The organism is Kocuria sp. UBA1838, assembly GCF_002338785.1.
Taxonomy (GTDB): Bacteria; Actinomycetota; Actinomycetes; order Actinomycetales; family Micrococcaceae; genus Kocuria; species Kocuria marina.
In genome coordinates this window covers 95433-153103 of the sequence record NZ_DDIY01000005.1, presented here as the reverse complement: position 1 = coordinate 153103, position 57671 = coordinate 95433, and the positions used below count along the sequence as shown (strand labels likewise).

Annotated in this window: 48 protein-coding genes, 1 tRNA gene and 1 pseudogene (1 of these 50 only partly in view); 18 read left to right on the top strand and 32 right to left on the bottom strand. The window is 69.6% G+C overall.

Annotated features, from left to right (window positions below; all coding sequences use genetic code 11):
- The 3 genes from acnA to B3I25_RS02480 all read right to left on the bottom strand — a co-directional run.
- On the bottom strand, window positions 1-105 hold the 5' portion of the coding sequence (gene acnA, locus B3I25_RS02490; protein ID WP_286737703.1) for an aconitate hydratase AcnA. Its footprint begins 2703 nt before the window's first position; the window shows 105 of its 2808 coding nt (coding positions 1-105); it begins with the start codon at window positions 103-105; its stop codon lies beyond the left edge, outside the window.
- 170 nt (window positions 106-275) lie between these two features.
- Window positions 276-1706: a class I SAM-dependent RNA methyltransferase gene (locus B3I25_RS02485; RefSeq protein WP_286737702.1), complete on the bottom strand. Its 1431-nt coding sequence runs from the start codon at window positions 1704-1706 to the stop codon at window positions 276-278.
- Window positions 1703-3676: an APC family permease gene (locus B3I25_RS02480; protein WP_286737701.1), complete on the bottom strand. Its 1974-nt coding sequence runs from the start codon at window positions 3674-3676 to the stop codon at window positions 1703-1705. Before B3I25_RS02480 ends, B3I25_RS02485 begins: the two co-directional genes overlap by 4 nt.
- Window positions 3677-3739: 63 nt before the next feature.
- Between B3I25_RS02480 and B3I25_RS02475 the strand changes: the two genes are divergently transcribed.
- Window positions 3740-4459 carry a potassium channel family protein gene (locus tag B3I25_RS02475; RefSeq protein WP_064846787.1) on the top strand — a complete coding sequence of 240 codons (720 nt, stop codon included), beginning with the start codon at window positions 3740-3742 and terminating at the stop codon, window positions 4457-4459.
- Entirely contained in the window at window positions 4459-5205 is a 747-nt protein-coding gene (locus tag B3I25_RS02470; RefSeq protein ID WP_206398832.1) for a potassium channel family protein, read from the top strand. The genes B3I25_RS02475 and B3I25_RS02470 overlap by 1 nt, the downstream gene beginning before the upstream one ends.
- Here the strand turns inward: B3I25_RS02470 and B3I25_RS02465 are convergent.
- From B3I25_RS02465 to dut, 4 genes are read right to left on the bottom strand one after another with little or no spacing between them, the layout of a single operon-like run.
- Window positions 5123-5830: a DUF3159 domain-containing protein gene (locus B3I25_RS02465; RefSeq protein WP_286737699.1), complete on the bottom strand. Its 708-nt coding sequence runs from the start codon at window positions 5828-5830 to the stop codon at window positions 5123-5125. The two genes, B3I25_RS02470 and B3I25_RS02465, sit on opposite strands and share 83 nt — an antisense overlap.
- Window positions 5827-6189, bottom strand: coding sequence for a hypothetical protein (locus B3I25_RS02460; protein WP_064846772.1), 363 nt, complete (start codon window positions 6187-6189; stop codon window positions 5827-5829). The genes B3I25_RS02465 and B3I25_RS02460 overlap by 4 nt, the downstream gene beginning before the upstream one ends.
- A gap of 5 nt (window positions 6190-6194) precedes the next feature.
- Window positions 6195-6959 carry a DUF3710 domain-containing protein gene (locus B3I25_RS02455; RefSeq protein WP_206398834.1) on the bottom strand — a complete coding sequence of 255 codons (765 nt, stop codon included), beginning with the start codon at window positions 6957-6959 and terminating at the stop codon, window positions 6195-6197.
- Between the two features lie 49 nt (window positions 6960-7008).
- Window positions 7009-7461: a dUTP diphosphatase gene (dut, locus tag B3I25_RS02450; RefSeq protein ID WP_098054510.1), complete on the bottom strand. Its 453-nt coding sequence runs from the start codon at window positions 7459-7461 to the stop codon at window positions 7009-7011.
- An 85-nt stretch (window positions 7462-7546) separates the two neighbouring features.
- Between dut and B3I25_RS02445 the strand changes: the two genes are divergently transcribed.
- Complete coding sequence (locus tag B3I25_RS02445; protein ID WP_286737697.1) at window positions 7547-8098, top strand: DUF3093 domain-containing protein; 552 nt, start codon at window positions 7547-7549, stop codon at window positions 8096-8098.
- 85 nt (window positions 8099-8183) lie between these two features.
- Here B3I25_RS02445 and B3I25_RS02440 read toward each other — a convergent pair whose 3' ends face one another.
- The gene (locus B3I25_RS02440; RefSeq protein ID WP_064847393.1) at window positions 8184-8483 is read right to left on the bottom strand and encodes a DUF4193 domain-containing protein; all 300 of its coding nucleotides are present in this window, start codon (window positions 8481-8483) and stop codon (window positions 8184-8186) included.
- 318 nt (window positions 8484-8801) lie between these two features.
- On the opposite strand from B3I25_RS02440, the gene sepH reads away from it, so the two are divergent.
- Window positions 8802-10229: a septation protein SepH gene (gene sepH, locus B3I25_RS02435; protein WP_206398913.1), complete on the top strand. Its 1428-nt coding sequence runs from the start codon at window positions 8802-8804 to the stop codon at window positions 10227-10229.
- 723 nt (window positions 10230-10952) lie between these two features.
- On the opposite strand, the gene B3I25_RS02430 is transcribed toward sepH, so the two are convergent.
- The 4 genes from B3I25_RS02430 to B3I25_RS02415 all read right to left on the bottom strand — a co-directional run bounded on the left by B3I25_RS02430 (window position 10953) and on the right by B3I25_RS02415 (window position 17183).
- Window positions 10953-12023: an alkaline phosphatase family protein gene (locus B3I25_RS02430; RefSeq protein ID WP_098054583.1), complete on the bottom strand. Its 1071-nt coding sequence runs from the start codon at window positions 12021-12023 to the stop codon at window positions 10953-10955.
- Window positions 12024-12094: 71 nt separating this feature from the next.
- Window positions 12095-12805 carry a DUF5998 family protein gene (locus B3I25_RS02425; RefSeq protein WP_035961403.1) on the bottom strand — a complete coding sequence of 237 codons (711 nt, stop codon included), beginning with the start codon at window positions 12803-12805 and terminating at the stop codon, window positions 12095-12097.
- An 88-nt stretch (window positions 12806-12893) separates the two neighbouring features.
- Window positions 12894-14474: a serine/threonine-protein kinase gene (locus B3I25_RS02420; RefSeq protein ID WP_286737696.1), complete on the bottom strand. Its 1581-nt coding sequence runs from the start codon at window positions 14472-14474 to the stop codon at window positions 12894-12896.
- A gap of 18 nt (window positions 14475-14492) precedes the next feature.
- Window positions 14493-17183, bottom strand: coding sequence for a GNAT family N-acetyltransferase (locus B3I25_RS02415; protein WP_286737695.1), 2691 nt, complete (start codon window positions 17181-17183; stop codon window positions 14493-14495).
- Between the two features lie 70 nt (window positions 17184-17253).
- On the opposite strand from B3I25_RS02415, the gene B3I25_RS02410 reads away from it, so the two are divergent.
- Complete coding sequence (locus tag B3I25_RS02410; protein ID WP_286737694.1) at window positions 17254-19794, top strand: DNA gyrase/topoisomerase IV subunit A; 2541 nt, start codon at window positions 17254-17256, stop codon at window positions 19792-19794.
- A 163-nt stretch (window positions 19795-19957) separates the two neighbouring features.
- Here B3I25_RS02410 and B3I25_RS02405 read toward each other — a convergent pair whose 3' ends face one another.
- Window positions 19958-22066 carry a DNA gyrase/topoisomerase IV subunit B gene (locus tag B3I25_RS02405; protein ID WP_064847256.1) on the bottom strand — a complete coding sequence of 703 codons (2109 nt, stop codon included), beginning with the start codon at window positions 22064-22066 and terminating at the stop codon, window positions 19958-19960.
- 228 nt (window positions 22067-22294) lie between these two features.
- Here B3I25_RS02405 and B3I25_RS02400 point away from each other — a divergent pair, with 228 nt between their 5' ends.
- Window positions 22295-22495 carry a DUF7455 domain-containing protein gene (locus B3I25_RS02400; RefSeq protein ID WP_035961388.1) on the top strand — a complete coding sequence of 67 codons (201 nt, stop codon included), beginning with the start codon at window positions 22295-22297 and terminating at the stop codon, window positions 22493-22495.
- 116 nt (window positions 22496-22611) lie between these two features.
- Here the strand turns inward: B3I25_RS02400 and B3I25_RS02395 are convergent, their stop codons facing one another.
- The 5 genes from B3I25_RS02395 to B3I25_RS02375 all read right to left on the bottom strand — a co-directional run bounded on the left by B3I25_RS02395 (window position 22612) and on the right by B3I25_RS02375 (window position 29113).
- Window positions 22612-23337, bottom strand: coding sequence for a ubiquinone/menaquinone biosynthesis methyltransferase (locus tag B3I25_RS02395; RefSeq protein WP_260849451.1), 726 nt, complete (start codon window positions 23335-23337; stop codon window positions 22612-22614).
- A complete protein-coding gene (locus B3I25_RS02390; protein ID WP_085105950.1) occupies window positions 23337-24956 on the bottom strand; it encodes an RNA polymerase sigma factor in 1620 nt (539 codons plus the stop codon). Before B3I25_RS02390 ends, B3I25_RS02395 begins: the two co-directional genes overlap by 1 nt.
- A gap of 207 nt (window positions 24957-25163) precedes the next feature.
- The gene (locus tag B3I25_RS02385; protein ID WP_286737693.1) at window positions 25164-26597 is read right to left on the bottom strand and encodes a DUF4192 family protein; all 1434 of its coding nucleotides are present in this window, start codon (window positions 26595-26597) and stop codon (window positions 25164-25166) included.
- 232 nt (window positions 26598-26829) lie between these two features.
- Complete coding sequence (locus B3I25_RS02380; protein WP_064845178.1) at window positions 26830-28125, bottom strand: MFS transporter; 1296 nt, start codon at window positions 28123-28125, stop codon at window positions 26830-26832.
- A gap of 58 nt (window positions 28126-28183) precedes the next feature.
- Window positions 28184-29113, bottom strand: a complete 930-nt coding sequence (locus B3I25_RS02375; protein ID WP_179861265.1) for a proteasome assembly chaperone family protein — start codon at window positions 29111-29113, stop codon at window positions 28184-28186.
- Window positions 29114-29319: 206 nt separating this feature from the next.
- Here B3I25_RS02375 and B3I25_RS02370 point away from each other — a divergent pair, with 206 nt between their 5' ends.
- The 4 genes from B3I25_RS02370 to B3I25_RS02355 all read left to right on the top strand — a co-directional run bounded on the left by B3I25_RS02370 (window position 29320) and on the right by B3I25_RS02355 (window position 34820).
- The gene (locus B3I25_RS02370; RefSeq protein ID WP_098054529.1) at window positions 29320-30843 is read left to right on the top strand and encodes a leucyl aminopeptidase; all 1524 of its coding nucleotides are present in this window, start codon (window positions 29320-29322) and stop codon (window positions 30841-30843) included.
- Between the two features lie 170 nt (window positions 30844-31013).
- Window positions 31014-32381: a dihydrolipoyl dehydrogenase gene (lpdA, locus tag B3I25_RS02365; protein WP_286737691.1), complete on the top strand. Its 1368-nt coding sequence runs from the start codon at window positions 31014-31016 to the stop codon at window positions 32379-32381.
- Between the two features lie 119 nt (window positions 32382-32500).
- The gene (sucB, locus tag B3I25_RS02360; RefSeq protein WP_286737690.1) at window positions 32501-34345 is read left to right on the top strand and encodes a 2-oxoglutarate dehydrogenase, E2 component, dihydrolipoamide succinyltransferase; all 1845 of its coding nucleotides are present in this window, start codon (window positions 32501-32503) and stop codon (window positions 34343-34345) included.
- A 124-nt stretch (window positions 34346-34469) separates the two neighbouring features.
- On the top strand, window positions 34470-34820 hold the full coding sequence (locus tag B3I25_RS02355) for a hypothetical protein (RefSeq protein ID WP_035961358.1): 351 nt from the start codon (window positions 34470-34472) through the stop codon (window positions 34818-34820).
- A 277-nt stretch (window positions 34821-35097) separates the two neighbouring features.
- On the opposite strand, the gene B3I25_RS02350 is transcribed toward B3I25_RS02355, so the two are convergent.
- Window positions 35098-37056 carry a serine/threonine protein kinase gene (locus B3I25_RS02350; protein ID WP_286737689.1) on the bottom strand — a complete coding sequence of 653 codons (1959 nt, stop codon included), beginning with the start codon at window positions 37054-37056 and terminating at the stop codon, window positions 35098-35100.
- A 74-nt stretch (window positions 37057-37130) separates the two neighbouring features.
- On the opposite strand from B3I25_RS02350, the gene lipB reads away from it, so the two are divergent.
- The 3 genes from lipB (at window position 37131) to B3I25_RS02335 (ending at window position 39915) form a co-directional block, all read left to right on the top strand.
- Complete coding sequence (gene lipB, locus B3I25_RS02345; RefSeq protein WP_098054537.1) at window positions 37131-37868, top strand: lipoyl(octanoyl) transferase LipB; 738 nt, start codon at window positions 37131-37133, stop codon at window positions 37866-37868.
- 115 nt (window positions 37869-37983) lie between these two features.
- Window positions 37984-38991 carry a lipoyl synthase gene (lipA, locus tag B3I25_RS02340; RefSeq protein ID WP_286737688.1) on the top strand — a complete coding sequence of 336 codons (1008 nt, stop codon included), beginning with the start codon at window positions 37984-37986 and terminating at the stop codon, window positions 38989-38991.
- A gap of 174 nt (window positions 38992-39165) precedes the next feature.
- Window positions 39166-39915, top strand: coding sequence for a DUF4191 domain-containing protein (locus tag B3I25_RS02335; RefSeq protein WP_035961354.1), 750 nt, complete (start codon window positions 39166-39168; stop codon window positions 39913-39915).
- A 35-nt stretch (window positions 39916-39950) separates the two neighbouring features.
- On the opposite strand, the gene B3I25_RS02330 is transcribed toward B3I25_RS02335, so the two are convergent.
- A complete protein-coding gene (locus B3I25_RS02330) occupies window positions 39951-40397 on the bottom strand; it encodes an RDD family protein (protein WP_286737686.1) in 447 nt (148 codons plus the stop codon).
- A gap of 235 nt (window positions 40398-40632) precedes the next feature.
- On the opposite strand from B3I25_RS02330, the gene glnA reads away from it, so the two are divergent.
- Window positions 40633-42057, top strand: coding sequence for a type I glutamate--ammonia ligase (gene glnA, locus B3I25_RS02325; protein WP_064845161.1), 1425 nt, complete (start codon window positions 40633-40635; stop codon window positions 42055-42057).
- A 55-nt stretch (window positions 42058-42112) separates the two neighbouring features.
- On the opposite strand, the gene mptB is transcribed toward glnA, so the two are convergent.
- Window positions 42113-43594 carry a polyprenol phosphomannose-dependent alpha 1,6 mannosyltransferase MptB gene (mptB, locus tag B3I25_RS02320; protein ID WP_286737684.1) on the bottom strand — a complete coding sequence of 494 codons (1482 nt, stop codon included), beginning with the start codon at window positions 43592-43594 and terminating at the stop codon, window positions 42113-42115.
- A 269-nt stretch (window positions 43595-43863) separates the two neighbouring features.
- Here mptB and orn point away from each other — a divergent pair, with 269 nt between their 5' ends.
- Window positions 43864-44487, top strand: a complete 624-nt coding sequence (orn, locus tag B3I25_RS02315; RefSeq protein ID WP_098054541.1) for an oligoribonuclease — start codon at window positions 43864-43866, stop codon at window positions 44485-44487.
- Window positions 44488-44594: 107 nt separating this feature from the next.
- Window positions 44595-44670, top strand: a tRNA-His gene (locus B3I25_RS02310).
- Window positions 44671-44886: 216 nt separating this feature from the next.
- On the opposite strand, the pseudogene B3I25_RS02305 reads toward B3I25_RS02310, so the two are convergent.
- The 3 genes and pseudogenes from B3I25_RS02305 to B3I25_RS02295 all read right to left on the bottom strand — a co-directional run bounded on the left by B3I25_RS02305 (window position 44887) and on the right by B3I25_RS02295 (window position 47681).
- Window positions 44887-45839: pseudogene (locus tag B3I25_RS02305) on the bottom strand (transposase).
- A 297-nt stretch (window positions 45840-46136) separates the two neighbouring features.
- Window positions 46137-46448 carry a membrane protein insertion efficiency factor YidD gene (gene yidD / locus B3I25_RS02300; protein WP_231885405.1) on the bottom strand — a complete coding sequence of 104 codons (312 nt, stop codon included), beginning with the start codon at window positions 46446-46448 and terminating at the stop codon, window positions 46137-46139.
- Window positions 46449-46496: 48 nt separating this feature from the next.
- A complete protein-coding gene (locus B3I25_RS02295) occupies window positions 46497-47681 on the bottom strand; it encodes a zinc-dependent alcohol dehydrogenase (protein WP_098054543.1) in 1185 nt (394 codons plus the stop codon).
- 88 nt (window positions 47682-47769) lie between these two features.
- On the opposite strand from B3I25_RS02295, the gene B3I25_RS02290 reads away from it, so the two are divergent.
- A complete protein-coding gene (locus B3I25_RS02290; RefSeq protein ID WP_064845157.1) occupies window positions 47770-48705 on the top strand; it encodes an SDR family NAD(P)-dependent oxidoreductase in 936 nt (311 codons plus the stop codon).
- A 139-nt stretch (window positions 48706-48844) separates the two neighbouring features.
- On the opposite strand, the gene B3I25_RS02285 is transcribed toward B3I25_RS02290, so the two are convergent.
- The 7 genes from B3I25_RS02285 to B3I25_RS02255 all read right to left on the bottom strand — a co-directional run bounded on the left by B3I25_RS02285 (window position 48845) and on the right by B3I25_RS02255 (window position 56060).
- Window positions 48845-50092 (bottom strand): APC family permease, encoded by a 1248-nt coding sequence (locus tag B3I25_RS02285; RefSeq protein WP_286737683.1) that lies wholly within the window; start codon window positions 50090-50092, stop codon window positions 48845-48847.
- Window positions 50093-50207: 115 nt separating this feature from the next.
- Window positions 50208-51116 carry an SDR family oxidoreductase gene (locus tag B3I25_RS02280; protein WP_286737682.1) on the bottom strand — a complete coding sequence of 303 codons (909 nt, stop codon included), beginning with the start codon at window positions 51114-51116 and terminating at the stop codon, window positions 50208-50210.
- 84 nt (window positions 51117-51200) lie between these two features.
- Complete coding sequence (locus B3I25_RS02275) at window positions 51201-51854, bottom strand: response regulator transcription factor (protein ID WP_098054547.1); 654 nt, start codon at window positions 51852-51854, stop codon at window positions 51201-51203.
- Between the two features lie 21 nt (window positions 51855-51875).
- Window positions 51876-52724, bottom strand: coding sequence for a glycosyltransferase family 2 protein (locus B3I25_RS02270; protein ID WP_098054549.1), 849 nt, complete (start codon window positions 52722-52724; stop codon window positions 51876-51878).
- The gene (locus B3I25_RS02265) at window positions 52721-53797 is read right to left on the bottom strand and encodes a glycosyltransferase (protein ID WP_286737680.1); all 1077 of its coding nucleotides are present in this window, start codon (window positions 53795-53797) and stop codon (window positions 52721-52723) included. Before B3I25_RS02265 ends, B3I25_RS02270 begins: the two co-directional genes overlap by 4 nt.
- Complete coding sequence (locus B3I25_RS02260) at window positions 53794-54855, bottom strand: glycosyltransferase (protein ID WP_286737679.1); 1062 nt, start codon at window positions 54853-54855, stop codon at window positions 53794-53796. Before B3I25_RS02260 ends, B3I25_RS02265 begins: the two co-directional genes overlap by 4 nt.
- Window positions 54852-56060, bottom strand: coding sequence for a glycosyltransferase (locus B3I25_RS02255; RefSeq protein ID WP_206478367.1), 1209 nt, complete (start codon window positions 56058-56060; stop codon window positions 54852-54854). The genes B3I25_RS02260 and B3I25_RS02255 overlap by 4 nt, the downstream gene beginning before the upstream one ends.
- Before the next feature lie 125 nt (window positions 56061-56185).
- Here B3I25_RS02255 and def point away from each other — a divergent pair, with 125 nt between their 5' ends.
- Window positions 56186-56755, top strand: coding sequence for a peptide deformylase (gene def / locus B3I25_RS02250; protein ID WP_035961308.1), 570 nt, complete (start codon window positions 56186-56188; stop codon window positions 56753-56755).
- Between the two features lie 104 nt (window positions 56756-56859).
- Here def and B3I25_RS02245 read toward each other — a convergent pair.
- Window positions 56860-57671 (bottom strand): peroxide stress protein YaaA (locus B3I25_RS02245; protein WP_349676517.1); only part of this gene is annotated, 812 nt, incomplete at its 5' end.

The window sequence follows — 57671 nt, the reverse complement described above, 5'->3', positions numbered from 1 at the left end:
GTAGGGGAGCTTCTGGGCTCCCTCCACGGCGTCCAGTCGGAAAATTTCGTAGTCGGTGCCCTTGACGTTGAGAACGTCCTTGGCTCCAAAGCTGTCCACAGTCATGGTGTGGAACTCCTCTCGCCACCGTCGGTTGCGTTCGGCGCGCGCGGCACACTACAGGTGTCCCCCGCGCGTGGAACAGTCCCTGTCAGTGTAGCCCGTGCGCTCCGTCACTCCGGGGATTCCCGGGCGTCCGCGTCACGATGACGTGGGCCGTCGTGCGGCCGCCCGGTTCAGCCCTCGCAGTTGAGCACCGCGACGGCTTCCACGTGGTGCGTGTTCGGGTACAGATCGAATGCCTCGACGCCCTCGATCCGCCAGCCCCGGCGCCGCAACCGCCCCAGGTCCCGGCCGAGCGCGGCGGGATCGCACGCGACGTACACGATCGTGCGCGGTGCGGCACGGTCCACCGCGGCCAGCACCTCCTTGGCCGCACCGGCGCGCGGCGGGTCCAGGACGACGACGTCCGGGCGCGGTGGCCGCGGTGTGGAACCACGACCCCGCCGGGACGACGCCGCTGCGGCGCCCCGGCCCCGGTGCCCACCCCGCCCGCCCGGTCCAGTGAGCACGCGCGCCACGTCCCCGCGCACGCTCGTGACGTGCGGGGCGCGGGCGAGGTTGTGGGCGGCGTCGGCGGAGGTCACGGGCGAGCCCTCGACCGCGAAGACGCACCCCGTGGGGCCCACGGCGCGCGCGGCCACCGCGGTGAACAGACCGGCGCCGCTGTACAGGTCCCACACGCTGTCCCCGGGGCGCAGACCGGCGCCGTCCAGTACCGCGCGCGCGAGGGTCCCGGGAGCGCCGCGATGGATCTGCCAGAAGCCCGTGGGACTTATGCGCCAGCGCAGCGGCTCGGGATCGGTAGCGCCGGGCAACTCGAGGGTCTCCTGGACGTGGTCGGTGCCCGCCCACAACTGGGTGTCCCGCTCGTGCGGCGAGCGCGCGGTGACGCTCACCCCGCGGTCCCCCGCCCATGCGCTCAACCGATCCCGCAGGGCGGTGACCTGCTCCGGCGCGGTATCCGGGCGCAGCCCCACGTGCAGCAGCGGTGCCGCTCCCCCTGCCGGCGCGGCAACGTCCACGCGGGCCGCACCGGGGTACTCCAGCGACCACGGGGCCAGGGCACGGATCGCGTCCGTGGCCAGGGGCATGTCCGTGACGGGACCGAGCTCGGTGCTGCGGTGGGGGTACATCCCGGGTGTGCCGTCGGGGGCCACGTCCAGGTGCAACCGGGTGCGCCACCCGGTGCCGTCGGGGCTCTCCCCCGCGACGGGCTGCACCTCGCCGTCCCAGTCGTGGCCGGCCAGGTGGCCCAGTTGCTCGGCGATCACGTGGCGTTTGAGTTCGCGCTGGGTCGTCAGATCCGCGTGCCCGTACTCGGCCCCGCCCAGCGGTGACCGGTCCGCGCCCGCTGCGACGAGCGCGTCCGCCTGCTCCCACGGGTGTACCTCCCGGCGCCCGGGGACGGGTTCGAGCACGTCCGTGACGTCAGCGCGCCAGAACGACGCCGCGGGGTCCCGGTCGGTGAGCCGCACCCGAACCAGCTCCCCCGGCAGCCCGTGGCGCACGAAGACCACGCGCCCCTCGTCCGTGCGGGCCACCACGTGGCCGCCGTGGGCCACGGCGCCCAGGCGCAGCTCGAGGTGATCGGGGGACTCGGTCATTCGTTGTTCTCCGTGAGTCGTAGTTCGCGCACCGATTCGAGGTGCCAGGGTACGGAGGCGATCATGACTCCGCGTTCGTAGTGCAGCCGCGTCCGCAACGGGCGGATGGCCTGGTTGTGCAGGAAGCGTTCCCATCCGCGGCCCACCACGTACTCGGGCAGGTACACGATCACGAGGTCCCGCGGGGACTTGCGGCGGATGCCGCGGATGTGGGCGACGACGGGTCCCACGGTATCGCGGTAGGGCGAGGCGAGGACCGTGACGGGCACGGGGATCTCCAGGGCCTCCCACTGCTTCACGATCTGTTCGGTGCGCGCGCGGTCCGTGTCCACCACCACGGCCTCGAGGCTGGACGGACGGGAGGCCCGCGCATAGGTCAGGGCGTGCACCACGGGCTTGCGCACCGAGGTGACCACGATGATCGAGTGCACGCGGGACGGCAGGGCCCGCACCCCCGAGTTTTGGTGCACCTCGAGTTCGGTGTCCACCGAGCGGTAGTGGTGCCCGATGGCGCGCATCATCACGGTGATCAGGGCGATCGCGACGATCGTGAGCCACGCGCCCTGGGCGAACTTGGTCACGAGTACCACCACAAACACCGCCGCGCACGCGATCAGGGCGATCACCGCCACGGCCCAGCGCCCGGCGATCCGGCGGTGCGGACTCTGCGACGTGCTCGTGCGGCGCACCCTGGCCCAGTGCCGCACCATGCCCGCCTGGGTCAGCGTGAACGCGAAGAACGCCCCCACCACGTAGAGCTGGATGAGCCCGTTGACGTTCGCGCCGAACACGATCGTGAAGACCGCCGCGACCACGGACAACAGGATGATGCCGTTGGTGAACGCGAAGCGGTCCCCCCGGCTCTGCAACTGCCGGGGCAGCAATGCGGCGGACGCGAGGCGTGAGGCCAGCACGGGGAAGCCCGAGTACGCCGTGTTCGCGGCCATGAACAGCACGCCCACGGTCACGAGAACGAGGATCACGAACCACACGGAATCCGCCCCCGCCACGGCCTGCGCGATCTGGCCCAGGATGGGCACCTGGTAGAAGTCGGGCTCCGGTGCGCGGCCGTCGATCAACAGTTGCCGCGCGGGGTCCATCACGACCACCGCGCCCGTGCGCCGGGTCAGGTAGAGCACCCCGAGCAGCAACACAGCGGACAGCGCTCCGAGCACCACGAGCGTGCGCGCCGCGTTGAGGGCCTTGGGCTTGCGGAAGAACGGCACGGAGTGCGTGATGGTCTCCACGCCCGTCAGGGCCACGGCACCCGAGGAGAACGCGCGCAGCACGAGCATGGCCCCGGCCAGGCCCATGAGCCCCCCGTCCATGCCCGCGGCCGGGACGACGTCGTAGTCCGCCGACGGCGCGCGCTGCAGTGTTCCCGTGACGTCCTGGACGAAGCCCACGAGCACGAGGATCAGCACGACCCCCACGAACGCGTACGTGGGCACCGAGGACGCGCGACCCATGAATTTGAGTCCGCGCAGGTTGAGCAAGCCCACGAGCGCGATCCCCGCGACGGCCACGACCGTCTGGTGACCCACGAGCCACGGGACGGCCGCGGCGAGGTACTGCGCGGCGGCGGCCATGGACACGGCCACGACGAGCGTGTAGTCCACCATCAGAGCGGCACCCACCGCGGCACCGGCGGGCCGGCCGAGGTTCTTGGACGCGATCTCGAAGTCCGCCCCGCCCGAGGGGTACGCGCGCACGTTCTGCCGGTACGCGGTGATGATCACCGCGAGCACGGCGAGAACCGCGAGGCCCACCCACGGGGACAGCAGGATCGCCGCGGAACCCGCGAGGGCAAGCGTCAGGACGATCTCATCCGGGGCGTACGCGACCGAGGACAGGGCGTCGGACGCGAACACCGGCAGGGCGGTGCCCTTGGAGAGCACCGTGCCCGCGGCGCGCTCGTTGTGGATCGGTTTGCCCACGAGCGCGCGGCGCAGCATTTGGGACACATACACGTGGGAACACGCTAGTCCCTCGGCCGGGCCTTGTCCCGTGCCGCGGGCCCTATGCTGTGGCTCATGGCGCATTTCGTGATCATGGGCGTGGGCCGGGTGGGTATCACCCTCGCGCACGCCCTCGAGGACTCAGGGCACACGGTTGCCGTGATCGACCAGGACGACCGGGCGTTCCGCAAACTGCGGCCCTCGTTCAGCGGCAAAAAGGTCACGGGCCACGGTTTCGACCGCGAGGTGCTGCAACGCGCGGGGATCGCGGACGCCTACGCGTTCGCCGCGGTCTCCTCGGGGGACAATTCCAACATCATCGCCGCGCGCGTGGCGCGGGAGACCTTCAAGGTCAAGCACGTGGTCGCCCGGATCTACGACCCCACCCGCGCGGAGTTCTACCAGCGCATGGGCATTCCCACGGTCGCGTCCGTGCGCTGGAGCGCGGACCAGGTGCTGCGCCGCATCCTGCCCGAACACGCCATCACGGGTGACTTCCGGGAGGCCTCCGGCCGCCTGCAGCTCGGGGAACTGCCCCTGGACGACGCGTGGTCCGGACTGCACCTGGACCGGATCGAGGAGGCCGCCGGTGTGCGGGTCGCGTTCGTGACCCGGTTCGGGGAGGGCATCCTGCCCGCGAGCGACACGAGCTACCAGCAGGGGGACATCGTGCACGCCATGATGCGCGTGGAGGACGTGGAACGCGTGGCCCGGGTGCTGTCCCGGCCGCCGTCGGACGAGGTCATGGAGGCCGTGGCGCTCGCCGCGACCCCTGGGACGCGGGGGCGTGACTGATGCACGTGGTGATCGTAGGCGGAGGGTCCGTGGGATCCTCGATCGCTCGGGAACTGTTGTCGCACGGCCACGACGTGGTCGTGGTGGACGCCACCGCGGAGGTGATCGGGCGCTCCAACCTGCGCGGTGCGCAGTGGGTCGTGGGGGACGCGTGCGATCTCCAAGTCCTGCAACGGGCGCGCGCGGAGGAGGCGGACGTGGTCGTGGCCGCGACCGGTGACGACAAGGCCAACCTGGTCGTCTCGTTGCTCGCGCGCAGCGAGTTCGGGGTGCCCCGCACCGTGGGGCGTGTCAACCACCCCAAGAACGAGTGGCTCTTCGACGACGCGTGGGGCGTGGACGTGGCCGTATCCACCCCGCGGTTGATGACGGCGCTCGTGGAGGAAGCCGTGGAGGTGGGCGACGTCGTGCGCCTGCTGAGCTTCCAGACCGGCTCGGCCACGCTGTCCGCCTACACGGTGCCCCGGGAACACCCCGTGGTCGCGAGCACCGTGACCCAGGTGCCGTGGCCCCAGGACGTGGCGCTCGTGGCGATCCTGCGCGACGGCGTGCCGATCGCACCGTCCGGCGACGACGTCCTGGAGAGCGGGGACGAGCTGTTCTTCATCACCACGGCGGAGGGTGAGGACCAGTTGCGGGCCATGTTCACCACGGCCCGGGACGTCAACCTGCAGGCTGCTCACGGCGAGGGCGGCTCCACAGCCATGCCACCCACAGCACAGCGGCGTACAGCGGGGCCCCCATGACCAAGCGCGCGATCCCGAGCGCCGTGACGTTCTCCGCGACGTACAGCGGAACCTGCACGAGCAACCGGGTCGCGAACATCGCGATGAGCAGACCGTTGACCCGCTGATAGGCCACGCGCCGCAGCGGGTCGCGGCGCCATTCCACGGATTCACCGCGCACGTAGCCGAAGACGACGCCCAGCAGCGGCCACCCAACAACCGCCGAGATGCTCAACAGGACCAGCGCCACGACGTTCGTGATGAACCCGGGCACGTAGTAGTCCAGCGCCTGCCCGCCCGCGCGGGCGAACAGCGTGCACACCCCCACGCCCATGAGCCCGGCGATCGCCTGGGTCACGGCCTGGCGCTGCGCCAGCCGGAGCACGGTGAACACGGCGGCCGTGCCCAGTGACGCCAACAACGCCGGGACCAACTCCCCCGTGAGCACCACGCACGCGAGGTACACGAGTCCCGGGAGGATGGATTCGATCACACCGCGCCAGCCGCCCACGGCGCTGAGCACGTCCAGTTGGCCGTTGGCGTCCCGGCGCAGGCCCGAGCGCCGGGCGAGATCCTCGGCGGCGCGGCCCATGCGGTCGCCCGCGCTCTGCGGTGCGGGTTCCGTCGGGTCCGGCGGGGACGTCATCGCACGGCCTTCTTGGGGGTGATGATCTCGTAGCGCGGATTGTACATGGTGGCCACCCCGTCCGGAAAGCACACCACGGCGAGGCAGCGCAGCTTGGTGCCGGCGGTGACGCCCGGGACCACGTGCTGACCGTGCCACAGCAGTTCGAGCGTGCACGGCTGCGCCGCTGGGTTCGTCACGCGCAGCAGCGCCCGGTAGTACGGCGGCGCGGTCACGGGCGCGATCGTGACCTCCACGACCACGCCCTCCACGACCGCACGGCGCCGCTGCCGCGCCCTATGCTCCGGGGTCAGGTCCTCCGCGTGGGCCTCGGGTTCGGCGACGACGTCGATCGCGCCCGTGAGCGGGTTGTTGACCACCCGGGTCAGCCGATCTCGGTAATCTCGGGGCCGCGCCGCGGCTCCTGCACCGCGGCGCCTGGCTCCGCCGGGGTCCGACCCGCGTCCTCGTCCGCACCGGTCGGCGCGCCCGCGGGGTGCACCTCGGCGTCCTCGGGGACCGTGAGCGCGAGCAGGTCGCGCGGCGGGTGCGGGTCCTGGCCGCGGACGACGACGAGCCCGCGCACGGCGTCATCGAGCACCTCCGCGGTGGGCCCGGGCAGCGCGGCGTCGCCTGTGTAGACGCAGCGCAGGAACCAGCGCGGACCGTCGATGCCCACGAAGCGTGCAAGCCGGAATCCGTTCTCGCCGGAGGGCGTGACGCCCGCGAACTGCGCGTTGACCTGCATGCCCAGGGGACCGTCGGAGACCGTGGGGTCGCCCCCGTCCCGCCGCAACCCGGCCACGAGCTCGGCGCGCACCTCGTCCCACAGCCCGGAGGACTTGGGGGCCGTGAAGACCTGCACCTGGACGGAACCGCCCCCGAAGTCCATGTTCACGGCCCGCGGCACCCGGTCCCGCGGATCCAGCTCGACGCGCACGTCCACGCGCGCGACCGGCTTCAGCAGCAGAGCCCCGAGATCCAGGTACTCGGCGCGCTCACCCGGCATCTCGCTCTCGTCCCACGGGCCGTTGGCGCGAGGATCCGGCGCGTCCTGGTCCGGGGCGGCCTCGGTGGCAGCCGACGCGGTCGTGGACTCGGTCGGTGTCTGCTCCGAGGCCTCGCGGTTGCGCTTCTTACGTCCGAACATCAGTTGCTCCAAGAGTGGGTGGGGAATCTGCGGGGGCGAGGGCCGGCGATCAGCGGGCCCCCGTGGACCCGAATCCGCTTGCACCGCGCTCGCTGTCGGGGAGTTCGGTGGTGAGCTCGAAGCGGGCGGTGACCACTTCCTGGATCACGAGCTGGGCGATCCGCTCACCGCGGCGCACCGTGTAGCTCTCATGCGGATCCGTGTTGAGCAGGCACACCTTGAGTTCGCCACGGTAGCCGCTGTCCACGGTGCCCGGTGCATTGACCACGGTCAGCCCATGCTTGGCCGCGAGCCCGGAGCGCGGGTGCACGAGACCCACGTACCCCGCGGGGATCGCGAGCGCCACCCCTGTGTCCACGAGCGCGCGCCGACCCGGGCCGAGTTCGACGTCGTGGCGGGCGCGCAGGTCCGCCCCGGCGTCACCGGGACGTGCATAGGCGGGGGCGGGCAGGTCCGGGTCCAACAGGTGCAGGGCCACGGTCACCGCGGCCGACTCGCTCATTTCGGTCACAATGCCCCACTGTAACGCGCGGGCCTGACGGCGCGGACGCGGGCGGCGTCCAGGGGGAATGTGTCAAGGTGGGGGCATGAGTTTCCACCCAGATTCCGGGGCGGCCGCGGCGTCCTCACCCGCAGAGCACCCGTCCCACGCCCAGGAGAACGTCCGAGCGGACGTGCAGTACGAGGAGAAGCTGATCGTCGCGTGGTGGGTATGGCTCATCGTGGTCTTCGTGGGTGCGACCGGATTCGTGGCCGTGGCACCCATCAGCATCGCCGTGGGCGTGATCGTCGCGGTGGTGCTGATGGTCGTGATCGGGCTCGTGCTGCACCTGGGGGCGCCGAGCATCGTGGTCACCGACAAGGACCTGCGCGTGGGCCGGGCGTACATCGAACGGCAGTACGTGGGCAATGCTCGTCCGCTGGTCGGCGCCGAGGCGCGTGCTGCGCGCGGACCCGACCTGGACGGGCGCGCCTTCATGAACTTCCGTGTGTCGATGCCGGACCTGTGCCGGATCGAGATCGTGGACCCGGTGGACCCCACCCCGTACTGGCTCACCGCGACCCGCCACCCCGAGCGGTTGGCCGAGGCGATCAATGCGGGCTCCCGCTCGGCGAGCGACCGCGGCGACCGGGTCTGACGAGCACGATCACGGACGAGCAGAAAGACGACGGGCGCTCACCCGAGGGTGAGCGCCCGTCGTCATGCGGTCGTGGACCCGGGGCTCAGCCCAGGCACTCGTGGCAGTACTTCACGCCATCGCGCTCCTCGGCGAGCTGCGAACGGTGGCGCACCAGGAAGCACGAGCCACACGTGAACTCGTCGTCCTGGGCTGGGAGCACCACGACGGACAGTTCCTCGTTGGAGAGGTCCGCGCCGGGGAGCTCGAAGCTCTCCGCCGCGGTGGCCTCGTCCTCGTCAACGCTTCCGGACTGTTGGTCCGACCGCCGGGACTGGAGCTCCTCGATGGAGTCTTCCTTGAGGTCTTCGTCCTGCTTACGCGGTGCGTCGTAGTCTGTGGCCATGTGTCTATCCGCTCCAACCGGTCTTCACGAAAATCCCTGCGAAAAACAACTCCCGAGCGCTCTACCCCCGGGCCGTGTCGCGTAGATTGTTCACCATGGGCGCGGAAAAAGCCAGTGGCGACGCCGAGGTTTTCTCGCAGAGCAAGATTTCCACCTCGGGCGGTGGATCCGCTCGTCCGGATGACACACGTGGTGCCCGTGCGGGTGGCCGTCCCGCCGGTCCCGGACGGCGCCCGGGCGTGCCACTACACTGACGCTACGAGCGCGCCGAGCGCACCCCGGATCGCGTGGTGCCCCCAACGGCGAGGGAAGGACAGCATGGAGCAGTTGCGCCTGGTAGGAGTGCACGACGACGGTGAGCACCTCATCGTGGAGACCCCCGATTCGACCCGCTACCGGCTGAAGATCGACCAGCAATTGCGTCAGACGATCCAGCACGCGCGCCGCAAGCCACCCTCTCATGGGCGCGGCGGAGGGTCCTTCGGTCCGCGTGACATCCAGGCCCGCTTCCGCGCCGGCGCGAGCGTCGAGGACGTCGTGGCCGAGTCCGGGTGGGAGGCCGAACGCGTCAAGCGGTACGAGTGGCCCATCCTGGCCGAACGCTCCCACGTGGTCGCCGAGGCGTGCCGGGTCACGGTCTCCGGGACCAACCCCTCCCACGAGGGCTACCGCTCCGTGTTCGAGGGCGAGCCCCGCACCCTGCGTGAGACCGTGGACGAGCGTGCCGCCGAGCTCGGGGTGGACCGCTCGTCCTTCGACTGGGACGCGTGGTTGCGCGAGGACCAGTTGTGGACCGTGCAGCTGAGCTTCTCCGCGGAGGACGCCTCGCAGGACGCCCCGGACATCCCGGGTCCCGCCCAGTGGAGTTACAACCCCGCGAACCGGACCGTGCGTCCGGAGAACGACTGGGCGCACGCGCTGGGTCAGGAGCACCAGGAGACCGGCCCGCTCGGCGCGGCCGCCCACGCGCTGCCCCCCGCACCCACCGCGACATTGCGGCAGTTGCAGCACGAGGCGAGCCAGGCGGACGACCTGCTCGACGTCCTGCAGTCGCGCCGCGGACGGCGGATCGGCTCGGACGAGGCGGGCGACGACCGGCTCGCGGAGATACTCGGCCGCGGCATGGGTCAGGTGGACCAGCGCCCGCGCCCCATCGACGCCCCGGAGGATTCCACGGTGTTCGACCGGCCCATCCAGCCGGCCGCCTCGCAGGTCGCCGAGGCCCAGGCACTCGCCCAGGACGACGGGATCGAGATCGTCGACGATTCGACCCCCCTTGAACACGACGACGCCACCCCCTCCCGGAACGCAGCTGCCCCCGCCGTGCCGTTCGGGAAGGGCTCGTACGACGACTCCCCCGCAGCCTCCCGGAACGAGAACGTCCCCTCCGCCGTCACGGACCACCAGCCTGCGGATTGCATTTCCGAGGATTCCGCGCCTGAGGACTCCGGGTCGGAGAACTCCGGTGAGGACGAACACGCGGCCACGGAGACCGAAGCGCGCGGCACGACGTCGGATAGCGCGTTCGCCGTCGACGCCTCCGGCACGGCCACGGACGTGGCGGACGAGGACGAGCCCGCCGCGCAGGACACCGACGAACCGGCCCGTTCCGGCGATGCGAGCACCACGGACGAATCGGGATCGAGCGACCGTCCCGCCCCGGGCCCGCGGGGTCGCACCCCCAAGGCCAAGCGGTCCTCCGTGCCGAGCTGGGACGACATCGTCTTCGGGGCCAACCGGTCCTGACGTCGGCGCTGCGCTCTCACGAGCGGTTGTGCGCGGGGAAGCCGGCACGCGGTAAAGTCACGTGAACGCACCGGGCCCGGGGAGAACACGGTCCGGTCGTGGACACGCACGGGCGATCTCGAGGGAATTTTTGCATGGGCAACTCCATCCAGGACGATTTATTCGGTGAGGACACTCAATCCCCCGAAGGCACCGCGACTCCGGCCCGCTCGGGTGTCCGGCGATACATGGCCCCCGTCACGCTCGGTGGTGCGGCCCTGCTCGTCCTGGTGGGTGTGGGGGCCGTGGCTTTCACCGGTTTGTCGGGTTCGTCCGGCGACGACCCCGCGAACTTCGCGACCGAGCCCCCCACCGTGACCCCCTCCCCCACCGTGACCCCCTCCCCCACGCCGAGCGCCACCCCGAGCGTATCTCCGACGCCGTCGCCGCAGATCACGCCGTTGGTCCCGCCCTCGAGGCCCGCGGAGCAGTACTACGTGCCCGCTCCGCCCCCCGTGGTTCCCGCACCCCCGGTCGCTCCCGCACCGCCCGCCGCGCCGGTACCCCCGGCGCCCACGAGCACCCCTCGGCCCGTTCCGTCCACGGCTATGCCCGAGCCCACGAAGAGCCAGGCACCGGAACCGACCCGCGCACCTCGGCCGCCCCAATCACCGGCGCCCACGCGGCCGGCGGCGCCGACCGCCGATCCGGACCCCACGCAGAAGGGGACTAAGCCCGCGCCGATCACCACACCAGGGAAGGGACAAACCTCTCCTGGTCGGTGAGCGACCCGTGCTGGCCCACCATGGCCAGGGGCCGGGTTCCCTGTCGGGAGACGTCGTACAAGGCGATGTCCTCGCGGGCCAGCACCCACACGTCGCCTGCTCGTTCGAGCAATCCTTGATCCGGCTCGGGGCCGAAGTACCCGTGCGCCGCAAGGTGCTGCTTGGTGGCCACCCACACGACGTTCCCGTAGTGCGCGCTCCAACGGCTTGCCAGTTCTTCCGGATCGGTGTCCGCGTCCGTGTGCAGTTGTACCGCCCGGGGCTCACCCGCGGTGAGCCGCACCCCGGCCATGAGCTCGGGGACCGCGCTGTAGTCCACGCGGTGCTCGGGGGCCACGTCCACCATGCCATGGTCCGCGGTGAGGATCACCCGGGTGTTGGCGGGCAATTTGGTCACGAGCCGCTTGAGCGCGGAATCAAGTTCCTCGAGGGAGCGTAACCAGTCGTCCGAGCGCCACCCCGCTTTGTGACCGGTCTTGTCCAGCTCGTCCCAGTAGAAGTACACGAGCCCGCGCCTGCCCTCCCGCAGTTGCTCGAGGGTGCGCGCGGTGCGGGCGTACACACCGTGGGCGCCCACGAAACGGCCACCACGCAGCACGGCCTTCGTAAGGGCGGAGGACTCGAAGCGTGGTGAGCTCACCGTCACGGCGTCCGCGTGCTGCGCGGCGCGCTCCAGGACCGTGGGCTCGGGTTGCCAGGCAAGCGGGTCCACGTCCGAGGGCCAGTTGCCGAGCATGTTGACCACGCGGTCGGAGGCAGGGTCCACGACGTCGTAGCCGAGCATGCCGTGACGCCCCGGTGTGACTCCGGTGCCCAGGCACGAGAGCGAGACGGACGTGGTCGTGGGGAACGCGGCATCGAGCTCACCGAGTGACTGGGCCGCGCGCAGGGTGGGCGCGTAGCTCGCCGTCCCCCTCAGCAAGCGCGAGCCGAGACCGTCCACGAGCACCACCACATAGCGTTGCGCGGACGGCAAGCTGAGTGCGTTGCGGAAACCGGGGATGCCCAGGGCCGCGGCCGCGGAACCCATGACCTCCGCGACGCTGTGCGAACCGTAGCGCGGCGCACGCGGCAGCTCCGGGGCGGCGGGATCCTCCACATTCACGCGTTGCGCCCCGAATCGCGGCCGTTGAACCGGTGACCGAACCGCGGTCGCGGTGCCGGCGGTTCGGGACGGGCCGCGGTGGGGTGCTGCGGCGGGGACTGCGCGATCTGCGCGCCGGAATCCGTCAGCGGTGCCACATTGGCCCGGCGCAGCGTGCGCGCGAACTCGCGAGCGCCCTCCACGGCCTCCTGCCCGTCCGCCTCGGAGCTGATGCGCATGACCACGTCCTCGCTCGCGGCAGTGCCCGTGTAACCGTGGTCCGCCTGGCACTCGGGGTCCTCGCACATCGCGGGATACAGCTCGAGCTGTTGGGTCCCGGTCCAGCTCACGGCCAGGTTCAGCTCCATGATCGCGGTGCCCGGGACGTAGTTCTGCGGCTGGTGGTACGCGTAACTCAGCGTGACCGAGCGGATCTGGGAGATCGGCACGGTCTCGGACGAGACCCGAGCCACGGTGTCCGAACCGTTCTCGTCATACTGTTGGTCGTCCACGTGCGTGATGTGCAGGACGTCCTCCGCGAGCACGAGGGCCGTGATGTGCCGGTGCAACTCCGTGTTGGTGAAATGGGTTTCCAACTGCACCAGGTGGGACACCGGGCGCCGCCCGTCCAGGGAGTCCATGACCACGTCCGTGACCAGTTGCGGATAGAAACCCGCCTTCTCGATGTCCTGGACCAGGCGCGATCCATCGGGTGCTGAGTATGTCATGGCGCCATTGTCCTCCACCGCGCCGCCCGGGGCACATTGCGACCCTTCGCGGTCCGGCACACGGCGCAACCCTCCGCCGCCCGGCGCCTCACGGGGCCACCACGCACGAAACTGTGCCGTCCTCGAGCTTCGAACAGATCGGGGTCACGTCCGTGGTGGGCGCCGGTTCCGGGTCCCTCGTGGGAGAGATGGTGGGGGCCGGTGTCTGCACCGGTGACGAATCACCGCCCCACTGCACCAGCACGGGGCCGAGCCACAGGTACCCCGCGGCGAGGGCCAGGAGCGCGAGCGTGAGCGCTAGGACCCACCACGGCCAGCGGACCGCTCGCCGAGCGTGCGGCTCCCGTTCGTCCGCCGTGCCACCCGGGTCCACGCCGCCACCGGCTCCCGTGTCCGCGTCCCGCCCTCTGGCAGCCAGGCCGGTTGCGGTACCCACGGCAGTGATACCGGTGGGGTTCACGCCCGTGAAGCCCGCAGGATCCACGATCGTGATCTCCTCGGACCGGTCCGGGGCGCTCGCCCCTCCCGAGGTGCCCACGGGGTGCCTTTCGAGCATCGCGGGCGTGCCCTCCACGGGGTTCAGCCGCTCGGTCGTGTCCTGCCCGGCACCGGTTCCGATCGCGTGCGCAGCGGTCACCTCGTTCACGGGGGCGAAGGGGCGCAACCGGTCACCGCCGCGCTCGGCCATGGGCCGGTGCTCACCCCCGGCGATCACCTTCCGGTGCACCGCGTGCCACGCGATGGGCGCCTCCGTGGTCCCGCCCGCCCCGGGAGGTAACCGCGCGGCGTCGAGCACCGGGGACAGCTCACGCTCCGTGGTGGGTTCGAGGACGTCGAAGACCTCGAACGGCTCGCCATCCACCGTCTCGCTGGGCCGGTCCCGGCGGGCGGCCGCCGTGGCCGTGAGACTCGCGAGCAGCTGGTCGGCGGCGCGCGTGCGCTCCGCGGGCACGATGCTGAGCAGTCCGGCCACGCCCGCGTGTAACAGCGGGGAACCCCCGAACAAGCCGAGGCGGGCCACGTCCTCCGGGCGCAAGGGGTCGCCACTGAGATCCACCTCGGGCAGGACCATGCGCACCGCCGTGACCCCGGCGGCATAAAGGTCCATGGTGCGAGACGGATTCCCCGGGGCGTACGCCTCGGTCGGCAGGTACCCGGGGGTACCCACCACGGTGCCGGCGTGCGTGAGGCGCGCATCGGTCACGCGCACGGCGATCCCGAAGTCCGCGAGCCGGGCCACGGGGGTCCCCGAACCCGTGGGTTCGAGCAGCACGTTGGCGGGCTTGACGTCCCGGTGCACCCAGCCGTGCTCGTGGACGAAGCGCAGTGCCTCGAGCAGCTGACACATCAGCTCCTCCGCGAGCCAGTCCGCCACGGGACCGTTGTCCTGCAGCGCGGCCTCGAGGGTGCCCCCGGACACGAGCTCCATGGCGATGGCCACGTGTTCGTCCTCCGCGGCCCAGCCGTACGGAGCCACGACGTGCGGGTGCTCGAGGTCCACGGACTGTTCCCGCACGAAGCGCAACAGCTCCGCCGAATCACGCTGCCGCAACACCTTGGCCGCGCATTCCCTGCCCCGGCGCAGGTCGTGGGCTCGCCACACGGCCCCGCTGCCACCCTCGGCGATGGGTGTCAGCAGTTCGAAGCGTCCGGCTATCGTGTCCCGCACTCGGTTCGCGGTCCCGTGCTAGCCCAGCATGGCGCGCCGGGCGCTGTCCGTGCGTTGTCCCGGGTCCCCGATCTTGACCGCGGCAGAGAGCACCGTGACGACGGATCCGGAGAGCACGACCGGGTTCAGTTCCAGGAACGCGATCTCGGGGAAGCGGTCCTTGAGAAAGGCCACATGGTTGATCAGCTGCTCCAATCCGGTGGTGTCCACGGGCGGGACGCCCTGGTAGCCGAACAGTTTCCGCGCGGCCTTGGGCGCGCGCACCATGCGAGTGATGTCCCGGTCGGTCAGCGGGGGCACGCGGTGGGCCCAGTCGTCCAGCAGGTGCACGGCGTCCCCGGCCATCCCGAAGGACAGGACGGGACCGATGAGTGGGTCCTCCGCGGCGCGCACCACCACGGTCTGACCCGTGGGCGCCATGGACTGCACCTCGAAATCGCTCGCGTTCCAGCCCGCGAGCGTGCGCTTCATGGTCTCGATCGCGGCACCCAGTTGGTCCGCGTTCGCGATGTTGAGCACCACGCCACCCAGGTCCAGGCGGTGGCGCAGGAACGGGTCCGTGGTCTTCAAGGCCACGGGGTAGCCGAGCCGTTCGGCGGCGGCGTACGCGGCCTCCGGGTCCGTGAACCGCACGGACTCGAGCACGCGGATCCCCGCGAGACCCAGCAGCTCGTTGCGCTCGGCGATCTCCAGTTCGTAGAGCGCGTCCCCGCTGATCTTCTCGCGCAGCCGTTCCAGGAACTTCTCGACGCCGTCGGAATCGAACTCCTCGGGCGACACCATCACGCCCTGGTCCTGCGAGCGCCATGTCATGTAGTCCACGACGCTCGCAAGCGCGCGCAGGGCGGCGCCGGGCGAATCGAAGCACGGCAGGGCGGCGTCGTCCGCGGTGTGCACGGACGTGGTCATGGCCTCGGGGCCGTGCTGACCCGTGAACACGACCACGGTCGTTCGGTCGGCGTCGCGCGCGGCCCGGGCGACGTCGCTCGCGAGCGCCGCGGTGTCCAGGCCGCGCACGGGCATGAGCACGAGCACGACGCTGTCGACCGCATCCGACGAGAGCTGAGCGCGCACGGCGTCCAGGACGGCCTCGTGCGCCCGCTCGGGCCCGTTGGAGGTGTCCACGGTGCCGTCCACGACGGCGGGGTCGAGCCGTAGGCGCAGAGCCGTGTCCTCGGCGAGCTGCGCGAGCGCGAGCGCGTTGGAGACCACGGCCACGCGCGGGGAGGCGGGCAGCGGCTGGCTCTCCGCGATCGCGGCGATGTCGAGCAACTGCTCGGCCGTGGTCGCACGGATCACCCCGGCCTGGCGAAACATCGCGTCGAGCGCGCCGGTCGGGGCCTGGGTGACCCGGCCCGTGTGGCCCGGCGGGAGCCGCAGGCCGGTGACCTCGGACTTCGCGACGATCACGGGCTTGCTCAGCGAGAGCCTGCGCGCAATGCGCGAGAACTTGCGCGGGTTGCCCACCGACTGCAGGTAGAGACCGCACACCGTGGTGGCGGGGTCGTCCTCCCAGTACTGCATGAGGTCGTTGCCGGAGACGTCCGCGCGGTTCCCCGCCGAGAGGTAGCTGGACATCCCCACGCCGTGGCGCTGCGCGGCACCGTAGAGCATGGTGCCGATCGCCCCGGACTGGGAGAACAGTCCCAGTCCTCCGCGGCGCGGCAACTCGGGCAGAACGGACGCGTTGAGCGAGACCTCCGGATCGGTCGTGAACAGACCCAGGCTCGCTGGGCCCACCACGCGCATCCCCGCGGCGCGGGCGATCCGCACCAGGCGGCGCTGGGCGGCCGCGCCCTCCGCACCGTCCTCGGCGTAACCGCCCGTCATCACGACGACGGCGCGCACTCCCGCCCTGCCGCACTGCGTCACGGTCTCCTCCACCGATTCGCGCGGCACCGCGATCACCGCGAGGTCCACGGTGCCCTCGATCTCGTCGAGGGACGAGACGAAGTGCAGCCCTTCGCGCTCGTACGGGGAATGACCTACGCCGTAGAGCGTGCCCGTGTACCCGCCCGTGAGGATGCCCTCGACCGCGTGGAACCCCGCGTGGTCCCGGTTCGCGGATGCCCCCACGACCGCCACGGTGGCCGGTGTCAGCAGGTCCGTGATGGACCGGGCCTCCGCGCGGTGCTCGCGCGCCGCCATCACCGCGAGCGACTTCTCGGTGGGGTCGATGTCGAAGTCCACGACCACCACGCCGTCCTCGAACTGACGGGAGACGTCGTAGCCGGCCTCCACGAAGACGTGGAGCATCTTGCGGTTCTCCGGCAGCACCTCCGCGGTGAAGCGGTCGATCCCGTTCTCGCGGGCGGCGGCGGCCAGGTGCTCCAACAGGATGGACCCGATTCCCCGCCCCTGGTGGTGATCGGAGATCATGAACGCGACCTCCGCCGAGCGCTGCGTGGTGCGGTCGTAGCGGCCCACACCGATCATCCGCTCCCCCAGGATTAGCACGAAGCACACGCGGTCCCGGTGGTCCACCGTGGAGAAGCGGTCCAGTTCCCGCTGGGACAGGGTCGGTTTGTAGGAGAAGAACCGCAGGTAGATGCTGTCCTCGGACTGCCCGGAGTGGAACTCCTGGAGCAGGTCCTGGTCCTCGGGGCTGATGGGGCGCAGGTGCGCGGTGGCGCCGTCGCGCAGGATGACGTCCGCCTCCCAGTACTCGGGGTAGGCCTGCTGCGGCGCGGCGTCGTCGGTGGTACCCATAGACTTCAGAGTAGCCAACCGCCTGCTCCGGTCACAGGAGCACGCCCTGATTTCAAGGAGTTACCCCTCGATGGCTCGTCGCCGCTCAGCCACGCGTTCTCCCCAGGACGAACTGCCCAAGGACTTCACCGAGCACATCGTGGACGTGGACGTCACGCAGGAGATGGAGACGAGCTTTCTGGAGTACTCCTACTCCGTGATCTACTCCCGCGCGCTGCCAGACGCCCGGGACGGTCTCAAGCCCGTGCAGCGGCGGATCCTGTTCATGATGGACCAGATGGGCCTGCGCCCGGACCGCGGCCACGTCAAGAGTGCGCGCGTGGTGGGCGAGGTCATGGGCAAGCTGCACCCCCACGGTGACGCCGCGATCTACGACGCCATGGTCCGCATGGCGCAGTCCTTCGCGATGCGCGTGCCACTCGTGGACGGGCACGGCAACTTCGGGTCGCTCGACGACGGTCCGGCGGCCCCGCGCTACACGGAGGCCCGGATGGCCCCGGCCGCGCGCACGCTCACGGGTGACCTCGACGAGGACGTCGTGGACTTCGGGCCCAACTACGACAACCAGTTCCAGCAGCCCGCGGTGCTGCCGGCCGCGTACCCCAACCTGCTCGTCAACGGGGCCACCGGGATTGCGGTGGGTATGGCCACGAACATGGCACCGCACAACATGCGTGAGGTCGCGGCCGGGGCCCGGCACCTCATCCTGAACCCCGAGGCCACGCTCGAGGAACTCATGCGGTTCATCCCCGGTCCGGACCTGCCCTCCGGCGGTCGGATCGTGGGCCTCGAGGGCGTGCGGGATGCCTACCGCACCGGGCGGGGTTCGTTCCGCACGCGCGCCACGGTCTCCGTGGAACAGGTCTCGGCCCGCAAGCAGGGCATCGTGGTGACCGAGCTGCCGTACATGGTGGGCCCCGAGAAGGTCACCGAGAAGATCAAGGACGCGGTCCAGGCCAAGAAGCTCGCCGGGATCTCGGACGTCGTGGACCTCACCGACCGCACCAACGGGCTGCGCCTGGTCATCGAGCTCAAGAACGGGTTCAACCCGCAGGCCGTGCTCGCGCAGCTGTACAAGCACACACCGCTCGAGGAGTCCTTCGGGATCAACAACGTGGCTCTCGTGGAGGGTCAGCCCCGCACCATGGGGCTGCTTGAGCTGTTGCGGGTCTACAGCGACCACCGGATCAGTGTGGTGCGCCGGCGCACCGCGTTCCGCCTGGCCAAGCGGCAGAACCGGTTGCACCTCGTGGAGGGGTTGCTGATCGCGATCCTCGACATCGACGAGGTCATCCAGATCATCCGTTCTTCCGAGGAGACGGCCGAGGCCCGGGACCGGTTGATCGCGGTCTTCGACCTCTCCCGCGCGCAGTCCGAGCACATCCTGGAACTGCGGTTGCGTCAGCTGACCAAGTTCTCCCGGATCGAGCTCGAGGCCGAGCGGGACACCCTGCAGCGGGAGATCGCCGAACTCGAGGCGATCCTGGGCTCGGAGACCGCGCTGCGCGGCGTCGTCGCGGACGAGCTCACCGAGACCGCGGAGAAGTTCGGTGACGAGCGGCGCACCGTGCTGCTCGAGGCCGAGGACCTGCCCGCGGTCACCGCGGAGAACGCGCGCGGGAAGAAGAACGCGGCACCGTCCGTGGCGCTCGAGATCAGCGACGACCCGTGCTGGGTGTTCCTGTCCACGACCGGGCGGATCGCCCGCAGTGCCGTGCGCACCCCGCTCGCGGATGGCTCCCGGCGCTTCAAGCACGACGCCCTGACGAGCGTGGTGCCCTCGACGGCGCGCGGTGAGATCGCCGCGATCACGTCCACGGGCCGGATGCTGCGCGTCTCGTGCGTGGACGTGCCCGTGCTGCAGGAGTTCGACGGCATTCCCCGCCTCGCGGACGGCGTGCCCGCCGCGGACTTCCTGGGTCTGGACAAGAACGAGACGCTCGTGGGACTCGTGCCCAGCAATGCCGTGTTCGCGATTGGGACCGCGGACGGCGTGGTCAAGCGCGTGAACCCCGACTACCCGCTGAACCTGGACCAGTGGCCCGCGATCAAGCTCAAGGACGGGGACTCGGTGGTGGGTGTGGGTGCCGCGCCGGTCGACGCGGAACTCGTGTTGGTCTCCTCGGACGCCAAGCTGCTGCACTTCCCCGCATCCGCGGTGCGCCCCCAGGGCCGAACGGCCGGTGGCGTGGCCGGGATGAAACTCGCGCCGGACGAGCACGTGATCTTCTTCGGGGCGGTGGCACCGAGCGAGTCCACCGTGGTGGTCACCCAGGCCCGCAGTGACGGTCAGCTGCCCGAGATGGGCGAGGCGTCCGTGAAGGTCACCCCGCTCTCGGAATTCCCCGCCAAGGGCCGCGCGACCGCCGGTGTGCGGGCCCAGCGACTACTCGCGGGTGAGACCGGGTTGACCCTGGCGTGGGTCGGCCACGGGCCGGGCAAGGCCGTGTCCGCGGCGGGCGTCGCGCGATCGCTCCCCGTGGAGTATGGGCGCCGGGACGGTTCCGGTGTGGGCATCGACCGTGCGGTCGCAGCCGTGGGACCCGCGCTCAGAGGTCTCCCCGTGCCGGGGACCACGACGAATGGGGAGTCAGCCGCGGAGGACGAATGACCCGCGGACCGGGCGCCGCGGAGGAGGATGGATCGGCGACGGTCGGCGACCGACCCGCGCACGGGGCGACGGCGGCGTCACCCGCGGACGACCGACCGTCCGGGGCGTCGCGCCGCCCGGCGCGTGAGACGGCGCCGCTGCCCGAGCACACCACCTGAGGCGCTCAGGCGTCGATCTGCTCCTGGTTGAGCTGGGCGGCACCGGCCACGATGAAGTCCTTGCGCGGGGCCACCTGCGAGCCCATGAGCAGGGAGAACGCGCGCTCGGCGGCCTCGGCGTCGGACACGCGCACGCGCCGCAGGACACGGTGGCGGATGTCCATCGTGGTCTCCGCGAGCTGATCGGCGTCCATCTCCCCCAGGCCCTTGTAGCGCTGGATGGGCTCCTTGTACCGACGATCCTGCTCTTCGAGGCTGCCCAGCAGCGTGTCGAGTTCGCGCTCCGAATACGTGTAGACCATCTCGTTGGGCTTGGAGCCCGGGTTGACGATCTGCACCCGGTGCAGCGGGGGCACCGCGGCGTAGACCCGTCCGGCCTCCACGAGCGGGCGCATGTAACGGTAGAAGAGCGTGAGCAACAGGGTGCGGATGTGGGCGCCGTCCACGTCCGCGTCCGTCATCATGATGACCTTGCCGTAGCGGGCGGCGTCCAGGTCGAAGCTGCGACCCGACCCGGCCCCGATTACCTGGATCAGGGCCGCGCACTCGGCGTTCGCGAGCATGTCCGTGATCGAGGCCTTCTGCACGTTCAGGATCTTGCCGCGGATCGGCAACAGCGCTTGGTAGTTGGAGTTGCGGGCGAGCCGGGCGGTGCCGAGCGCGGAGTCACCCTCCACGATGAACAGCTCCGAGCGGTCCACGTCCGCGGAACGGCACTCCACGAGTTTCGTGGGCATCGACGACGTCTCGAGCGCGTTCTTGCGCCGCTGGGTCTCCTTGTGCACTCGGGCCGAGATCCGGGACTTCATCTCCGCGACGACCTTCTCGAGCAGCTGACCGGCCTGGGCCCTGTCGTCCCGCTTCTTGGAGGTCAGCTGCTTGGTGAGCTCCGCCTCCACGACCTTGGCGACGATCTGGCGCACCGCAGGGGTGCCCAGCACCTCCTTGGTCTGCCCCTCGAACTGGGGTTCGGCCAACCGGACCGTGAGCACCGCGGTGAGCCCGGCCAGGACGTCGTCCTTCTCGAGCTTGTCGTTACCCGCCTTGAGCTTGCGGGAGTTGGTCTCCACCTGCTTGCGCAGGGTCTTGAGCAGCGCATTCTCGAAACCGCTTAAGTGGGTGCCACCCTTGGGCGTGGCGATGATGTTGACGAACGAGCGCACCGTGCTGTCGTACCCCACGCCCCAGCGCAGGGCCACGTCCACCTCGCACGTGCGATCGACGTCGGTGAGCCGGGCGTGTCCGGACTCGTCGAGCACAGGGACCCGCTCGGTGAAACTGCCCTGCCCCTGCAGCCGCCACACGTCGGTGACGGGCGCATCCGCGGCGAGGAACTCCGCGAACTCCGAGATCCCGCCGTCGTACTGGAAGACCTCCTCCACGGGACCGTCCGCGCCCGGTGTACCCGGCAGGCGGCGTTCGTCCTGCACGGTGATCTTCAGCCCGGGGATCAGGAACGCGGTCTGGCGGGCGCGGCGCACGAGCTCCTCGGTGGAGAAGCGCGCGTCCGGGGTGAAGATCTGATCGTCGGCCCAGTAGCGGATCCGTGTGCCGGTGACGCCGCGCTTGGCTCTGCCCACGACCTGCAGGTGCGAGTCGGTCGTGAACGCCTCGAACGGTGCACTCGGGGACGGCGCCCCCTTGTCCGTGAACGTCCCGGGCTCACCGCGTTTGAACGACATCTGGTAGGTCTTGCCGCCACGGTCCACCTGCACGTCCAGGCGCGCGGACAGCGCATTGACCACCGAGGCACCCACGCCGTGCAGCCCGCCCGACGCCGTGTACGAACCGCCGCCGAACTTGCCGCCGGCGTGCAGTTTGGTGAACACGACCTCCACGCCCGTGAGGCCCGTGCGGGGTTCGGTGTCGATGGGGATGCCGCGACCGTCGTCATGGACCTCCACGCACCCGTCCCGGTGCAGGATCACCGTGATGTCCTGGCCGTACCCCGCGAGCGCCTCGTCGACGGAGTTGTCGATGATCTCCCACAGGCAGTGCATCAGACCGCGCGAGTCCGTGGAGCCGATGTACATGCCCGGGCGTTTGCGTACCGCCTCGAGGCCCTCCAGGACGGAGAGGTGGCGGGCGTTGTATTCGGAACGGGACGGTGTCACGGTGGTGCTACTCCGGGGTTCGGGGGCGGCCCGCGGGCGGTGCGGGACCATCCCACTGTAGTCGGCACCCGGGGTTTGTGCGCGGTGGGCGAAACAGGGCCTTCGTGGGAAGCATTGACTGCACGCGTGGGTTGTACTGGTACGTGCGATCGGGGCGCGACACCCCTGATGGCCGTGCGGCGGCTCAGATGAGCGCCGTCGCATTCCGTACCCCGTGAGGAGGATCCCATGAACGCGACACTCGAAGCGCGTGAACTTAACGCGACCCACCGTTGCGACGCCTGCGGTGCCCAGGCATACGTCCGCGTGGTCCTCGAATCCACCGGTGGCGAGCTGCTGTTTTGCGCCCACCACGCTCGTGCGAACGAGGAGAAGCTGCGCCCGTTGGCCGCCACGTGGCAGGACGAGACGCAGCACATCGGCGCCTGAGCGACAGGCCCACCCGCGGCGTTCCGGTCCCCCGCCGGAACGCCCGGACACGAAGGAAGGCGCGCATCCTCGGATGCGCGCCTTCCTTGTCATGTGTCCTTCACATCATATGTCCCTCACGGGCCGGGCTTGCGGCCCCACAGGATCACGTTGGTGCCCAGGTACTTGGTCTCGAAGTCCACGTCCGTGAAGCCGACCTCGCGCATGAGCTGCGCGACCTGCGTGGGCTGCATGAATCCGAGGGTGGAGCTCTCCAGGTAGGAGTAAGCGTCCTTGTCCTTGGCGACCACCCGTCCTAGCAGGGGCAACACAATCCGCATCCCCGCGGTGACCGCGAGCTTGAGCAGCCCCCGGGGCGGTGCCGTCTCCAGGACGACCACCCGCCCCCCGGGCGCGAGCACACGGAACTGTTCGCTGAGTACGCGCGGGACGTCGCTCACGTTGCGCAGCAGGTAACCGTGGGTCACCGCGTCGAAGGATTCGTCCGCGTACTCCAGCGAGTGGGCGTCCGCGAACTCCCACGCGATGCCGTCCGCGCCGGGCTTCGTGCGGGCGCGCTCGAGCATGTTCTCGGAGAAGTCCACCGCCGTGATCTCGGCGCGGGGTTCACGACGCCGCGCGGCCAGCGCGATCTCCCCCGTGCCCGTGGCGATGTCCAGCAGCCGGCCGCCCGGCGTCACGGCCGCCCGCCGGGCCACCTCGCGGCACCACTGGGCGTGCCGACCCAGGGTCATCAGCGTGTTGATCCGGTCGTAGGAGTCCGTGATCCGGTCGAAGATGCCCTGGACCTTCGTATCCCGTTCGGTCATGGAGTGCTTACCGTTCTTGTTCACCGAGGACATCAGTCCAGGTAGTCCCGCAGCACCTGCGAGCGGGACGGATGACGCAGCTTGGACATGGTCTTGGACTCTATCTGGCGAATCCGCTCACGGGTGACGCCGTAGACCTTCCCGATTTCGTCCAGGGTCTTGGGCTGACCGTCCGTGAGCCCGAAGCGCATGGCCACCACACCGGCCTCGCGTTCGGAGAGCGTGTCCAGCACCGAGTGCAACTGCTCCTGCAGCAGCGTGAAGGACACGGCGTCCGCGGGGACCACGGCCTCGGAGTCCTCGATCAGGTCGCCGAACTCGGAGTCACCGTCCTCACCGAGCGGCGTGTGCAACGAAATGGGTTCGCGACCGTACTTCTGGACCTCCACGACCTTCTCGGGGGTCATGTCGAGCTCATTGGCGAGCTCCTCCGGGGTGGGTTCGCGCCCCAGGTCCTGCAGCATCTGGCGCTGCACGCGGGCCAGCTTGTTGATGACCTCGACCATGTGCACCGGGATGCGGATGGTGCGGGCCTGGTCCGCCATGGCGCGGGTGATGGCCTGGCGGATCCACCACGTTGCGTACGTGGAGAACTTGAAGCCCTTGGTGTAGTCGAATTTCTCGACCGCGCGGATCAGGCCCAGGTTGCCCTCCTGAATCAGGTCCAGGAACAGCATGCCGCGGCCCGTGTAGCGCTTGGCCAGGGACACCACGAGGCGCAGGTTGGCCTCGAGCAGGTGGTTCTTGGCGCGGCGGCCGTCGTGGATCACCCAGCGGTAGGCGCGGCGGGTGTCCGCGTCCATGGAGTCCTGTTCGTCCGCGAACTTGTGCTCGGCGTACAGCCCGGCCTCGATGCGCAGGGCCAGGTCCACCTCCTGTTCCGCGTTGAGCAGCGCGACCTTTCCGATCTGCTTGAGGTAGTCCTTGACGGGGTCCGCGGTGGCACCGGCGACGACCACCTGCTGGGCGGGAGCGTCGTCGTCGTCGTTGTTGGTCAGCACGAAGCCGCGCGCACTCTTGTCCTGGCGGCCCTTCATGAGCGGGGCCGATTCCTCCACTGAGGCCTGCTGGGACTCCTGGGTGTCCTCGTCCTCGAGGTCCTCCGGGGTGTCCTCGGGCACCAATTCGTCCTCGGCGAGCGCCTCCTCGACGGGATCCGCCTTCTTCCGACCGCGTCCGCCCGCGGGGGCCTTGGCGGCGGGCTTCGCGGCGGTTTTGGTGGTCTTGCGGGTACCCGTGGACTTGGCGGTGCCCTCCGCGGAGTCCGCGGTGGTCTTGGTGCGGGTCGTGGACTTGGTCGCCGCGTTCTTGGTCGCGGCCGTCTTCTTGGCGGCGGTCTTCCGGGTGGCGGTCTTCTTCGCCGCGGGCGCGGCGGTGTCTGTCTCGTTCGACGCCGCCGCGTCCGATGTGGCAGCGGTGGTCTGCGACGACGCCGCGGCGGTCCCCCGCGTGGCGGAAGCGCTCTTCTTAGCGGCGGTGCTCTTGCGCGCCACAGTCTTCTTGGCCGCGGCGGCCCGCTTCACGGCGGGCTTCTTAGCAGCGCCACTCGTGCTAGCGCCGCCCGTGCCTGCCTGAGAAGTGGTCTCAGCGGGGTCCGTCTGCGCCGTGGAGGCCTGAGAAGCGGACGCGGTCTTGCTGGCAGCTGGTGACACGGAGAACCTTTCGTTGGACAGATCTACGGGTGCGCACCGCATCAGCGGCCAACACACCTATGACCCTGTCAAGTCCGGCGTGGTGACACGGGGTCCCGCCGAGACTCTGAGGGCCTTATTCGCCCTAACACCGACCCTTCGCAGTTTGTTCCCGCACACCATGAAAAAATTTCGCCCGCCCCCGTTACCTCTAGCGATGTGCCCCCATCACCCCTGGTCCGAGGCACCGCGTTCCCACACGCCCCGGCCTGGCCACGCGGTACGCCGGTCCACGCACCACCACGGCGTGGGCTGGTGCCGCAACCGGTGCGCCACGTCGGCCGCCGCGGAACGGCCGGGCATCGCGGATCGTTCGGACCCCGCGGCACCCTCCCGGTTCGCGCAGCGTGCGAGCAACCGCGACGCCGTGTGGGCGCGACCCCGGTACACCTCGAGCTGCGCCAAGGTGGCCACGACGCTCGCGGCAGCCGCGGTCAAGGGTTGCCGGTCACTCGAGGGGTTTGGGTCACTTGACGGCTCTCGGTCACCCGACGTCTCCCGGGAATCCGACAAATCTCGAGGACCCAACGACTCCCGCGAGCCCGCCACGATCTCGGTGGGGTCGGCGAGCGGGTCGCGCCCCGCACCCAGGATCCCGTCCAGCACCTGCAACACCCGGTACGCACCGTCCAGGGTGTCCCAGTCCGGCGGGCCGTCCCATTCCCCGGCCACCGCGACCACGCAGCGCAGGGCCTCGTCGATCTCGTCCTGCGAGGGCTCGGACCCCGCGATGCCGCCGCCCAGTCGCACCATGGCGGCCCGCAACCCTGCGAGCGCCGCCGCGGCCCGAGCGGTGCTCCCGCTCAACCACGCGTACAGCAGCGCGTCCCTGACGAGGTCGTCGTGCACCCCCTCGATCAGCAGCGCGAGATGTCCGTCCGACAGACCCAGGACGGCATCCACCCAGTGCTGCCTGTCCGCCTGGACGCAACGCACCGCGCGGTGCCACGCCGTCAACGGATGCCGCGGATCGGGGTCGATGGTGGGCGGCGTCGGACCCGGCACCGTGGTCCGCGCAGGTGCGGAATCGCCGTCGTCCGTGCGCAGTCGCTCCCACGCACGCGTGACATGCTGTGCCCTCCGGGCGAGCCGGTGCCGCCACCGCGGATGGTGCTCGGGCGCATCCGGTTCGGCAGCGCTACCCAGTGCGATCATCTGGGCGTTGACCGCGCTGTCCCGGATCAGCTCGACGGGCAACGCCCGGTCCGGTTCCGCGAGGTCCCACCAGTGCTGCGGACCCACCACGAGGGCGCGTAACACGGTGAGTCCCGCCCGTTCCACGGCGCACTCCCACCGGGCCGCGGCCACGGCCTCGCGATCCATCCCGCCCTCGAGGGCCTGGTCCGAGTACACCGTCACGACCACCTCCCCGCAGTGACGCACACGCGCGAGGACCTCGGCGAGCTCCGCACCGAGCTCGTACGGATCGGTCTCCACGGTGGGTGAGTTCATGCTCAGGCACAGGGCGCTGCTGTCGGCCACGGGGAAGAACAGCACCGAGGTGTTACGGGGCTGGCGACCCACCTGATGAGGGATCAGCGCGAGGAGGTCCTCGGTGCTGCGGATGCGAACGGTGTCGGCGGCTTCATGGGAAATGGTCATGACGCCACCCTGGCGACCGGACGCCCCTCGGTGGGGTCGGTCCGCGCGCATGTGCACGAGCTCGCTCCCGACACACCCCGGGGCGGTGCTGTGGAGGGCGCTTGCCGCGGTGGACGAAGTGGGGCGCCGTCGGCGGTGGGCGAAGTGGGGTGCCGTCGGCGGTGGAGCGGTAGGGCGTGGCGAGCCGGAGCCGTAATGGGACGCGCGGCGCGGGTTCCCACTCACCCAGGGGTCAGACGGAATCGGGGCCGTGCACCCGGCGCACCTTGCGTGTGCAGCGAAGGATCGCGACCGTGCCCACGAGGGCCACGAGGGCCTGGGCGGCGATCGCGGGACGGAACGCATCGGCGTCGTACAGCGTGGGTGTGATCCCGGCGCCGAACAGCAGGTCGAGCACGAGCCCCGTGACGTAGATCGCGAGCAGGGACGCCGCGAACCCGCCCACGTTGGCGAGTCCCGTGGCGGTGCCGTTGCGCTGCGGCGGGTTGAAGGAGCGCACGATGTCGAACGCCAGCATGGACGCGGGCAGGGACAGAGCGATCATGCACACGGCCACGTAGACGACCACGGCGGGGGCGTGGCCCGGCCAGACGAGCAGTGCCGTCCACCCGGCCCAGCTCACGAGCACGCATGCCAGGGACAGTGTGGAGCGCCGGCGCGCGAAGCGCGCACTGAGTTTGCCGATCACCGGCGCCACCGCCACGTTGAACACCACGTACACGGTCATCACGGCGGAGGCCTGCGTGGGGTCCAGCCCCTGTGCGTTCTGCAGGTACGGGTACGCCCACATGAGGGCGAACGTGTTGCCCACGAACTGCACGGTGAAGTGGACCCAGAAGCCCAGCTGGGTCCCCGGTTCCTTGATGGCCTGCCCCATGGAGGTGCGCACGGTCGCCAAGGAGATCGCGTCGTTGAGCTCACGCGCGCCCGGCGGGTTGCTGCGCAGGAACAGGCCGGAGAGCACCGCGGCGAGCAGGGCGATCGCCGCCATGACCGCGAAGGACGGCACCCAGCCGACCACGTGGAGCAACGCCGCGAACGGGATCACGGAGAAGAGCTGGCCCAGGTTGCCCGTCATGCCCACGACCTGGGTGAGCATGGGTACCTTCAGCGCGGAGAACCACACGGGGAGCAAGCGCATGACGCACACGAACGTGGCGGCGTCGCCGGCGCCCACGAGGATGCGACCCACCACGCCCTCGGCCACGGACTGCGCCGCGGCCAATTGCAGTTGTCCCGCCGCCATGGCCACGGCCCCCACGGTGATGAGGATGCGCGGGCCGAACCGGTCCACGAGCACCCCCACGGGCACCTGTAGTGCCGCATAGACGAGCACCTGCATCATGGAGAACAGGGACAGCCCCGAGGCCGCGGTCTGGAACCGGTCGGCGGCCTCCACCGTGGCCACGCCGAAACTCGTGCGCTGCGCGACCGCGGAGAAGTACGCGAAAACACCCACCGCGAAAATCAACCATGCGGTGGGTGAGTCCTTGTACCGGGACGGACGAGGTGCAACCGGTTCGGGCATGCGGATGGGCCTCCCACGGGCTCGGCGACGGAGGCCCGTGCATACCGGGTGCGGGGCCCTACTCTCGGTGGTCCTCCGGGTCGCTCTGCGCGGCCAAGAACGCCTCCGCGGCGGCACCGAGGTCGTCGGCGTCGGGCAGGTCGGCGTCGTCGGGCCCGGCGAGAATCGAACGACGGGCGGACGCGTCCACCACGTCATCGTATCGCCGTTCCATGTTCTGGATGACACCCTGGACCTCGGGCGAGGAGTTCGCCTGCGCGTCGATCTGACGGATCACGTCCCGGGAGGCCTCCCGCAGCTCGTCCGTGGGCAGAGTGCGCCCGGTCACGGCACTGAGATACTCGAGGGCCGCGACGGCCGCCTGCGGAAGGTAGGACTCCGCGAGGTACTGCGGCACGTGCACGGACAACCCCACGTGATCGATCCCGCCCTCCTGCAATCGCAGTTCGAGCAGGTGCGAGGCGGATGCGCTGACCTCGAACGTGGGCTTGTTGCCGTCGATCCGGGGCAGCAGATCCGCACGCGGACCATGGGCGGTCACCAGGATGGGCCGCGTGTGCGGCACGGGCATGGGGATCCCTCCCACGAGCGCCACGAGACTCACCCGCAGTCGTTGCGCGAGCCCCACCACGGCGGAGCTGAACCGCTCCCACTGGGTGTCAGGCTCGGGTCCGGTGAGCAACAAGAAGTGCCGGTCCAGCCCGTCGGTGACCACATGCAGGTTCAGCTCGGGCGCCTCGAAGTCCTCGAAGTGGTCCTCCGAGAACTTCACGTGGGGGCGCCGGGAGCGGTAGTCGTAGAGCTGGTCCAGGTCGAAACGGACCACGGTCTCGCTCGGCATGGAGTCGAGGATGACGGCCTCGATCTGACCGGCCAGGTGGCCGGCCTCCACGTATCCGGACAGCGCCACGATCATGGGCAGCCCACGCAATCGCTCGTCTCCCAGCAACGCGGGATTCCCCAGATACAGGGCCGTGGGATCCAGCACACTTCCTCCTCGTCGAATCATGGGCGCGGCACAGGGGCGCCGACGCTCGTGAGAAGGGAACGCCCGGAGCGACCCCGCCTATTCCCCGCTTCCCCGGGGCTGTGCTGGCTAGGATCGGAGTCGTGCGCGCCACACGAACGCCGCGCACGTCGCGGCCATCCGTACCGCGCCGCATCGTCGTCAGCCACCCGTGAAAGGACACGACAGTGACCACACCGCAGGACATCCTGGCCACCCACGAGGTACGCCTCGAGACCAGCACCAAGCCCCTGGGCACCTCCGCAGACGCCCTCGTGCTGGGGGTACGCCACGACGGCGAGCTCGCGGTACCGAGCGACGTCAAGGCGGGCGTGCGGCGTCGTCTGACGGAGCTCGCCGAACGGGCCCGGGTCTCCGGCGGGCTCGACCGCGTGCTCGTGGTGCCCGCCCCGGACGAGGTGGACGCGCGGTCCGTCGTGTTCACGGGACTGGGCCGTGGTGAGGACGACGAGCGTGGCGAGAACCTGCGCCAAGCGGCCGGTGCTGCGGCGCGGACCCTGCGCGGGGCGGCCGAAACCGCCGTGTTCGCGCTGCCCGTGGCCTCCGAGACCGAGGTCCAGGCCGTGGCCGAGGGGATCGGGCTGGGCGCGTTCAACTACGTCACGCAGAAGTCCCGCACGGCCTCCGAGGCCGACGTTCCGCTGAGCGCGGCGACCGTGGTCGTACCCAAGAACCTCGGCAAGACCGCGAAGGACGCCGTCATCCGGGCCGCCCAGGTGGCGCGCGCCGTGCGCCTGACGCGCACCCTCGTGGACCTCTCCCCCGACACCGCGACCCCCGAGTTCGTCGCGGCCGTGGCGACCACCGCCGCGAAGGGCACGAAGGTCTCGGTCGAGGTGCTCGCCGAGAAGGAACTGACCCGCGGCGGTTACGGCGGCCTGCTGGGCGTGGGGCGGGGCTCCGTGAACGGGCCGCGCCTGGTCAAGCTGCAGTGGTCCCCGGCCCGCGCCAAGAAGCACGTGGCGCTCGTGGGCAAGGGCATTACGTTCGACTCCGGCGGCCTGTCGTTGAAGCCGCCGGCCTCGATGATGACCATGAAGTCGGACATGGCCGGTGCCGCCGCGGTGCTCAGCACCGTCCTCGCGGCCGCTGCGCTCCAGTTGCCCGTGACCGTGACGGGCTGGCTGTGCCTCGCCGAAAACCTGCCCTCCGGCTCCGCGACCCGTCCGGGTGACGTGTTGAGCATGTTCAGCGGTCACACCGTGGAGGTGTTGAACACGGACGCCGAGGGCCGCCTGGTGCTCGCGGACGGGCTGTGGGCCGCGGGCCAGGAGAACCCGGACCTGTTGCTGGACATCGCGACCCTGACGGGCGCGCAGATGGCCGCGCTCGGCGTGCGTACCGCGGGCATCATGGGCGACGACGCCGCTCGCGAACGTGTCGTGCGCGCCGCTTCCCGCGCGGGCGAATCCGCGTGGCCCATGCCGCTGCCCGAGCACCTGCGTCCGTCCCTCGACTCGTTCGTGGCGGACCTGAAGAACATGGGCGACAAGTACGGCGGGATGCTCGTGGCCGGGCTGTTCCTGCGGGAGTTCGTCCCCGAGCAGCGTGGCCGGCGGATCCCGTGGGCGCACATCGACATCGCGGGCCCCTCCTTCAACGAGTCGCAGCCCTGGGGGTACACACCCAAGGAGGGGACCGGCTTCGGGGTGCGCACCATGCTCGCGGTGGCCCAGGACCTCGCCGAGTAGGTTTTCCCCGGTCGTGCGCCACGCTGCGGGGGTCCACCGGGATGCAATGTCTGGTGAGCCCCCCGGGGTGGCGTTAGGCTGGACCCCAACCGTGACCGCCCCACACACACCCAGGATCGGGACCCGGGCGGGCATCAGAAACCAAGAACTCGAACCCCGAGGGAGCCAACGTGGCCGACAACCAATACGACATTCTGGTCCTGGGCGGAGGATCCGCCGGGTACTCCGCCGCACTGCGCGCGGTGCAGCTGGGTTACAGCGTGGCGCTGATCGAGAAGGAGAAGCTGGGAGGTACGTGCCTGCACTGGGGTTGCATCCCCACCAAGGCGTACCTGCACTCGGCCGAACTCGCCGAAGGCGCCCGGGAGTCGGAGAAGTACGGCATCAAGGCCTCCCTCGAGTCCATCGACATGGCGGCCGTACGCGAGTACAAGAACAAGGTCGTGCAGGGCAAGTACAAGGGTCTCACCGGGCTCATGAAGGTGCGCAAGGTGGACGTGATCCAGGGCAACGGCAAGCTCACCGGCCCCAACACCATCGACGTGGACGGCACCACCTACACGGGTGAGCACATCATCCTGGCCACTGGTTCCTTCTCCAAGACCCTGGGCATCGAGATCGGCGGTCGCGTGATGACCTCCACCGAGGCCCTCGAGATCGACTTCGTGCCCAAGTCCGCGATCGTGCTGGGCGGCGGCGTGATCGGCTGCGAGTTCGCCTCCATGTGGCGCTCCTTCGGCGTGGACGTGACCGTGATCGAGGGTCTGCCCCACCTCGTGGCCAACGAGGACCCGGCCATCGTGAAGATCGCTGAGCGCGAGTTCAAGAAGCGCGGCATCAAGTACAACCTGGGCACGTTCTTCGAGAAGGTCGAGCAGAACGACGACGGCGCCAAGGTCACCCTCGCGGACGGCAAGGAATTCGAGGCCGAGATCGTGCTGGTGGCCGTGGGCCGCGGCCCCAACACCGAGGGCATGGGCTTCGAGGACCAGGGCATCCCCATGGACCGCGGTTTCGTGACCCCCGACGAGCGCCTGCACACGGGCGTGGCCAACATCTACGCGATCGGTGACATCGTCCCCGGCGTGCAGCTCGCCCATCGCGGCTACCAGCAGGGCCGCTTCGTGGCCGAGGAGATCGCCGGGCTCAACCCAGTGGTGGTCCCGGACATCAACGTCCCCAAGGTCACGTTCACCGAACCCGAGATCGCCTCCGTGGGCTACTCCCAGCCCAAGGCGGAGGAGAAGTTCGGCAAGGACAACGTGGAGACCTTCGAGTACAACCTCGCTGGCAACGGCAAGAGCTCCATCCTGGGCACCGGCGGCATCATCAAGCTGGTGCGCGAGAAGGACGGACCCATCGTGGGGTTCCACGCGATCGGGACCCGCATCAGTGAGCAGATCGGTGAAGGCCAGCTCATGGTGAACTGGGAGGCCTACCCCGAGGACGTGGCGGCATTCGTCCACGCCCACCCGACCCAGAACGAGGCCATCGGTGAGGCAGCGATGGCATTGGCCGGCACTCCGCTGCACGGCTGATCCACTGCACCGGGTGCCCGCCCCACGGGGTGGGCACCCGGCCCCTCACCACCCCGGGACCGCACGGACCCGGGACACGTTGCACATTTTCCGATCTTTAGAGAGGGACGGACGACACAATGTCTGAAACCGTTAACCTGCCCGCGCTGGGCGAGTCTGTCACCGAAGGAACCGTGACCCGCTGGTTGAAGCAGGTGGGCGACGAGGTGGCCGTGGACGAGCCCTTACTCGAGGTCTCCACCGACAAGGTCGACACCGAGGTCCCCTCCCCCGTGGCCGGCGTCGTCGAGAAGATCCTGGTCGAGGAGGACGAGGACGTGGAGGTCGGTGCCCCGCTGGTCGTCATCGGTGACGGCTCCGGTTCGGGTTCCGATGACTCCTCGGACGCTTCCGCCGAGGAGGTCGAGGACGCCGCGACCGAAGCCGATTCCGGTGAGAACACCGAACAGGCCGCGGAGACCGAGACCGAGCAGGCCCCCAAGGCCGACACCAAGCAGTCCTCGGGCAACTCCGTGGAGGTCACCCTGCCCGCGCTGGGTGAGTCCGTGACCGAGGGCACCGTGACCCGCTGGCTCAAGGAGGTCGGCGAGCAGATTGAGGTCGACGAGCCCCTGCTGGAGGTTTCCACCGACAAGGTCGACACCGAGGTCCCCTCCCCCGTGGCCGGGACCCTGCTGGAGATCAAGGTCCAGGAGGACGAGGACGCCGAGGTCGGCCAGGTCCTGGCGATCGTGGGCGACGAGTCCGCCGCCGGCTCCGGTGGCTCCGACTCCGACTCCGACAACGGCTCCTCCGACGAGTCGGGTGAGACCAAGGCCGAGCAGATCGAGGACGCCGCGACCGAAGCCGATTCCGGTGAGAACACCGAACAGGCCGCCGAGGCCAAGGCTCCCCAGAAGAGCTCCGGCTCCGAGGAGAAGCCCACTCCCGCCAAGCAGTCCGAGTCCGGTGCGTCCTCCGATTCCGATGCCAAGTCCTCGGACTCCGGCACCAAGGACGTCCCCGGCTACGTGACCCCGCTAGTGCGCAAGCTGGCCCGTGAGAAGGACGTGGACCTGTCCACGATCACCGGCACGGGTGTGGGTGGGCGCATCCGCAAGCAGGACGTGCTCGCCGCCGCGGAGGAAGCCGCCAAGCAGTCCGAGGCTCCCCAGGTCCAGGACACCGGCGCCAACATGGCACCGGCCGTGTCCCGCCAGGGCTCCGAAGCCCAGCCGGCCTCCGCCCCCGCCCCGGACGCCAAGCGCGGCACCACGGAGAAGGCCCCCCGCATCCGGATGACCATCGCCAAGCGCATGCGCGAGTCCCTGGACGTCTCCGCCCAGCTCACGCAGGTGACCGAGGTGGACATGACCCGCGTGGCCCAGCTGCGTCAGAAGGCCAAGGACCAGTTCCAGAAGCGCGAGGGCGCCAAGCTCACGTTCATGCCGTTCTTCGCCAAGGCCGTGGCCGAAGCATTGCAGGCGCACCCCGTGCTCAACGCCACGTTCAAGGAAGAGTCCAAGGAGATCGTCTACAACGCCTCCGAGGACATCGCGATCGCGGTGGACACCCCCCGCGGGTTGCTTGTGCCGGTCGTCAAGAACGCCGGTGACCTGAACCTGGGTGGTCTGGCCAAGCAGATCGCGGAAGTGGGTGCCGCCGCCAAGGACGGTTCCATCTCCCCGGATCAGCTGACCGGTGGGACCTTCACCATCACGAACATCGGTTCCTTCGGTGCTCTGTTCGACACGCCCATCATCAACCAGCCGCAGGTCGCCATCTTGGGCACGGGCACGATCGTCAAGCGCCCCATGGTGCTCACGGACGCGGACGGCAACGACACCATCGCCATCCGCCACATGTGCTACCTGTCCCTGACCTACGACCACCGTCTCGTGGACGGCGCGGACGCCGGCCGGTTCCTGGGCACGCTCAAGAAGCGCCTGGAAGCGGGTCAGTTCGAGTCGGAGGTCGGCCTGTAAGGGTTTCCCTGTGACCCACCGCGGTCAACCGTTCGGTTGATTTCCCGGCCGCCGGGATGTGTTCTGGATCACTCAGAACGCATCCCGGCGGTTTCGTGTGACGGGGCTCCGATAGGCTCGAATCATGTCTTTCCTCTTCAGCCTGATGTTGTTCCTCCACTTCCTCGGTCTAGCCGTCATCATCGGCACGTGGCTCTTCACCATGAAGCGCCCCACCGTCACGTCCGGTCAGTTCTGGGCCGCGATCGTGATGCTGCTGACCGGTTTGGTCATGGTGGTCTTCCGCGAGATGCAGGACGGTTTCGCGGTCAACCACATGAAGATCGGCGTCAAACTGATCATCCTGCTCGTCGTGGCCGTCGCGGCGTTCATCGGGATGCGCAAGACCAAGCGCGGCGAGCCCGTGTCCACCGGGCTGGCCCACGCGGTCGGCGGTCTAGCCGTGATCAATGCCGCCGTCGCGGTGTTCTGGTGAGCCACCCGCTTCCCTGAACGTCCCCCGTTCCCACCGCAAGCCCCGGTGTCGCGCGTTCCCTTCAGATTGCGACGGCACAGGGGCTTCGCGTTGCTCACGACCCGCGGGTCAGCGCCTCCGCCCATGGGCGGCGGCTGCCTCGCAGCCACCCGTTGCGGACCTGTCGATGCCGTCGGCGCGCGGCAGCCTCCCACGGCGATCCGACCATCATGACGAGACCTTCACGAGCCGACCCTCATGTCGCAGCCGTCGCGCGGGGGCCGTCATGGGCCGCCTCTCACGGGGCGGCCTCGACCGGTGTGACGTCGGCGAGCCGCCACCCCTGCGGGGTGTGGGTCACCGAGATCCGCAGGGTCTGAAGGGCCTCGTCCCCCTGCCGGGTCACGTGGGAGCCCGTGGGTAACTCGCCGTGCCAGCCCCGCGTCCGGACCTCGGCGTCGTAGGTGCGAGTGCGGGCCGCCTCGGCGGGCGTGAGACCCGACCCGGCGCGGGGCCGCTGTTCGGTCAACCGGGCGACGTCCATGCTCACACTGGACAAGGCCGTGAATCCCGATCCCGAGGTGTCCTGGGCCTTCGCGCGCCGGATCAGGTCCCGATCCCGCGCGGCGAGTCCCGAATCCGCGACGTACACTTCCGCGACGGCCGTCTCGTCCCCGGCCGCGAGCGCCGCCGCGCGGGCGGACACGAGGCCTTCGACGGCCCTTCGCGCCTCACCGTCCTTGTCCTGCATGGTCTCTCCTGGCGCGGTGGCCGATCGCTCGGTGGCTTCCCTGGACGCCCCCGCAGCGTCCGGCACGGGGGTCGCCCCGGGGGACTGCGAGCTCGTTCCGGAGGGTGTCCCGGCGGCCGCATCCGGGGGCGACGACGCCGTCCCCGCCTCGGCTGCCGACGTCGCACCGGATTCGGCGGGCCTGGCGACGGGCCCGCCACCGTCCCACGCGAGGAATCCCCATGCCAGGGCCGCTGCACCCAGGACTCCGGCGGCCGCGAGCCACGCCCTGCGCCGCACGGACGTGTCCACCCCGGCCACGGCGACGCCGCCCGGACTCATCCGAATCCGACGCGGGGGAACGAGCCGACGGGGAACGGGGCGCAGGGGCATGAGGCGGCGGGGCCGCACCACGGTGCCGTCCGCGCGGATGACCTCCGGGGTCATGCGTTCGGGTGGCCGGCCGACCGGTTTGCTCCGCGGTGCGGAGGCCGAGAAACCTGCGGCGAGCTCCTGCGCGGAGGGGCGCGCGGCGGGGTCGTCAGCCAGGGCGGCTTCGAGCATCAGCACGAGGTGACGCGGCGCGGCGGGACACATGAGCGTCAACGGCACCCGGTGCGACTCGGGGCCGGGGTGGCGGCCCGTGAGCGCGAGCCACCCCAGCACGCCCAGGGCATGCACGTCCTGCACCGCGGTGTATGCATCCTCCGCGGGGCCGAGCGCCACCCCGGGGTGCGCGGGCCGATCCGCGACACCCCATGGCACGGGCCCCACCGAGCTGCCCGCGGGAACGCCGTAGCCGTCCACGAGCGCGCGCTCGTCCAGCGTGAGGAGGACGTGATGCGCCGCGAGGTCCCCGTGCACCCAGCCACGCTCGTGCAGGTGCGAAAGCGCACGAGCGACCGCCGCGAGAACCGGCGCGGTGTCCTCCGGCCGCAACCGTCCCCGGTCGCGCATGGTGTCCTCAAGGGTCTTGCCGCGGACGTGGTCCGCCACGAGCGCCCGGGATGCGCCGTCCCCGCCGAGGGTCGCGCGCACGCTCACGAGCTCGGGATGCGGTGACTCCGCCCATGCCTCGACGAGGGCGGCGATCTGCTCCTCGCCGGCCCGCCGGTGTTCGCGGTCCTCGGTCACGACGAACGTGACGGTGTACTTCTCATGGGTCGTGCGTTCCCGGGCCAGCCACGTGCGGGACCCACCGCCCTCCCCGAGCTTCTCCACGAGTTCGAGACCGTCGCGCTCGACCGTCTCGGCGGCCGGATCGCTCATCGACTCGGGCGACTCCGCACGGTCGGCGGGCTGCACACGGTGGGCGGGTACCGAATGGCCAGCGGATACCGCACTAGCGGAGGGGGCCGCACCCGGGGCCGCCGCGGCGTCGTCGTACCCCTCGCGGCCGTGACGACGCCGCTCACCCGCGCGCACGGCCCGCACGCGGTCCCGGGCGCTGTGCCCACGCGACGGCGCGGACGCGTCACGGGTCCTGGACGGCGCCTCGAGCTGCTCCGGTTCCTGCTCTGCGTTCATGACCCCACTGTGCCGTGAAACACAGCGGCCCGCTCACGTTATCCACAGACGGGCGGAAGGGATAGGCTGGCGGAATGGCTCTGCACTTCGAACGCATCGGTCTGGCACCGGACTTCGTGAACTACCGCGAGTGCTTGGACCTGCAGCGGGAGGTCCACGGCGAGGTCGTGGCCGGAACCCGCGGCAACACGGTGCTGATGGTGGAACACGAACCCGTCTACACCGCCGGGCGCCGCACCGAGAAGCACGAGTACCCGTGGGACGGCACGGACGTGGTCCCGATCGGCCGGGGCGGGAAACTGACTTACCACGGCCCCGGGATGCTCGTGGGGTATCCCATCGTGCGCTTGCCGATCCCCTTGGACGTGGTGCGCTTCGTGCGTGTCCTGGAAGAGGTCATCATCGCCGTGGTCCGTGACTTCGGCGTGCCCGCGACCACCGTGGAGGGCCGGTCCGGCGCGTGGGTGCTCGCGGACGAGCGGGGCCCCGATCGCAAGATCTCGGCGATCGGCGTGCAGGTCTCCAAGCGTGCGACGATGCATGGTTTCGCCTTGAACTGCTCGAACGACCTGCGCCCGTTCGGCAAGATCATCCCGTGCGGGATCACGGACGCCGGCGTGACCTCGATCAGCCAGGAGACCGGGAATCGGATCGACCCGGCGGACGTTGTGCAGCGTATGGAGCAGGAACTCGCGGCCCGTGAGGCGGACCTGTGCGTCGCCTTCGAACCCGATGTCCCGGCACCGCCCGTGCGACTGCCGCACACGGGTGACTCCCGAGCGAGGGACGCCTCACCCACCGCGGTGTCCTGACCGGGCCACAGCCACCGCACCAATCGCGGATCGTCGAGAACAGACCCCTGAGAACGGCCCGACCCGCTCATCCGCGTGGACCGGGCCCCGCCAGCGCCACCAGCGAGGAGTACTCATGACCATCGCCCCCGAAGGCCGCAAACTGCTGCGCGTCGAGGCACGCAACGCCGAGGTGCCCATCGAGAAGAAGCCCTCGTGGTTGAAGAACACCGCCAAGATGGGACCCCAGTTCACGGAACTGAAGTCCATGGCCCGGGGTCGCGGGCTGCACACGGTGTGCGAGGAAGCCGGGTGTCCCAACATCTACGAGTGCTGGGAGGACCGTGAGGCCACGTTCCTGATCGGCGGGGACACGTGCACGCGCCGCTGCGACTTCTGCGACATCGCCACGGGCAAGCCGGGCATGGTGGACGTCGCCGAGCCTCGCAAGGTCGCCGAGTCCGTGCGTGACCTGGGACTGCGCTACGCGACCGTGACCTCGGTGGCCCGTGACGACCTCGCGGACGGCGGCGCATGGCTCAACGCCGAGACCATTCGCGCGATCCACGCCCTGAACCCGAGCACGGGTGTGGAGATCCTGATCCCCGATTTCAAGGGTCAGCCGGACGCCCTGCAGCAGGTCATCGACGCCCAGCCCGAGGTCTTCGCGCACAACCTGGAGACCGTCCCCCGCATCTTCCGCCAGATCCGTCCCGCGTTCGCGTACGAACGGTCCCTGGACGTCCTGACCCAGGGCAAGGAGAACGGGATGATCGTGAAGTCCAACCTGATCCTCGGCATGGGCGAGACCGACGACGAGGTCTACGAGGCGCTGTGCGACCTGCACGACGCCGGCTGCGACATCATCACCCTCACCCAGTACCTGCGCCCCGGCCCCACGTTCCACCCGATCGACCGCTGGGTGAAGCCGGAAACCTTCGTGGAGCTCTCCAAGGCCGCCGAGGAGATCGGCTTCCTGGGCGTGATGGCAGGGCCCATGGTGCGTTCCAGCTACCGCGCTGGCAAGCTGTGGGCACGCGCCATGAAGAAGATGGGCCGCGAGATCCCCGAGCACCTGTCCCACATCGACGACTCGGGTTCCGCGCGCCAGGAAGCCTCCTCCCTGTTGGCCCGCCTGGGCTGACGCCCGCATCAACACCGCTCCGCGGACGACGCCGCCTGCTTCCGGGCAGCGTCGTCCGTTCCGGGTGCCGCGCGGCACCCGGGAGGGCTTCCCTACGGACGAGACGCCGCGTCGTCGGGCCTCAGCGGATAGAATGGCGGAGATCCCCTGTGTCAGCGAGTGCGAGGAAGAACTGTGTCACCAGCCACGTCCACCAAGGCCAAGGCCGCCGAACGCGACCGTAAGCGCGAGGAGAAGCGCCAGCGCAAGGCCGCCAAGGGCCCGGGCATCTTCGCGCAGATGAAGCAGGTCTTCCAGATGACTCGCGAGCGCGAGCCGAACATCCTGTGGTGGATGATCCTGCTCGGCCTAGGCGTGCTGCTCGTGTTCCTGCTCATCGGTGTGCTACTCGGCAACTGGATCACGTGGTTGCTCATCGGCATCCCGTTCGCGGTGCTCGCCGCCGTGATCCTGCTGTCACGGCGGGCCGAGAAAGCCGCATTCTCGCGCATTGAGGGACAACCCGGTGCCGCGGGGGCCGCGCTGTCCACCCTCAAACGCGGGTGGATCGTGGAGGAGGAACCCGCCGCGATGGATCCCAAGTCCAAGGACCTGCTGTTCCGCGCCGTGGGCCGCCCCGGTGTCGTGTTCATCACCGAGGGCCCGGTCAACCGCGTGGACAAGCTCGTGAAGAAGGAACGCCGCCGCATCGGCCCGGTGATCCAGAACGTCCCCATCCACGTGCTCAAGTCCGGCAACGGCGAGAACCAGATCCCCCTGAGCAAGCTCACCAAGGAGATGAAGCGCCTGGAGAACAAGCTCACTAAGCAAGAAGTTCAGGTGGTCCACCGCCGGATGAACACCCTGCAGAACAAGCTGCCGATCCCCAAGGGCGTGGATCCCATGCGTGCGCGCCCAGATCGTAAGTCCATGCGCGGTCGCTGAACCAGCGCCCACGGGCCGTGGGGCGATCCTGCTGATCAGCGCACGCGCACCAGGACGGTGTCGACCGCGCGATCGTGCAGACCCCGTTGGTCCTCGTCCGCGATCAGCGCGGGGATCACCAGACACAACAGCAGCGTGCGAAGGGCCGCTCTGCCGAAACCGGCGGGGCGGCCCTTCATCGTCTGGACCTGCAACCTCATGATCCAGTGCCCCGGGGTGCGCCCGAAGAACCCGACCATGAGCACGCTGATCACGAAGAACACCGCGAGGTTCATCAGCCCCGACCCGTTCCACTGCGCCAGGAACAGCCCCGCGAGAACCACCGCAAGCACCCAGTCGATCACCAGGGCCACCAGGCGCGCAGGGAAGCGAGCGATCGAGCCCGGCCCCTCAGCGGGGCGACCCAGACGACGACCGGGGTACGGCTGGCTTCCCTGGGGGGCGCCGTCGAGCCACGAGCCCATGTCCTGGCGAGAAATCATGACTTCACCCTAACGGGCCGACGTGGGAGCTCGTGCACCCGCCGGTAGACTGGGGCTCGTACTGACCGGTCGGCGAGCCCTCCGTGCATCACGCTCCGGGCGTTACACGGACGAAACATTCGTGTCATGGACGGGCAACGCCAGGTTCCTACGCTGGACATCAGAACCGAACGACCGCGGTGGTCCCCGCCACCGCGGCGTCGATCGGACGCCCACACAGAAGGAGAACAGGTCCATGTTCCAATCAGCCGAAGAAGTGCTCGCGTTCCTCAAGGACGAAGAGGTCATGTTCGTCGATCTGCGTTTCACGGACATGCCCGGTGTGCAGCAGCACTTCAACCTCCCGGCCAAGGCGGTGGACGAGGACTTCTTCACGGACGGACAGTTGTTCGACGGTTCCTCCATCCGTGGTTTCCAGGGCATCGCCGAGTCCGATATGCAGCTGATCCCGGACCCCCAGTCCGCGTTCGTGGACCCCTTCCGGCTCGAGAAGACGCTCGTGGTCACGTGCTCCATCGTGAACCCGCGCACCGGCGAGCCCTACCACCGCGACCCGCGCGGTGTAGCCGAGCGCGCCGAGGCGTACCTGGCCTCCACCGGTATCGCGGACACCGCGAACTTCGCGTCCGAAGCCGAGTTCTTCGTCTTCGAGGACGCCCGCTTCCAGGTCTCCCCCGAGCACACCTTCTACCGGATCGACTCGGACGAAGCCTCCTGGAACAGCGGCCGTGAGGAAGAGGGCGGCAACCTCGCGAACAAGACCCCCGTGAAGGGCGGCTACTTCCCCGTGTCCCCCGTGGACAAGCAGGCGGACCTGCGCGACGCCATGTGCGTGGCCCTGGACGAGGTGGGCCTTGAGGTCGAGCGCTCCCACCACGAGGTCGGTGCCGCGGGTCAGGCGGAGATCAACTACAAGTTCTCCACGCTGACCGCCGCCGCGGACGACCTGCTCAAGTTCAAGTACGTGATCAAAAACACCGCGGACTCGTTCGGCAAGACCGTCACGTTCATGCCCAAGCCCGTCTTCAACGACAACGGCTCGGGGATGCACTGCCACCAGTCGCTGTGGAAGGGCGGGGAGCCGCTGTTCTACGACGAGAAGGGTTATGCAGGCCTGTCGGACGTGGCGCGCTGGTACATCGGCGGCCTGCTGGAGCACTCCTCCGCGGTGCTCGCGTTCACCAACCCCACCGTGAACTCCTACCGCCGCCTGGTCAAGGGCTTCGAGGCCCCCGTGAACATGGTCTACTCGCAGGGCAACCGCTCCGCGGGCATCCGGATCCCCATCACGGGCACCAACCCCAAGGCCAAGCGCCTGGAGTTCCGCGCGCCGGACCCCTCGTGCAACCCGTACCTCGCGTTCGCCGCGCAGCTGATGGCCGGGCTGGACGGGATCCGCAACCGCATCGAGCCGGCGGACCCCATCGACAAGGACCTCTACGAGCTGCCCCCGGAGGAGGCCAAGGACATCAAGAAGGCCCCGGGCACCCTGTCGGAGGCGCTCGAGGCCCTTGAGGCGGACCATGAGTTCCTGCTCGCCGGTGACGTGTTCACTGAGGACCTGATCGAGACCTGGATCGAGTACAAGCGTGAGGTTGAGCTCAAGCCGCTCTCTGTGGTCCCCCACCCGCTGGAGTTCCAGATGTACTTCGGCGTCTGATTCCCCGCTCCACACGGACGCAGCCCCGCTCCTCGCGAGCGGGGCCGCGTTCGCGTCACAGCACGGGCGACGTCGCCCGCTCGCCTCGTGGGGGCCGCGCCACACGCCGGGTGGCCGGGTCCAGTAGCCACAGGTAGATGCCGTACGTCAGGGCCACGAGCGCGGCGATGACCCGCGCCGCGAAGAGGTTCAGGTCCAGGTAGGGGAACACGTCCAGCTGGTCCGCCACGGCGTAGACCATGAAGAACGCGGTCACGAAGAACAGCACGTCCACCTGCCAGTCGTCGCGGATCCCGGAGATCGCGAACAACGGGATGAGCCACACCACGTACCATGCCTGGATGATGGGGGCCAGCAGCACGAACGCGGCGAGCGCCCACGCGAGCCGGCGGAACAGTTTGGCGTCCCGCCCCACGAACATCAGCACGACCACCACCGCGGCGGAGAGCACCGTCCCGGTCGTGTGCACGGCGTCCATCCACGCGGAGCCGTTGAACCCCCACGAGTTGCCCACGAGCTGCGCGAACAACCCCAGCAGTCCGATCGGCGCGTACCAGATGTACACGGTGCCCGGTGTGGAGACCGCGGAGACCCACCCGAAACCGAAGCCGTTGACGAATCCCATGAGCGCCAACAAGGCCACGGAGTAGGCCAGCGTGAGGGCCCAGATCGCGAACCGGCGCGGCCATGACGCACCGCGCCCGGCCCAGAGCAGGCCCACGAACGGCAGGAAGATCAGTGTGATGGGCTTGATCGCCACAGACAGGGTCACGAGGGTCGTGCCCGCGATCCCACCCTTCCAGTTGCGGTGCATTGCCGCCACGTAGGTCCCGATCAGGGCCAGGGCCAGCATGATCGCGTCGTTGTGGGCGGCTACCACGAAGTTCGTGAGGAACAGCGGATTGGCCACCGTTAGCCACATGGCCCGCCGCGGATTGACGCCGTGCAGCCGGGCCAGGCGCGGGATGACCCACATGCACGCGATCACGGACACCACGCACAAGGCCCGAAACAGCAGCACGGAGGCGTCCGGGTCCGCACCGGTCACGAGGACCACGAGCTGTTCGAGCCACAGGAACACCGGGCCGTACGGGGGCGGGGATTCCGCCCATAACTGGTCCGCGCCCAGTTGGAAGAAGTTGTCGATCGTGGAGACCCCGGACTCGTACGGGTTCAACCCGTTCGCTATCACGCGGCCCTGCCCGATGTACGAGTACACATCCCGACTGAACAACGGGATGCTCACGAGCATGGGCGCCGCCCACGCCGCGATCGAGATCAGCACCCAGCGGGCGCTCTCCGGTCCCCACGGTCTGAGTTTCTGGCCCAGGCGCAGCCACTGCCGCACCAGGAGCATGGCTCCGAGGGCGAGCATCACGACCGAGACCACCACGCCCACGGTCTCGAAGCGCATCCACATGATCAGCGGGATGCGCCGCAGCGAGGACACGCTCGCGAGCCATCCCACGCCCAGGGAGCCGAACAGTAGCATGAGCGAGCCCAGCGAGCCCATCACCACGGTGCGGGTCAATGACACCGAGGACGTCGCGTCCCGTCCCGGGGCTGCGTCCCGTCCGGTTCCGGGGAGCGTCGAGTGACGTTCCGTCCTGGACGTGATGCGCACTACGGGCCTCCCGGTGCTTCCGCGGTGGCCGCAGATGAGGGGTCTGGGAATCGTCCGCCGCGGCGCGCGGTGCGCGGGGGCGGCGTCGGGGTGATCCTACCGTGCGACGTCGTACGCCAACCGGATGCCCGGGGCGAGGCGGCGTCGCGGGGGTGCCCGCACGACGCGATAGATTGGAGGGCGTGACGACTGCAAACCGGAGAATAGTGTGGATCGACTGCGAGATGACGGGGCTGTCCCTGTCCGATGACGCGTTGATCGAGGTGGCCGCGCTCGTGACCGACGACGAGCTCAACGTGCTGGGCAGTGGCGTGGACGTGGTCATCAAACCCCCGCAGGCCGCGCTGGATCAGATGTCTTCTTTCGTGCGGAACATGCACGAGACATCCGGGCTGCTGCCGGAGCTCGAGAACGGCATGGACATGGCGCAGGCGCAGGACGCGGTGCTGGACTACATCCGCAAATGGGTCCCCGAACCGGGCAAGGCGCCGCTGGGTGGTAACTCCGTGGGGACGGACAAGACGTTCCTCACGCGGGACATGCCGCAACTCGTGGATCACCTGCACTACCGGGTCATCGACGTCTCCACGATCAAGGAGCTCGCGCGGCGCTGGTACCCGCGCGCGTACTTCCAGGCGCCCGAGAAGACGGGCAATCACCGTGCGCTCGGCGACATCGAGGACTCGATCGACGAGCTGCGATACTACCGCCACATCCTCTTCCCCGGCGATCCCGGCCCCACCTCCGACGACGCCCGCAAGATCGCCGCGCTCATCAAGGCCTCCCCGACCCGCTCGGGTTCCTGACCGGGACCTGACGCGTTCAGGCGCTCGATGCGGGAATCCGCCCGGGCGTGCGCTATAGTGGTCGTCGTTGCCCGGAGGGATCGAACGGTTCTTCCACGGGTTCAATGGTGGGCGTAGCTCAGTCGGCAGAGCGCCTGGTTGTGGTCCAGGAGGTCGCGGGTTCAACCCCCGTCGCTCACCCCATGCACGAGGTGCGAACATCGATCGGTGTACCGGTCGGGGTTCGCACCTCGTTCTCGTTGGCGGGTCAGTCCTGCATGACCTCGACCGCCCGCTTCCCAGCGGCCCGTCCGGCCTGACCACTCCCACCGCTGCGGCCATCCCCGCCACCCCGACCGCCCGCGCCCGCCGTCCAAATGCACGGTGGAGGAAAAGCAGCTTGGCGCGCGAATATCTGTTCTAACTCAGTAAAAGCACAGCCGGGGGTGCTCCTATGTTCTGAGTCAAACCGCGAGGGTGGTTGGTTCGGGGCTGGGGGTAGGTGCCATTGCGGAGCATCGCGTAGATGACGTTGCAGCGGCGGCGGGCGAGGCAGATGACGGCGGCGTGGTGTCGGTTTCTCTCGGCGCGCTTCCGGTCGTAGTAGGCCTTGGAGATCGGATCTGAGTCCGAGGCGACCCACGCGGAGTAGGACAGCGCGTTCTTCAGGCGTTTGTTGCCGGATCAGGCGGGGAACTCGCTCCTGATCGAGGTCCCTGATCTTCGCGTGACCGGCGCGACGCCGGCGTAGGCTGCGAGATGGCCTGCGGTCTCGAATGCGGAGCCATCGCCGATGGCCAGGAGGATCTGGGCGGGGTCTTGATGCCGATCCCCGGCATGCTCATCAAGACCCCGGCGAGAGAGAAGTCCTCCAGCATAGCCTCGACCTCCCGGGCTACGGTCGCGCGTTGTTCCTTCAGCTCCTTGACCTGCCCGGCCACCCTCGGGATCACCAACTCCACGGCCGCGGTCGCTGGAACGACCACGGTCTGCTCGCTGAACGCCGTGAAGATCCGATCGACCAGCACCTCCGGGTCAGCGGGATGGATCTGTGTGGGCAGAGACCGGATCCGGTTCAGTGCCCGGGTGGTCTCGTGGGCGAGGTCCGCGGCCTTTCGCATCGCCAACCCGGGTAGGTAGGCCACCGCGCAGCCGACGTTGCGAGCGACTGCGATGGGCAGGGCTCCGATGGTGATGGGCTCCATCAGCACGTCGCCGTGCTCCCGCAGGTATGTGAAGAGGTCGCGCAGCTGGCCTCGTCCTGCGGGAGGGGCTTGTCGAAGATCCTGTTCCCCGTCGGGGTCCAGCGCGCAGGCATGATGCCCGGTCTTCCCCACGTCCAGGCCGATTACGGCCGCGAATCTGGCGTTCATGATGTCGTCCTCGTTGAACGCATCACTGCTGGTCGCAGTCTTGAGACCCGATGCCGGCACCCACGTTACGAAGAGACCTCAGAGAAGCTGCCGTGTCCCTATGAGAGGTCAACGCGTGTCTCTCGACCGGGCGGCAACACCCCCCCCGGACCATGGATGGCTGGGCAGACAAGCCATACCCGGTCGAGCACCAAACGCCCGGCGATCGGGGGTACTCACAACGTAACTGGCGGGCACCACGAAGCCCCTCCTACCTCCGAGCGCGCCGCGAGGTGGGAGGGGCTTCCTCGATCTTGCTTAGAACCGGAACGGAATGGGGATGGGCCCGCAGCAGCAGACTCCACTCACGTCGCCGCGGCCCGCGGGACCGAGCATGAGTGCCGCCCGGTAGCAGGCCGCGAAACGGAGCATCGTGGGGATGATCCCTCGGATCACGCCGTACTGCGCAATGATGCCGCGCACCGCCGCGGAGCAGGACTGCCCGCCCCGTGCCACGAGATGCGCGCACGTGAATCCTTTACGCGGTGAGAGGTGGCGCTGGTATCCGCGGATGAGACGATCGACCCCACGGCGGGGTGCAGTGGCTACTCGAAGCAGTACGTCAGTCAAGGGCGACCGGCTCCTCTTCCCATGAGCATGATCGTGGTGTGCACAGGGTCATGGCTTGAGGACCACCTTGATGCAGCCGTCCTTCTTCTCCTGGAAGATCTTGTACATCTCCGGTGCGTCCTCCAAGGACACGTGGTGGGTGGCCAGTGACTCGAGGCCGAGGACGTCGTCCGGGCGGCTCGCGATCTCCAGCAGCTCATCGGTCCAGTGGCGCACGTGGCACTGGCCCATGCGCATGCTGATGCCCTTGTCGAACATCTCCATCATGGGCATGGGATCCGCCATTCCGCCGTACACGCCCGACACCGAGACCGTGCCCGCGCGGCGCACGCTGTGGATCGCGGTGTGCAACGCGTCCAACCGGTCGATACCGGCCGTCTCGATGGCCTTGCGCCCGAGCGGCTTGGGCAGTCGCGCCGCACCGGCGACGATCTTCTCCGCAATGGGGTTGCCGTGCGCTTCCATGCCCACGGCATCCAGGACGCCGTCGGGGCCGCGCCCATCCGTCATGTCGACGAGCGTGTCGGAGACCTCGTCCACCTCACGCATGTCCACGGTCTCGATCCCCCAGCTCTTGGCCAGGGCGAGGCGCTCGTCCACACGGTCCACGGCGATGATCCGCTTGACGCCCTGCAGCTTGGCCGAACGCACCGCGAGCTGGCCCACGGGTCCGAGGCCCAGCACCGCGAGGGTGTCCTCCTCCCCCACGTTCGCGTACTTCACGCCCTGCCACGCGGTGGGCAGGATGTCGCTGAGGTAGAGGAAACGCTCGTCGTCGAAGTCCTTGGGCAGTTTCACGGGGCCGAAGTCCGCGTGCGGGACGCGCACCATTTCCGCCTGGCCCCCGGGGACCGACCCGTAGAGGGAGGAGAAACCGAACAGCGCGGCGCCCGTTCCCATCTCGCGGACCTGGGTGGTCTCGCACGCGGCGTACAGCCCGCGGTCGCACATCCAGCAGTGACCGCACGCGATCACGAACGGGACGACCACGCGGTCACCGGGTGCGAGGTTGCTGACCTCCGGTCCCACTTCTTCCACGATGCCCATGAACTCGTGACCCATCACGTAGTCCTTCTGCAGGTACGGGCCCAGCACGCCGTAGAGGTGCAGGTCCGAACCGCAGATCGCGGTGGACGTGACCCGCACGATGGCGTCGGTGGGATCCTGCAGAACGGGATCGGGGACGTTTTCGACCCGGACGTCGCCAAGTCCTTGCCATGTGAGTGCTCGCATTCACCCAGTAAAGCATGATCACCCCGCCCGGGCACCACCCCTGCAGGGGGGGTCGAACCTGGGCGGCGCACCGCGTAGCGTGTCCCGTATGACCGCATCGCATCAGGTTGCCCTCGTGGCCGGAGCCTCCCGTGGACTGGGGCTGCTCGTGGCCAAGGAACTTCTCTCGCGTGATTTCGATGTCGCCGTGTGCGCTCGCGACGCCGCCGAGCTGGCCCGCGCGCGCGAGATGCTGTCCCCGTTCGGCACGGTGCACGACTACGTGTGCGACGTCGCCGAGGCGGACCAGGTCGAGGCCTTGGTGCGGGACGTGGAGCGCGATCTGGGACCGGTGGACGTGCTCATCACGGTCGCCGGGATCATCCAGGTGGGCTCGGTGGAGGGTGTCACGGTGGAGCAGTTTCGGGACGCCGTGACCACCATGACCATGGGTCCCGTGCACACCGCGCTCGCGGTGTTGCCCGGGATGCGCGAGCGTGGCCGCGGCCGGATCGGCACGATCGCGTCCGTGGGCGGACTGGTCTCCGTGCCGCACCTGTTGCCGTACTGCACGGCCAAGTTCGGCGCGGTGGGGTTCAGCGAGGGTCTCGCGGCGTCCCTGTCGGGAACCGGCGTCACCGCCACGAGCATCGACCCCGGCCTCATGCGCACGGGATCGCACGAGCGCGCCTACTTCACGGGCGAGTCGCAGAACGAGTACGCGTGGTTCGCGCCGTCCGCGTCCCTGCCGGTGTTGTCCATGAACGCCGACCGCGCGGCCCGCTTGATCGTGGACGGCGTTCTCGCGGGACGCCCGATCGTGCTGCTGGGGTGGTTGCCCAAGGTCGCCCAGCGAGTCCGGGGTATCGCCCCCGGGCTCACGATTCGCGCGTTGGGCGTGGTGAACCGGGTGCTCCCGTCCGCGTCCCCCCAGCAGACGGATCTCGTGGTGGGGGCCACCGCCAAGCAGCGCTTGGGATCCCGCGTGGTCAACGCCCTGAGCACGCTCGGCAGCAAGGCCGCACAGCGCAACAACGAGCGCTGAACGAACCGCGGTCGTCCGGCTCGCCGGTGCGCCCCGTGCCGGACGACGGCGCGCGCGGCGGCGGCATGCAGCGGCAGCGCCCGGCGGCGTGGTTCGCGACGGCTGTGCAGCATGGCGTGACGCGCCCTCGCCAGCCGGGTCAGCGCCGTCGCACCCTAATCCCTCGGTACACGATGCCCAGCGCCAGCACGAGGACGCCGCCCGCCACGGACGCGATCGGGAGCGTGACCACGAGGACCACGCACAGCACCGTGCCCAGGACGGACACCGCGCGCGGGTAGCGGCGATGCGGTCCGGTCTGCGTGAGCGCACTGAGGTTGGCCACGAGGTAGTACAGCAGCACCCCGAACGACGAGAAGCCCACCACCCCGCGCACGTCCATGGTGAACACCGCGATCACGACCACCGCTGCCACCACGATTTCGATGCGGCGCGGGACGCCGTGGCGCTCGTCGAGCACGGCGAGGGGCGCGGGCAGATCCGCCGTGCGGGCCATGGCCAGGCCGGTCCGACCGATCCCCGCCGTGAGCCCCAGCAGCGCCCCGAGCGTGGCGGCAGCGGCCGCAATCGTGACCACAACCGTGGTCCACGGCCAGTCGGCGGCCGCGGCGAGGTCCGCGAGCGGCGTCGTCGTACGGGACAGGGCCTCGGGACCGAGGACGTGCAGCGAGAGCACCGCAAGTACGCCGTAGATCACGAGGACCGCGCTCAGGGAGATGACGATGGCCCGGGGGATGATCCGGGCGGGATCGCGCACTTCCTCCCCCATGGTGGCGATGCGTGCGTACCCGGCGAAAGCGAAGAACAGGAGTCCCCCGGCCTGCAGGACGCCGTACGCCCCGCCCGGCGGTGCCGCACCGAAGGTTGATGCGGCGGGGCCGGACCCGGCGAAGAGCCCGGCCACGATGACCACGGCCAGGCCCGCGAGCACGATACCCACGAGCACCTTGGTGGCCGAAGCAGTGCGCGTCACGCCGAAGCAGTTGACCGCGACCACACCGAGCACCGCGAGAGCAGCGACGGGCCGTTGGCAGGGCTCGGGGACCACGTAGGCGGCGAACGTCATGGCCATGGCCGCGCAGCTCGCGGTCTTACCGGTGAGGAAACACCACCCGGCGAGGAACCCCGGCCAGGGGCCGAGGCGCTCGCGACCGTAGACGTAACTACCGCCGGCCACGGGGTACTGGGCGGCCAGCTGGGCCGAGGACAGTGCGTTGCACAGTGCGACGACCGCGGCCAGCACGAGGGCCAGCGGCAACCAGGCGCCCGCGGAGGCCGCAGCGGGGGCGAACACCACGAAAATGCCGGCGCCGATCATGGAACCGAGCCCGATGGTCACGGCGTCCGTCAGGCCAAGTCTGCGGTGCATGGCGGAAGGATTCGTCACGAGGCTCCCGGGTTTCACATCACGTGCCCGTGACACACCAATGGGCGGGCCGCGTATCGCGTCCCGCCCACGGTGGTGTCATGTGCACTTGTCTGTCGTGGCTCTCGAAGGTGGCCTAGAAGACGGGCTTGCCGCCGGTCACACCGATCACCGTGCCGGAGACGTAGGACGCCTCCGCCGGGCTGGCCAGGAACACGAACGCCCCGGCCATCTCGGAGGGCTGTCCCGCGCGGCCGAGCGGGGTGTCCGACCCGAACTGAGGCATGCTCTCGCCGGCCTTGGTCGCGGGCTGCAGCGGGGTCCAGATGGGTCCGGGGGCCACGGCGTTGACGCGGATCCCCTTCTCCCCCAGCTCGCTGGCCAGGTTGACCGTGAAGTTGTTGATCGCGGCCTTGGTGGAGGCGTAGTCGATCAAGTTCTCGGACGGGTCGTAGGCCTGGATGGAGCTCACGTTGATGATCGAGGAACCACTCTTCAGGTACTGCAGCGCCTGCTGGGAGACCCAGAACAGGGCGTACAGGTTGGTCTTGAAGACGCGGTCCATCTCCTCGGTCTTCAGACCCTGCAGACCGCCGTCACGGCGGGCCCACTGGAAGCCCGCGTTATTGACGAGGATGTCCAGGCCGCCGAGCTGCTGGGCGGCGTCGTCCACGACCTGACGGGCGGTGGCTTCCTCGCGCAGGTCCGCGGGCAGCAGGACGGCCTTGCGACCGGCCTTCTCGATCCACTGCTTGGTGTCCTGCGCGTCCGATTCCTCGTCCGAGAGGTAGTTGATGGCCACGTCCGCGCCCTCACGGGCGAATGCGATGGCCACCGCGCGGCCGATGCCGGAGTCGCCACCGGTCACGAGGGCCTTGAGACCCTCGAGGCGACCGCGGCCCACCCAGTTCTCCTCACCGTGGTCCGGGAAGGGCTGCATGTCCGTGGACAGGCCGGGCGGGGTCTGTTCCTGCTCGGGGAAACCGCCCTCTTCACCGGCGAGTTCCCGTGCTTTCCTGGCTGCTGCGTACTTGTCTTCGGTCATGTGTCCATTGTGCCCCGCCGTACCCCGGGCTGTCGCCCACCCGGGAGGATGAAACCGCTGGTCGGTCCCGGATGACGCTGCGGGTCAGACCGCGGTTGTGCGCTGCTGCTGACCCGTGGGATCCATCCCGTGCTGGACGCCCCACAACACGGCCTGACTGCGTCGCTGCACGCCCATCTTGCGGTAGGCGGAACGGATGTAGGACTTCACCGAGTTGATGCTGAGGTAGCAGTGCCGGGCGATTTCGTCATTGGTGAACCCCTGCGTGATCAGCGCGATCACCTCCGCCTCACGCGCGGAGAGCCCCTCGGGCCGGCCGGGCCAGTCCGGCAAGGTGATGTCCTCCCGCACTGGTTCGGGGGCCACCACGCGCTCCCCCTCGTGCACGCGCACGAGGGCGTCCGCGAGTTCGTCCCCGGTGAGCTCCTTGGAGAGATAACCGTGTATGCCCAGATCGAGTGCTTCGTCAACGTGCTCGGCGCGCACGTGCCACGTGTACATCACGACCTTGAGGCAGTGGGGGTCATCCAGTAAGCGCATCACGTCATGGGTGCCACGGTCCTTCGCAGCGAACGCGTCATAGAGCACCACGTCCGCGTCCGTGTGCGGCAGACATCCGGAATCGAGTTCCACGACCCGCAGGCGCGGATGACCCTGCAGCATACTCGCCACACCCTGGAGGACCACGGGATAGTCGTTGATCAGGGCCAGGGTGATGACAGGGCGTTCGGAACTCACACCCCGAGCATAATCGTATGCTCACGCATCATCGGTCGAACCCTGTTCGAAGACCTGCCAGTCCTCCCCCGCGCGTGTCAAGACCCCCAAGTTGCCGAGTTCCCGCAGCCACCCCTCCATGGGGTCGAACCCCCACGTACGGCGGAAGAGGTTGGCGTTGCGGGCGATCGCTGCGGCGTGCTGGACGGGCGGTGACTGGGTCGGGTGGTACTGGTGGTACGCGGCGGCTCCGCCGAGCCACCACAGGCTCCCCCCGCTCGCGGCCAGGCGTTGACCGAAATCCGTGTCCTCGCCCCCGTAGCCCACGTAGCGCTCGTCGAATCCGGCCGCCGCGTGCCACGTCCGTACCGTGGTCGCCATCGTCAGCGACCACAGCATCCGGGGGTCGCCCTCGACCAGTTCCCCGGGCTCCGGCAGCACGCGGGCGGCATGATCCCGTCCCGCGCGGGCGACGCCCTCGGGCGTGTAATCGGCCTCGGTCATTCCCTCCGAGAGGTACTGCACGCGCCCGCTCACCACGGCGCGCTGGTCTGCGAGCCGCTCGAGGGCGCGCGTGTAATCGGCCATCAGGTCACGGTGGGGAAGGCAGTCCACGTCCAGTAGCACCACGGTGTCCGCGCCCAGCTGCTCCGCGCGTGCCACGCCGGCATTGCGCGCGGCGGCCAATGGCAGTTCGACGGCCGGCGGCAGTTCCACGAGGTCGGTGGGCAGTTCCGGCCGTTGCTCGAGCACTCCGCGGATCCCGGGATCGCCCATGCTCACGACCACATGGGTGATCGGTGGTTCGTTCTGCGCGGCCACCCAGTCCCGTTGCCGCCGCAGGTGGGTGTGCCGTCCGCTCACGATCGTGATCAGGGCAGCGGCCGTCACGACGTGACCCCGTGCAGCAGGTCCTCGAGCGCGCGCGCCGCACGGTATGCGCCGTCGCCATGGCGCCACGCGTCCCAGCGGGAGCCGCCGAGTTGCCGGGCACGTGCGAGCAACCGGGGCCACGCGGCGGCGTCGGGCCAGTGCTGCAGGCCCACGCAGATTCCCCCGCGCTCGAGCGCGGCGGCCGTGGCGGCTTGCTCGTCGTGCGGTCGCGGCTGGGCGACGACGACGGCGCGCGAGTGCGCCGCGGACAGCTCCGCCACGGCGTTGTTGCCCCCGTGGGAGACGACGACGTCCGCCTCGTGCAGTTCGCGCCACAGGTCCGGGGAGGGGTTCTCCGGCGAGCGCACGGTCCACGACCACCCGGGGGTCGCCGCGCGAGCCGCCTCGATCTCGGTGTCCCCCACGTCGGTCCCGCCGCGGCCCCAGACCACCAGGACGCGTTGGCCGCCGACGTCGCTCGCGCCGCTCCCGCTCGCACCTCGCGTCGCGGTGCGCTCACCGGGAGCTGGCTCGCCGGAAGAGTACGCGCCGGGAACGTGCTCGGCGGAGGATCCCGGCACCCGCACGGGGACGTCGAAGCGGGAGATGGCCCCCGTGAACGTGGTCTTACGGGTCCATTCCTCGGGCCAATAGGTCTCCGCGGTCTCCCGGGACCACGGCGCGATCAGAGCGGTCGCGGCGTCGTACGCCGCACGGTGGGTGCGGTCGGTGCGATCCCCCCGCATGGCCATGACCACGGTGGGCACACCCATCAGACGCGCGAGCAGGGTGACCTCCGCGGAGGTGTCCGTGACCATGAGTTCCACATCCGAGCGCAGGCGCTGCGCCATGAGACCCATGCGTTCCCGGTACCCGGGATGCTCGAGAGGCGCCCAGTGCAGCACGTCGTTGGCGGTGGGGTCCACGGGGTCCTGGGCGACATCCGGGGGCAGCTGGACCCACTCGCCGGGCCACGCCTCCGGGCGCTCCAGGGAACTGAACCCCGTCACGGGCACCGTGAGTTCCCGGGCGATCTGGGTGGCCCGGTTGCGGTGGCCCAGGCCCTGGTGGTGGATGTAGTACCCAATCACGCGCTCACCAGTTCCCGGTAGAGCGCGGCGTAGGCGTCCACGGTGACGTTGAGGGAACAGTGCTCGAGCGCGTAGTGGCGCACCCTGGTGCGGTCCAGGGCCACCACGCGGGGCAGCTCCGCGACCGCGGACGCCACCGTCTCCACCTCGCTCGCCCCGGGCTGGGACGTGTGCCCACCGGGATCGCGCACGATCTCGCTCAGGCCGCCGCGGGCCACCGCGAGCACGGGCGTGCCACACGCCATGGCCTCCGCGGCCACGAGGCCGTAGGGCTCCTCCCATGCGGGCGTCACGAGGCTCGCGGCGCTATTGCCCACCAGGGTGCGCAGCTGCTGCGTGTCCAGGTGACCCACGTAGGTGATGTCCCCGTTGAGCAACGGCTTCAGCCGCGCCTCGAAGTAGTGCCGATCCGCGATGGGCCCGGCGATCCGCAGTTTCCACCCGGCCTTGCTCGCGATCAGCGCCGCGATGTGCGGGGCCTTCTCCGGGACCACGCGCCCGGACCACACGAGGGCATCCCCGCCGGGTCCCGGTCGCCACTCGTGCGGGTCCACGCCGTTGCGGATCACGCGGGCGGGCGTGACCTTGCTCCACATCTGGGCCACCGAATCGCTCACGGCCACCGTGGGTGCCGTGGGCGTGAGACGCAGCGCGGGTTCGAGCCACGGGGTGGCCGGGGTGTGAAGGGTGGTCAACAGGGGTTGCGGGATGGCCGGGGACATCACGATGGGCAGGAAGTGCAGCGAATTGTTGTGCACCACGTCGATGTCCGGGCGGCGCGCGAAGGCCCGCATGACCTGCAGGTACGAGAAGGTCTCCCGCACCTGCGCCTCCGGTGGCATGGCGACGTCGTTGCGCGCCTCCTCGCTGAGCACGAGCGGTTCCACGTCCAGTTCCTCGATCCCGAGCTCGGGGTCGGAACCCGGCGCAGCGAAGACCACCACCTCCATCCCGCGGCACTTGAGCCCGCGGGCCAGGTGCCATGTGAAGGACTCGAGACCCCCGGAGAACGGCGGGGCGATCGGGAACCGGTCATGCGCGAGCAGTGCCACCTTCATGCGGCGTCCCCTTTCCCGGCCTCCCGGACCACGACGGCGCGGCGGTAGACCTCGGCGTGGGCTGCGGCGATGCGACGTCGTTGTTGGGTGCGTTCCAAGGCGCTCGCCTGCCAGGGCGCGTTCCCGCGCAGACCCGCGAGCGCTTCCCGGATCTGATCGGCGTCCGGCTGACCGTCCCGGTCCCAGTCGAAGCGCAGCACACCCGGATGCTGCTCGTGGTAGAACCCCACGGACGGCGCCAGGACATGGGTGCCCAGGTCGTAGCACAGTTCGAGCCACCCGGAATGGGTGCCGAAGCGGTACGCGAGCACCGAGAGATCGAGCCCGCGCAGGTACTCCCACAACTGCTCGTCGGTGTAGAACTCGTGGACGTTGACCTGAACGTTGAGTGTCCGACGCGCGGTCTCCAGTAGGTGACTCACCACGGGGTCGTGGTGCGGGGTGCCCCGGGTGACCACGTCTGTGTGGACGTCGAGCTGCAACCGGATCTCCCCGCGGGACGCGCATTCGAGCAGCACGCGGGCCACCGGCAGGGGGTTCATGTTCGCCCGCATGCTCTTGAGGTTGAGTCCCACCACGGGTACGGATCCCACGGGCGCGTGATCGCGCCACCGGTCTAGCGGGAGCAGGTGCGGGTGCGGGATGACCGTGGCCCGGCGGCCCCAGCACCGCTCGATCACGCGTGCGGCGCCGTCGGTCAGGGTAATCAGTTCGTCGGCGGCCGGGATCAGCACGTCCAGGGCGGCGTCCTGGGCAGCGGGGTCCGTCTGGTGGGGGTTGCGCAAATCGTGCACCGTGTAGACGAACGGTTTGCCCAGCTCGTGCAGGGTGTCCACGATCCGTCGCAGCTCCGCGGGTGAGGTCTGGTCGAACCCGAAGTGCAGGTGGTAGATGTCGAACTCGTGTGCGTGCCGCCGGATCCAGGCCTCGCTCAGCATCACGAGGGGCCACCACGGAGCTCCGGGGACCGGGTGTGCGGGCGCGGGGTCCGGCAACCGGTGGACGGGCTGCACGGCGCCGGGGTCACTGAGGTGCTCGACGTACACGTGACCGTGGGGTAGGGACGCGACCCTCACTCGATGTGACCTCCTGCGCAGAACTGACGTGAACGGATGGGACGCCCGCTGGCTGTGCGGACCGGGAACGGCGCGGGATCCGGCGCCTGAGCCGGTTGTGTGCACGGCCCCCGGCGACGATACACACATTACTGATGGTCAGGGACACGATATATTGTCCTCCGTCCGCCCGCCCTCCGCGCGGCCGCGCGGCGTGGGTCCAGGGACCACGCCCACATATGACGTCCACCCGTGAATCCCGAGGTGCTCTCCGCATGACCGTCCGTCCCATTGTGATCTCCGGTAACCCCGTGCTGCATCGCCCCGCGGCCCGGGTGACCACCTTCGACGACGCCCTGCGCGAGCTCGTGGCGGACATGCATGAGACCATGGACGCGTCCCACGGCGTGGGTCTGGCGGCGCCGCAGATCGGGGTGGGGCTGCGGATCTTCACCTACATCTTCGAGAACGAGGACGGTGTGCCCCCGCGCGGCACGCTCGTGAACCCCGTCCTGAGCACCGGGCGGATCTCCGAGACCGCCCCGGACCCGGACGACGAGGCCGAGGGATGCCTCTCGGTGCCCGGCCAGTCCTGGCCCCTCAAGCGGGCGGACTGGGTGCGGATCGCCGGGCAGGACGAGAACGGGGACCTCGTAGCGTTCGAGGCCAACGGCTGGTTCGCCCGGGTCATGCAGCACGAGTACGACCACCTGGACGGGAAGCTGTACGTGGACCGGCTCAACCGCAAGTGGTCCAAGAAGGCCCGCAAGGCCATCTCCGCGGAACAGTGGGGCACGGATTCGACGTGGCTGCCCGGTGTGGACGAGGACCCGTTCGGGCACTGACCCGCTGAGGGGATCCCGCATCACGGACGCGCCGTGGCGGCAGGCCCCGTCTCAGCGCCCTCGTCAGGCGAGCCGGTTGCTGCCCGTGGCTTAGCGCGGCTTGGTTACTGCGGATCCAACACGATCGTGAGCGTGCCCGCCTTGCGGGTCGTGGGTTCGGTCAGTTCCACCGTGAACCTCTCGGCCAGCGCCGCGCTCACCTGCCCCACGGTGTCCAGCGGACGCCCCGCTCCCCCGATCTCGCACAGCGCACGGGCCACGAGTCCCCGCGTGTGTTTGGCGTGATGTGACACCACGGACCGGCTCCCGTCCGGCTTGAGCTGCTCGACCCGTACCGTAACGGTCCGCGCGGCGGGAGGTTTCCACGCCGCGGCGTAGGCCGCCGAGCGACAGTCCACGATCACGCCGTCGGCGGCGAGCGCGTTCAGCACCGGGGTCAATCGCGGTTTCCACCACGCACCGAGCTTGCCGGTGTCCGGCAGCGCGGTCCCCATACTCAGGCGGTAGGCGGGAATGCGGTCGGTGGGTCGCACCGCGCCCCACAGTGCGGAGATCACGAGCAGCGACGCATCGGCGACCTCGCGGGCCTCGGGGGCGAGGGAGCTGACATCCAGCGCGTCGTAGAGCACCCCCGCATAGACGTCGGGGGCGAGCGCGGCAGGTGCGGTCGCGAGTTCACGGTTGCGGGCGACGTCGTCCGCGAGCGACGGCCCCACACCCAGGATCTCTAGGGCGTCCGGGCGTTCGCTGACCTCGGCGAGGTGCTCTGCCAACACTGCGCGATCACGTGAGAGCTCGGGGAAGCTGAGTTCGGCGGGCATGACGGGATTCCCGGTCGCGGGCGCGGTCTTGGACTCGGAGGGAGGCAGCAGAATCAGCACCCCACGAGTGTAGAGGGACAGGTGGGCCTGTGAGC

Excerpts from the sequence above, each read along its gene's own strand:
- dut (WP_098054510.1), bottom strand. The coding sequence starts at position 7,461 with ATGAGCGAGTCGGCCGCGGTGACCGTGGCCCTGCACCTGTTGGACCCG.
- B3I25_RS02330 (WP_286737686.1), bottom strand. The coding sequence starts at position 40,397 with ATGATTTCTCGCCAGGACATGGGCTCGTGGCTCGACGGCGCCCCCCAG.
- B3I25_RS02400 (WP_035961388.1), top strand. The coding sequence starts at position 22,295 with ATGAACGCGACACTCGAAGCGCGTGAACTTAACGCGACCCACCGTTGC.
- B3I25_RS02455 (WP_206398834.1), bottom strand. The coding sequence starts at position 6,959 with ATGTTCGGACGTAAGAAGCGCAACCGCGAGGCCTCGGAGCAGACACCG.
- B3I25_RS02280 (WP_286737682.1), bottom strand. The coding sequence starts at position 51,116 with ATGACCGAAGACAAGTACGCAGCAGCCAGGAAAGCACGGGAACTCGCC.
- B3I25_RS02485 (WP_286737702.1), bottom strand. The coding sequence starts at position 1,706 with ATGACCGAGTCCCCCGATCACCTCGAGCTGCGCCTGGGCGCCGTGGCC.
- B3I25_RS02410 (WP_286737694.1), top strand. The coding sequence starts at position 17,254 with ATGGCTCGTCGCCGCTCAGCCACGCGTTCTCCCCAGGACGAACTGCCC.
- B3I25_RS02445 (WP_286737697.1), top strand. The coding sequence starts at position 7,547 with ATGAGTTTCCACCCAGATTCCGGGGCGGCCGCGGCGTCCTCACCCGCA.
- glnA (WP_064845161.1), top strand. The coding sequence starts at position 40,633 with ATGTTCCAATCAGCCGAAGAAGTGCTCGCGTTCCTCAAGGACGAAGAG.
- B3I25_RS02440 (WP_064847393.1), bottom strand. The coding sequence starts at position 8,483 with ATGGCCACAGACTACGACGCACCGCGTAAGCAGGACGAAGACCTCAAG.
- B3I25_RS02355 (WP_035961358.1), top strand. The coding sequence starts at position 34,470 with ATGTCTTTCCTCTTCAGCCTGATGTTGTTCCTCCACTTCCTCGGTCTA.
- lipB (WP_098054537.1), top strand. The coding sequence starts at position 37,131 with ATGGCTCTGCACTTCGAACGCATCGGTCTGGCACCGGACTTCGTGAAC.
- B3I25_RS02380 (WP_064845178.1), bottom strand. The coding sequence starts at position 28,125 with ATGCCCGAACCGGTTGCACCTCGTCCGTCCCGGTACAAGGACTCACCC.
- def (WP_035961308.1), top strand. The coding sequence starts at position 56,186 with ATGACCGTCCGTCCCATTGTGATCTCCGGTAACCCCGTGCTGCATCGC.
- sucB (WP_286737690.1), top strand. The coding sequence starts at position 32,501 with ATGTCTGAAACCGTTAACCTGCCCGCGCTGGGCGAGTCTGTCACCGAA.
- B3I25_RS02425 (WP_035961403.1), bottom strand. The coding sequence starts at position 12,805 with ATGACATACTCAGCACCCGATGGATCGCGCCTGGTCCAGGACATCGAG.
- B3I25_RS02465 (WP_286737699.1), bottom strand. The coding sequence starts at position 5,830 with ATGACGTCCCCGCCGGACCCGACGGAACCCGCACCGCAGAGCGCGGGC.
- B3I25_RS02260 (WP_286737679.1), bottom strand. The coding sequence starts at position 54,855 with ATGAAGGTGGCACTGCTCGCGCATGACCGGTTCCCGATCGCCCCGCCG.
- B3I25_RS02475 (WP_064846787.1), top strand. The coding sequence starts at position 3,740 with ATGGCGCATTTCGTGATCATGGGCGTGGGCCGGGTGGGTATCACCCTC.
- lipA (WP_286737688.1), top strand. The coding sequence starts at position 37,984 with ATGACCATCGCCCCCGAAGGCCGCAAACTGCTGCGCGTCGAGGCACGC.
- B3I25_RS02350 (WP_286737689.1), bottom strand. The coding sequence starts at position 37,056 with ATGAACGCAGAGCAGGAACCGGAGCAGCTCGAGGCGCCGTCCAGGACC.
- B3I25_RS02385 (WP_286737693.1), bottom strand. The coding sequence starts at position 26,597 with ATGACCATTTCCCATGAAGCCGCCGACACCGTTCGCATCCGCAGCACC.
- B3I25_RS02470 (WP_206398832.1), top strand. The coding sequence starts at position 4,459 with ATGCACGTGGTGATCGTAGGCGGAGGGTCCGTGGGATCCTCGATCGCT.
- B3I25_RS02395 (WP_260849451.1), bottom strand. The coding sequence starts at position 23,337 with ATGTCCTCGGTGAACAAGAACGGTAAGCACTCCATGACCGAACGGGAT.
- B3I25_RS02430 (WP_098054583.1), bottom strand. The coding sequence starts at position 12,023 with ATGGGTTCCGCGGCCGCGGCCCTGGGCATCCCCGGTTTCCGCAACGCA.
- B3I25_RS02295 (WP_098054543.1), bottom strand. The coding sequence starts at position 47,681 with ATGCGAGCACTCACATGGCAAGGACTTGGCGACGTCCGGGTCGAAAAC.
- B3I25_RS02415 (WP_286737695.1), bottom strand. The coding sequence starts at position 17,183 with ATGGGTACCACCGACGACGCCGCGCCGCAGCAGGCCTACCCCGAGTAC.
- sepH (WP_206398913.1), top strand. The coding sequence starts at position 8,802 with ATGGAGCAGTTGCGCCTGGTAGGAGTGCACGACGACGGTGAGCACCTC.
- B3I25_RS02290 (WP_064845157.1), top strand. The coding sequence starts at position 47,770 with ATGACCGCATCGCATCAGGTTGCCCTCGTGGCCGGAGCCTCCCGTGGA.
- B3I25_RS02255 (WP_206478367.1), bottom strand. The coding sequence starts at position 56,060 with ATGTGTGTATCGTCGCCGGGGGCCGTGCACACAACCGGCTCAGGCGCC.